Raw genomic sequence first — 53,026 nt, 5'->3', positions numbered from 1 at the left:
TTTGATCAGACTTCTTTCGCGAAGTTTGAAATTTCTGGACTTGCGGCGTTGCAGCGGATCGCGGGAAACGATCTTGACAAGGCGGTTGGGTCGGTCGTCTATACGCAGTTGCTCAATGGGCGGGATGGGATCGAGGCGGATGTCACGGTTACGCGATTGGGGGAGGATCGGTTCCGGCTGGTGACCGGGACCGCGTTCGGCGGGCATGATATGGCGCTGCTCAGGCGTAATGGCGTCGAGGTTCGGGATGTCACGTCGGCCTATGCCTGTTACTGCCTTTGGGGGCCGAAGGCGTACAGCATTCTGGCGGGATTGACCGGGGATGATCTGAGCTTTGGGTATATGAAAGCTCGAGAGATCAGTGTGGGGTATGTGCCGGTGTTGGCGCAGCGGGTGACGTTTGTGGGGGAGTTCGGGTGGGAGTTGTATTGTGCCGCTGAGTATGGGCTGACGCTTTGGGACACGCTGATGGCGGCGGGTGTGCCGGAGGGGATGCGTCCTGGGGGGTATCGGGCGATCGATTCGATGCGGCTGGAGAAGGGGTATCGCGTTTGGGGGTCGGATATCACCCCGGAAACCACTCCGTTGGAAGCAGGGTTGGGGTTTGCGGTCCGTACCGAGCGGCGGGCGGGGATGAAGCGGCCGGAGAGTGAACTCGCGTGCCTGTTGCTGGACGGCGGTAAGGATGTCGCGCTCGGCGGCGAGCCGGTGCGTTTGGACGGTACGCCGGTGTCGCGGGTGACCAGCGGCGGATATGGCTATCGGGTCGATCGGTCGATCGCCTACGCGTATCTGCCGCCTGGAGCGTCCCGAGTCGAGGTCGGCGTCAACGGCAGGTGGGTTGGCGCGGATGTCACGACCGGTCCAGTCTACGACCCAGGTCACGAACGTATCCGCGCAACCCCTGGAATTGGATGGTAGGCGGATAGCGTGCTTTAAATTTCAATGCCAATCGAAACGTCATTCTCGATCATTATTCATCGTTAAGTTTCCATGCGGCTCTCGGGTCTCTGGGTGACTTTCCGATCCATCTGATCAGACCCTCGCCTTCTAGCGCCTTTAGGCGATTAATTATGGCTGGCCGACTCAAACCTAGACTTTCTGCTAGGTCGCCTGTACTGAGAGGTCTAGCCGCTGCTCGCAGCGTATCAAGGAGACGTTCACTACCCTTGGGAAGCCGGGCAGCCAAGCGTGCGTCTAGGCGCGGTACGGCCGTGAGAATCAGCCGGACACTTCCGCCGCTCTGCTTGTAGATTGGATCGGTCAGGCCGACGCGGCGCATCTCGTCAAACATGCGCTTGATTCCTTCGCCCAACTCTTGGCCGATTCGCAAGTCGGCACAAACGCGTGCAATTCTCGGATTCCTTGCGAATCGGCTGATTTCTAAAGGTGAGGACGGATTAGCCAATCCTGGAAATCGCCCAGGGCTTTCGATTTCAATGCGGTTGGGGTAGATTTCTATGCGAATATGATCTCCAGCCAGGCTATAGGAGCGGTGAATCACGGCATTGACCAATCCCTCTAGCCAAACATCTCTCGGTACTATAGGACGCCCTTCAAAGGTTCCTGTCTCAACTAGCGAACGTCTCTGAGGTACTAGTGATTCGATTGTCTTGCTGGCCTCCTGGATTGCCCACGGGATAGCCCCTTCGATGCGATAATCAGAACCCTCTTCGATGCCCAAACTGGCGCCAGTGCCTCTTTGGATGGTAAGGAAGCGAATTACTCTGATATAGGCTTGGGGGAATATGTCTTGTGGATGCTTTCCGAAAAGTAGATAGGCTGCGTTTGTAATCTGTGCTGACCGAGTAAGAAGGCTGCGAGCCTGAAGCAATTTGCTTACAGTATTTCGGGTTCCTGTCCTCTCGAGATAATTTCGCACCAGGCGTTGATCAAGGTCTTTGAGGTTGACGCCTGGGCATGGGAACCCATCGTATTGGCTTTGGCCCTTATCAAATTCAAGCTCTTGGCGCTGATGGTAGTTGAGTTTTCTCGATTCATCCCCGATGCGAAGATAGCTATCGCCATTCTTTAGCTCGTGTACACGCTCCCCCGGGTCTACCCCAATGATCAGAAGTGTGTCTCGCTCGCCTTGCTCGTTTACGCATTGAACCTCGCTGAATTTTGCTCGAACCGGCGGAACGGTGTAGTCAATTGGGGCCTGGCGGAACTCATTATGCTTGTCCGCATACCGCTTTGTACCCTCTACTTTTCCGGCATGCAAGCCAACGACGATCGTGCCTCCTTCGGCGTTGGCGAAGGCTACGAGCGGCGGGCCTAGATCTTTCGAGTGCATCCTGGCACTTTTGCGATCAAACCACTGATCCTCGCGGAGTGCGATCAAGCGCTGGCCGACGTCGTCTGCGGGGGCAGAGAGGGCTGCGTCTACTTGGTTGGTGGTCATGTAGCTACTCTAAGGAGTTTCAAGTAGATGATCCAGGCGAACGACTTGATCCACCATGGGTTGCTAGTGATCTCAAGCTCCCTGCCCAGGTTGTATGTAAACTTCCAAGTAGCTTCGCTCAAGGACATAACCCCAGGTCAGAGGCATGATGGAGCCGTTCCAAGGGTTTAGAGTAAAGTTTCAAGTAGCGGGCCGTGAGCTGGGCAAGTGTGATGCGCCGGTGCCAGCCGTGCCAGGAGCGCACCTCGTGAGTCGGCCAGGTCGCAGGCGGACTTGGCCAGTTTGACCGCTTTCTCCACCCACCAGCGGGCTCCAGATACCTTGACCAGGTCCGGCCACCGGAGTTGTCGGCCCGGGCCCTAGGCTAGGTAGTAGTCACGCTTGGCCGGCGGCGGGCGATCACCCAGCGCGTGCGGCTGCCCGTAACCAACCGCCGCGTCAGGCTGCCCACGCTCGCAAACGTCGGCGTCTTCCGTATTGGCAGGGGCATTGCCTGACACAGGTGCTTGAGGCAGATCGTGATCACGGGGGGAGTTCGTCGCGGTTTGGTAGGCCCTGCCAGGTGCTTGCGCTGGCTACCGCGAAGGCGGCTACTGCGATGCCGCGCTTGAGTCGATCCGACGGGTGTGAATCGTCCAGCAAGGCGCTCAGGTATCCGGCCACGAATGCGCCGCCGACCTCTGTCGAATCGACCACCGTCACGGGGGCGGCCTGGGTGTCGTAGCGGAAACCGTCGACGGTGGCGCTCGCGCCTTTGGAGCCGCGGGTTACGACGAGTTCTCGGAGCGATCCAATGGCGGTTTCGACCAGGCCGAGTTCGTCCTGGTTGGTGAAAAGGACGTCGGCGGAGGCGGCCAGTTCGGTGAGGCCTTCGCGGGCCTCTTCGACGCTCTCCCACAGATAAGGCCGGTGATTGACGTCCACCGACACCAGAATCCCGGCGTCTTTGGCCAGTTTGACGGCGTGATGGACCGCGCTCCAGGTGAATCCGCTCAACGCCGGAGTGATTCCGGTGACATGCAGGATGCGCGCGGATTGGATCGCCTCCGCTGGCACATCTCCGGTAGACAGGCGCGAACCCGCGGACCCATCGCGGTAGTTCACCGCGTGTGCGACGCGTCCGATCCGCCGCTGCCGCAATACGATGCCGCTCGACGCGGTCTCGTCCACCCGCATATGGCTGGTGTCGATGCCTTCCCCGCGCAGCACGGTAAGCGTCCGTACGCCGATCTCGTCGTCACTCACCCGCCCCAGAAACCCCACGGAATGCCCGAGTCGCGCCAGCCCGACGGCGACGGTCAGTTCGGCGCCTTCCAGATCCAGTCGTGCGGTCATATCGTGTCGGAGCCGCTCGGCCGAGATGACACCCAGCACCTCGCCCAGCGTGAACACGTCGCTCATGTACGGTCTTTCCTAGATCTCAGGTCGCGGCGGCAGGGTCTCGATTTTCCATGATGAGTCGGCGTCGAGGCTCCACAGCAGCTGGTTCTCCGAATCCCACTTCTTGGGCGCGTCCGTGGTCGCGCGCGGGTGCATATCCCGCTCGTCCAACGCGGTCTTGTACGCCTTCCACGCCTGCCGGTATGCTCGCCGCGCTTCGACGTCGTCATCGGCGTACATCTCGGGTGGGGTTGATTCCTGCTGGCTCGTGCCGTCGGGGAACAGCGTCTGCCAGCGGTCGTTGCTCATGCGATTGGTCGCGCGGAACTCCAGGGCGCCGTCCGGCAGCCACCGCCACCGCACCGCCCAGCCGCGCGCGTGGAGCGTTCCGTCCGCGCGCATGTCCACCGCCACCTGCGGCAGGGCCAGTGCCCAGGGCCGGAAGTAGGCCGCGAAACTCTCCGCCACCGTTGTTGGCTCCATACCTCAGGATGATCTCAAGTTTCCTGGCATAACGGTGATAATTGCCCAAATCGCAACACGGGTACGGCTCCCGCACCGAGAGCCGTACCCGTGCCCGGCGGAGGCCGGTAGGCGGTCTTAATGGTTCTCGTCGGGCCGATGCGTGTGCCGGGCACCGGCGACGAGCTTGTCCGAGTCCGGCGGAACCCGGTCGAAACTCCCCGTTTTATCGGGGTCGAACGTGGCGTTCTCTGTCCGGGTCTGCGCGGGAACCGGCCGGTCGTCACGATCGACCGTGCCCAGGCGCTTCTCCAGATTCCGCTTCTCGCTTTCCAGCCGTGAGAGGCGATCACGTTCGGCCAGGTGCGCCTCACGCTGACGCCTGCGGCGCAGCGCGGACCTGTGCACCCCGCCCACGACCAGGGCCAGCCCGAGGAGCAACGCCAACGCGGTGGCGGCGCCGGCCACGAACACCTCGACCGAAGTAAAACTCAACGTCCGATCCAGTACGGAAACACTGGTGCTGACCGTGCTGTCCAGCATGGACACCTGGACCGCGACCACAACCGCGACCACGATCAGAAGAAGGCCCAGCAAAACCATGATCTCTCACCTCTAACCGATGTGGCTGACGTGGGCCAACCCCGCCTGCCCCGAAAACCGCTGCCTCAAACGGTTAGTCGCGTAGGACGGTTATTGCGCGGCCTTCGAGGGTGAGGGCTTCGGCGGCGTGGTCGGCTAGTTGGGTGAAGAGGTCGGTGCGTTCCTCGTTTGTGAGGGGTTCGGCCTTGGTGGACAGGTTGAAGGATTCCGCGGTGAGGGCGGCGAGTTGGGGGGCCGCTGTTGAGCCTTGGGTGATCTGGAGGGTCATGTATTCCTCCAGGATTTCGGCGAAGCGGGGGAGTTGGGGGATCAGTGGGGTGAGGGCGGCGGAGGCGAGGGTGGACCAGGCGGTGGCGGATTGGCGGTAGAGGGTGGCGGCTTCGGTGAGGCGGGGGTCGATGAGGGGGGCCGCTTCGTCGAGGAAGTCGGCGTAGATGGGGCGGGTGGCGCCGGGGGAGCCGTACTCGATCTCCAGGCAGACGTGGAGGCGGGCGAGGGCGGAGAAGAGCGCGCCCGGGGTGGCGAATCGGGCGGACCAGCCCTTCTTGCCGGTGGTGTCGCCGAGTTGTTCGACCAGGCGGCGCATGCCGGACAGGCCCATGTTGACGTCGAAGTAATTGTTGAGGACCGGGCCGGTGAGGTGGGCGATGGTGGTGGCGATGGCGTCCCGGATCGCATCCTGGATCGGCGAAGAAGAGCCGGGTTGCAGGGCGAGTAGGTGGTGTTTGCCTTTGCGGTGCCGGGCCCAGGCGGTTTCCAGCGCGGACAGCGGGATGCGCTCGGGCGTGGTGCGTTCGTCGTCCACGTAGACGGTGTCGCCGTCGAGGCCGATGACGGCGATCTCGTAGCCGTCGCCGAACGGCAGGCCGGGATGCCAGGGCAGCGCGTGGCGATCGACCCGGCTGATGGCGGCGCGGCCGTCGCCGAGGACCTCGCGCAGGTGGCGTTCGGCGATCTTCGCGCTGCCGGTCTGCCGGATTTCGTAGCCGATGCCCGCCCGCGTGAGCGCCGCCGGGATGAACGGCTCCGGATGGTGCTGGGTGACGATCGTCATCGTCGTCATCTCGGTGTATTCGAAGATCGCGTAAAGGAATCCGATGCCGCCGCCAAGCCCGGCCAGCATCGCCTCGCTGTACGGCTCGCCGCTGTGCGGCGCGACCACGCCCGCCTGCCGGAGCACCCGCCCCAGCAGCGCGGAATCGTGGTGCACGCCGCCCCCGGTGGCCGGATATCCCCGCAGAATGGCCGGATCCACCGGCGGCTTGGCCGCGCCGAGCACGTGCCGCCGCGCGGTCGTGTACGCCTCGCCGGTCCTGGCCATGCGCTCGCGAACCCGGCGCTTGAAAGTTTTGCCCTCGGTCATCTGAACCGCGTCCCATCAGGCCTGACGACACCCCGCGACGGGCCCACGCTCCGTCGCGGACGTCTGTGGCCTGACATCTGCGCAGCCGGAGGAAACGCCCCAAGGACAGCGATCCCCTTTGCCTCCGCGAAAGCCGATGGGCGTGGACCACCGGTCAGGAGGTTGGGCGCGAGACGTCGCCCTGCCCCTTTTCTACCATCCGACCCTTGACGATCGCCACGCCCAAGCCCGCCCCAACGGCGTACCAGAAAAGATCGGGGGTGTTGAAGGTGGAGCCGAGGACCAACCGGGCCAGGACGCTATGTGCCGATAAATCCGCCGGAATGCCGGTGAGCTGGAAGAACTCGACCGCCCAGCTGACCCCGACAGCCGTCACAGCGGCGTAAAGCGGGCGGAGCCAGTAGGCCACCAACGCGTAGATCAGCGTCGCGTAGAGCGCGATCCCGGCGTATTTGGCGAAATCACCGCCGGTGACCGCGCGCACGCCAAGACCCAGCGCCAGTACGACGGGCACCGCGAGCCAAGGTCTCATCACGGTATAGATGATCCCGCATCTGCTGGGTAGGGCCTATCCATGGACGAGTTGCAGCAGGTGGAAGAGGAACTGGCCAGCCTCCGCAGGCAGGCGCGCGAACTGCGCGAGCAGATCGGCGAAGGTCCGACGGACCCGGCCGAGGTGGCCATGCTGATCGCGAACGCGGACCAGTTGGACGCCCTGGCGGAGAACATGGAGCTCCGCCGCCAGAGCTTGCTCAACAAGCGATAGGCATGCCTTAAGCGGTAAATGCCTCAAGCGGTAAATGCCTTCGGTGCCGGTACGGCCCGGCGCGGCCGTACCGGCACCTCCGGCCGTCACTGGTAGACGCGCACGTAGTCCACGAGCATGCGCTGCGGGAGCACGGTCGTCGCGTCGGGGGGTCCTGGCCAGTCGCCGCCCACCGCGTTGTTCAGGATGATGAAGAACGGGTGGTCGAAGACCCAGGGCCCTCTGGTCGCCTCAAGCGAGGCCCGGTCCACGGTGTGGACGGTGTTGCCGTCCATGGTGAACTTCATGCCGGTGCTGTTCCACTCCACCGCGTACACGTGGAAGTCGCTGGCGAAGTCCCCGGCGATCGTGTACGGCGAGCCGAATCCGCCCGCCCCGAAGTACGCGGGCGCGTGGATGGTCGAGTAGGTGGTGTTGGGGATGCGGCCGATGTGCTCCATGATGTCGATCTCCCCGACGTACGGCCAGGGGCGGCCCTGGTCGAAGAAGTCGGCGCCGAGCATCCAGAACGCGGGCCACAGGCCGGTGGTGCCGGACACCTTGATCCGGGCCTCGACCTTGCCGTAGGTGAAGCTGAACTTGCCGTAGGTGTTGATCCGGGAGGACGTGTACTGGCACGGGCCGCCGGGGCAGGACGAGCCGGCGACGGTCTGCCTGCGGGCTTCCATCACCAGGTTGCCGGCGCCGTCGGTGGCGGCGTTGTCGTGGTTGGTGTAGTACTGCAGCTCGTTGTTGACGCCGGGGCCGATTTCGGCCTGCCAGCGGGTGGCGCTGGGCTTGGTGCCGGCCGGGTCGTTGAACTCGTCGCTCCAGACGAGCAGCGGGGGGTTGCGCGGGTCGGGCGGCAGCGGGGGCGGGGTGATGGGGGCGCCGCCGGTGCCGTACACCTGGAACTCCCAGAGGGAGTAGCCGTAGGGGGTGGCGCGCTGGGTGCCGTACATGCGGACGTAGCGTCCGGAGCCGGTCACGTTCAGGGTCTGCTTGAAGCCGGTGCCGGTGGTGGTGGTGTAGATCGGGGTCCAGTTGGTGGCGTCGTTGGAGGTCTGGATCTGGAACGCGCGGGCGTAGGCCGGGTCCCATTGCAGGACGACCCGCCTGATCTGCGCGACCGCGCCTAAGTCCACATAAATCCAGCCCGGGTCTACCCAGCCGGTTGTCGAGCTCGTCGCCCAGCGGCTCGCCGGGTCACGGTCGAAGGCCCGCGCGGGGATGCACTCGAAGCAGTTTCCGTCGCTCTGCGATGAGGAGGCGACGCCGGGTTTGCCATATGAAAGCAGGACTTCGGTGCCCGGGGACGGGGAAGGCGAGGGCGAAGGTGACGGGCCTGAGCCGGTGCGGACCGCGACCTCCCAGAGGGAGTAGCCGAACGCGGTGGCCCGCTGGGTGCCGTTGACCCGCAGGTAACGCCCCGTCCCGGTGACGTCCAGGTTCTCGGTCCCGCCTGGCCCGGTGGTGGTCGAGTAGATGTTCGTCCAGGTCGTCCCGTTGGTGGACACCTGGATCTGGTACGCCCTCGCGAACGCGGGCTCCCAGCTCAGCGTGACCCCACAGATCGCCACAGACGACCCCAAGTCCACCTGAACCCACTGCGGGTCACTGAACGCGCTGGACCACCGGGTGCCCGGGTTGCCGTCGAACGCGGACGCTGCGGGGAAGGCCGCGCTCTCGGTCGAGGAGGCGGTGGCGGGCTTGCCTTGGGCGGCGTTGGCGGTGCCGCAGCCACTGGTGCCGACCGGGCTGCCGTACACCTGGAATTCCCAGAGGGAGTAGCCCCAGGCGGTGGCCCGCTGGGTGCCGTACATGCGGACGTAGCGCCCAGTCCCGGACACGTTAATGGTTTGCACGCCGCCGGCTCCGGTGGTCGTGCTGTACATGCTCGTCCAGGTGGCGCCGTTGGCGGAGATCTGCAGCTCGAAGCCGCGGGCGTACGCGGCCTCCCAGTTCAGCACGACCTGCGAGACGGTGGCCTGGATGCCGAGGTCCACTTGGATCCACTGCGGATCGGTGAACAGGCTGCCCCAGCGGGTGGCGGTGCTGCCGTCCACCGCGGCCGCGGCGGTGAAGGCGGCCTCGGACGAGGACGCGGTGGCGGTCTTGCCTTGGGAGAGCAGGGTGTCGGCCGCGGCTGCGGGGACGCTCACCACGTAGGTAACGATCAGGGCGAACGCGGCAAGCAGTGCTAGTCGGACGCGTGCATGCATGGAACCTCCTCGACGGAGCACCAGACCAGGACAGGCCGCGCCGGGCCGACGAGTGCGGGGAAGCGCTCTCGGACACTGAGCGTGCTCGCGATTCAGTACTACTGTCAAGAGTTGAATTAACATGTGAGAAACTCTCGAGACGTGCGAGAGAACGCTTTCCCGTGCCCGGAAGATCGCAATTTTGCCATGCTGACCTGCGGATATGTCAGAAAAATCAGGGGAACGTTCCCTAGAGGTCACGACGATCGTTATCTCGGAACCCATTGACAAGTTTCCGGAGCCAGGACCAACCTCACTCCAGGGAACGTTCTCTTCATGATCATAAATAGGAAGGTTCCAACGGCATGTCCACTCTCCCTCGCCGCCGCGTGACGCGGCTCGTCGTGCCCCTGATCGCCGCATCCCTCCTGGCCGCCTGCGGTGGCGAGGACCCGGCCCCCAGCGGTGGCGCGTCCGCCTCCCAGCCGGCTGAGAAGGTCACCCTTACCGTCGCCCTGTTCAGCGACTTCCACTACGCGCCGCTGTACGAAGAGTTCAAGAAGACCCACCCGAACGTCACGATCACCGAGCGCCGCGCCCAGTTCAACGACCACCACAACAACCTGGTCACCCAGCTGGCCACCGGCGCGGGCGCGGCCGACGTGGTCGCGATCGAGGGCGGGTTCATCACCACCTTCCAGCAGGTGCCGGACAAGTTCTACAACCTGGGCGACTACGGCCTGACCTCCCGCCAGTCGGAATACCTGGACTGGAAGTGGCAGCTCGGCCTCGCCGCCGACGGCAAGACGCTGCTCGGCCTCGGCACCGACGTCGGCGGCCTGGCCATGTGCTACCGCCCCGACCTGTTCAAGAAGGCCGGTCTGCCCACCAACCGCGACGAGGTCTCGGCCCTGTGGCCCACCTGGGACGCGTACGTCGAGACCGGCAAGAAGTTCGTCGCAGGCGGCGTGAAGGACGCCGCCTTCACCGACGGCCCCGGTGAGCACTTCCGGGCCATGGTCGAGCAGGCCCCCGTCGGCTTCTACGACGCCTCGAACAACCTGGTCGTGGCCACCAACCCGGACGTCAAGAAGGCGTTCGACATGGGCGTCTCGATGATCCAGAACAAGCTGTCCGGCAAGCTCACCGCGTTCACCCCCGAGTGGACCACCGGCATCGCCAAGGGCACCTTCGCCACCATGGTCTGCCCGGCCTGGAAGACCGGCGTGATCAAGGACCAGAAGCCCGGCGAGGGCACCTGGGACATCGCCGCGGTGCCCGGTGGCGGCGGCAACCAGGGCGGAACCCACCTGATGGCTCCCAAGCAGGGCAAGCACCCGAAGGAAGCGGCCGAGCTGATCAACTTCCTGACCAGCAAGGAGAGCCAGCTCACCCTCTGGAAGGACGCCAGCGCGCTGCCCTCCCTGCCCGCCCTGTACGAGGACCCGGCGGTCGCCACCTTCGTCAACCCGTACTTCGGCGACGCTCCGATCGGCAAGATCTTCACCGACGCCGCGAAGGCGCTCAAGCCCCAGCACACCGGCCCCAAGTCCGGTGACGTGCTGCTCGCCATGGGCAACGGCCTGAGCCGGGTCGAACTGCAGAACCAGGCGCCGGAAGAGGCCTGGGCCCAGGCGGTCTCGGACGCGGAAAAGATCAAGTAGCTGGTCAGGGTGGCCGGTCATTCTCCCCGGCCACCCAGGCGGCTCGGCCGCGCCTGTGTCTGGACTGAGGAACGCAGGGTCGCGAAGCGGCCCGGAGTGACGAGGGAAGACACAGGCTGAGGGCGGCCGAGCCCGCCGATCCGAAGGATCGGCCAATGTCACAGAGAGGAGCCGCCATGGCTACGCGTGCCCCGGACCGTCCCGCCGCGCCGCCGCGTCCGTCGGGGAAACGGCGCCGGTTCAACGGGCGTCACTGGCGCTACCAGGTCGACGTCAAAGGCTCGCCGTATGCCTACGTCGCGCCGTTCTTTCTGCTGTTCTGCGCCTTCGGGCTGTTCCCGCTGCTCTACACGGCCTGGGTCAGCCTGCACGAGTGGACGCTGCTCCAGGACGAGCACGAGTTCCTCGGCCTGGACAACTTCATCGCGGTCGTCCAGGACTCCTACTTCTGGAACGCCACCTTCAACACGCTGTCCATCGGGTTCCTGTCCACCGCCCCGCAGCTGCTGCTGGCGATCTGGCTCGCGCATCTGCTGAACCGGCCGCTGCGGGCGCAGACGCTGTTCCGGGTCACGCTGCTGCTGCCCAACGTGACCAGCGTGGTCGCGGTGGTGGTCATCTTCAGCCAGCTCTTCGGGCGCGACTTCGGGCTGCTCAACTGGGTGTTGTCGTTGTTCGGGGCCGGGGAGATCGACTGGCGGGCCGGGACGGGGACCTCGCACATCGCCATCTCGACCATGATCATGTGGCGGTGGACGGGGTACAACGCGCTCATTCTGCTGGCGGCCATGCAGGCCGTACCCAGAGAGCTGTATGAGGCGGCCACCATCGACGGCGCGAGCAACCTCACCCAGCTGCGCAAGATCACCATTCCGATGATCCGGCCGACGATGATCTTCGTGGTGATCACCTCGACCATCGGCGCCATGCAGATCTTCGCCGAGCCGCTGCTGTTCGGCGCCTACAGCGTCACCGGCGGCCAGGACCGGCAATACCAGACGCTGGCGCTGTTCATCTACGAGAACTTCGCCCGCCTGGACTTCGGCTACGCCTCGGCCATCTCCTGGATGATGTTCCTGTTCATCATCGTGATCGCCGGGATCAACTTCCTGCTGACCAGCAGGACGAAGGGGGATCTGCGATGAGGGCTGCGAAGGGCATGCGGCTCACCTATCTCACCCTGCTGGGCGTCGCCTTCTTCACCGCGCTGCCGCTGTACTTCAGCGTCGTGGTGGCCTCCCGGGACAACGCCGCGCTGGCCCAGGTGCCGCCGCCGATGATCCCCGGCGGCAACTTCTTCGAGAACATCGGCCGGGTCTTCGAGACCGTGCCGTTCGCGCTGGCCATGCTCAACTCGGTGATCGTGTCCGGGTCCATCGCGGTGGCGGTGATGTTCTTCTCCACGCTGGCCGGGTTCGCGTTCGCCAAGCTGCGCTTCCGCGGCCGCCAGGCGCTGCTGCTGATCACCGTGGCCACCATGATGGTGCCGTCGCTGCTCGGCATGATCCCGCTCTACCTGCTGATGGTGAAGCTGGAGTGGACCGGCAGCATCTACGCGCTGATCGTGCCGGGCCTGGTCAACGCGTTCGGCGTGTTCTTCATGACGCAGTACCTGTCCCGCGCGCTGCCCACCGAGCTGCTGGAGGCGGGGCGGGTGGATGGCTGCACCACCTGGGGCCTGGTCTGGCACGTGGTCTTCCCGGCCGCCCGGCCGGCCGCGGCTGTGCTCGGCATGCTCACGTTCATGAACGCGTGGAACGACTACATGTGGCCGCTGCTCGTGCTCACCCCGGAGAACCCGACCGTGCAGGTGGCCCTGTCCACGCTCGCCGCGGGTTACGTCAACGACTACGTGATGGGCCTGGCCGGTACGGCACTCGGCACGCTGCCGCTGGTCCTCGTCTTCGCGTTGCTCGGCAAACACATCATCGGAGGAATCATGCAGGGAGCGGTCAAGGGATGACGTCGACCATCGAGACTCGGGGGCACGGGAAGGTCGAGCCCTCGACACAGGCTCATTCCGTGGTCTTTCCGGACGGCTTCATCTGGGGCGCGGCCACCGCCTCTTACCAGATCGAGGGGGCCGCGCGCGAGGACGGCCGCGGGCCGTCGATCTGGGACACCTTCGCGCGCACGCCCGGACGGGTGGCCGACGGGCACACCGGCGACGTGGCCTGCGACCACTACCACCGCTACCGGGAGGACGTCGGGTTGATGGCCGGGCTCGGGCTCGGCGTCTACCGGTTCTCCACGGCGTGGCCGCGGATCGTGCCGGACGGGTCCGGGCCGGTCAATCCGCGCGGTCTGGACTTCTACGACAAGCTCGTGGACGAGCTGCTGGGGGCGGGGATCACGCCCTATGTCACGCTTTATCACTGGGATCTTCCGCAGAATCTGGAGGATCGGGGTGGGTGGGCCAATCGGGATACGGCTTACCGGTTCGGTGATTACGCGCAAGCCGTACATGCGCGGCTTGGGGATCGGGTGCGGACCTGGACCACCTTGAACGAGCCGTGGGTGTCGGCGTTCCTCGGCTACTGCAGCGGGGTGCACGCGCCGGGGCGCCGGTCGGAGGCGGACGCGTTCAAGGCCGCGCACCACCTGTTGCTCGCGCACGGTCTGGCCGCGCGGGCGCTGACCGGGGAGCTCGCGCTCACCCTCAACCTGGCCCCGGTGGTGACGCCCGCGCAGGCGCTCGACCCCGCTGCGGAGATCTCCGACGTCGACCGGGAAGCCGTCGACCGGATCGACGCCCTGCTCAACCGGCAGTTCATCGACCCCGCCCTGCGCGGGATCTACCCGCCGGAGGTGCTGGAGATCGCGGCCCGGCACGGCGGCCTCGACCACATCAAGGACGGCGACCTGGCGATCATCAACCAGCCGATCGACCTGCTCGGGATCAACTACTACAACCCGTGCATCGTCGAGTCGGCCCCGGGCACCCCGGCCAACGAGGCATACCCGGGCTCGGAGGGCATCGGCTTCGCCAGCCTGGACGTGCCGTCCACCGCGATGGGCTGGCCCATCATCCCGTCAGGGCTTTCCTCCCTGCTCGTACGGCTAAGCCAGGACTACCCCGAAGTCGGGCTGATCGTCACCGAGAACGGCGCCGCCTTCGACGACGTCGTGGTCGGCGACCGGGTCCCGGACGCCGACCGGGTAGCCTACCTGGACGGTCATCTCCGGGCCGCGCACGCCGCCATCGAGGCGGGCGCGGATCTGCGGGGTTACCTCGTCTGGTCATTGCTGGACAATTTCGAATGGGCCGAGGGTTACCACCTGAGGTTCGGCATCGTCCGCGTCGACTACGGCACCCAGCGCCGCCTGCTCAAGGACAGCGCGCTGTGGTATCGCGGGGTCATCCAGCGAAACGGAATTGCATGAAACGTCCCACCTTGGAGGCGGTCGCCGCCAGGGCCGGTGTGTCCAAGTCGACCGTCTCCCGGGTCGTGAACGGCGACACGACGGTCACTCCGGATTTTCGCGAGGTCGTGCTGCGCGCGGTCAACGAGCTGGGCTACGTGCCCAACTCGGTCGCGCGCAGCCTGGTCACCCAGCGGACCAACTCGATCGCGCTCATCGTCTCCGACCCGCCCGCCGGGCTGTTCTCCGACGATCCGATGTTCTCCGCCGTGGTCCGGTCCGCCAGCCGGGCCCTGGAGGCGGCCAGCAAGCAGGTCGTGCTCATGCTGGCGGCTTCGGACGAGAGCCGGTTGCGGGTGCAGGAGTACATCGCCGCCGGGCACGTGGACGGGGTCATGCTGGTGTCCTTCTACGGCGCCGACCCGTTGCCGGCGGCTTTGGTGCGGATGGGGTTGCCGATCGCGTCCTTCGGGAAGCCGGTGTCGGCGCCTTCGGTGCCGTATGTGGACAACGACAACTATGACGGGGCCGCGCAGGCGGTCCGCCACCTGCTGGGGCGCGGGCGGCGGCGGATCGCGACGATCTCCGGGCCGCTGGACATGATCGCGGCGCAGGACCGGTTGACCGGGTATCGGGACACGCTCCGCGACACCGGGCGGCGGTCGATCATCGCGGTTGGGGATTTCACCCGGGTTTCCGGCGATCAGGCGATGTGCCAGTTGCTTGAGGATGATCCGGGGCTGGACGCGGTGTTCGCGGCCAACGATTTAATGGCGATCGGGGCGTTGCGCGCGTTGCGGCAGGCCGGTCGGCGAGTGCCGGACGATGTCGCGGTGGTCGGATATGACGACATCGAGGCCGCCCTCTACACCGATCCGCCGTTGACGACGGTGCGTAGTCCGATGGCCGCTCAGGCGCTGGCGGTGGTCAGCCAGCTGCTCGGCCTGTTCGAGGGCGGGTCGGCCGATCCGGTGATCATGCCGACGGAACTGGTGGTAAGGGAGTCCAGCTAGATATCACCCTGTAGTAAGCAAATTGCACCAATTCGAGCTGATATTAGTGTGTTGATGCATTCACGGGCGCTTGGGGAGCATATGTCCGTAAAGCTCGGATTGGTGGACCTTCGGGACGCCGAATACTCCTATCTTGACGCGCGGGGGCACGTCTACCTCGATTACACGGGGTCAGGGCTGCCCTCGCGGCACCAGATCCGCGCCCACGCCGAACGGGTCATCGGCGGATGCTACGGGAATCCGCATTCGGAGAATCCCACCTCCAGCGCGGCGACCGCACTGGTGGATCGCACCCGGGCGGCCATCCTCGCCTATTTCAACGCCGCACCCGACGAGTACGCGGTGATCTTCACCTCCAACGCCACCGGAGCCTGCCGGCTGGTCGGAGAGGCATACCCGTTCGGGCCGGATGCCCGCCTCGTGCTGACCAGTGATAACCACAATTCGGTCAACGGCATTCGGGAGTACGCGCGAGCGCGTGGCGGTGAGGTCACGACCGTCGGAATGGTCAGTCCTGAGCTGCGAGTGGACGAAGGAGAACTGCTCTACGCCCTGGATGGGACCCGGGGACTGCTCGCCTTTCCCGCCCAGAGCAACTTCACCGGGGTGCAGCACCCGCTTCGGTGGGTCACCGAAGCCCGCGCGCGGGGCTACGACGTGCTGCTCGACGCCGCCGCCTTCGTGCCCGCCAACCGCCTCGACCTCAGCGAGATCCATCCCGACTTCGTGCCGGTCAGCTGGTACAAAATCTTCGGCTACCCGACCGGCGTCGGCTGCCTGATCGCCCGCCGCGAGGCTTTATCCCGACTTATCCGGCCATGGTTCGCGGGCGGGACGATCAAGGCCGTCAGCGCGTACGGCAACTGGCACGTCTTCAACGAGGACGAGAGCGCCTTCGAGGACGGCACGCTCAACTTCCTCTCCATCCCCGACGTCGAAATCGGCCTCGGCTGGATCGCGAGCATCGGCATCGACGCCATCCACACCCACGTCACCACCCTGACCGGCATCCTCCTAGACCGCCTCACCGCTCTCCGCCACGCGAACGGCGCTCCTTTTGTCAGCATTTATGGCCCTACTAACACCCACGACCGCGGCGCCACCGTCACCTTCAACTTCCGCACCCCCGACGGCGACGTCATCGACGAACGCGACGTCGCCCGCTCCTCCGCCGCCGCCGGCATCTCCCTCCGCACCGGCTGCTTCTGCAACCCCGGCGCCGGCGAACGCGCCTTCGCCATCGACGAATCCCTCCTCGCCGGCCCCTACTTCCACGCCGACCTAACCCTCGACGACTACCTCCACGCGTTGGGCCTCCCCAGCGGCGGCGCCGTCCGCGTCTCCCTCGGCCTGGCCTCCAACGAGTCCGACATCGACCGCTTCCTCGACTTCGCGACAGCGGAATACCTGGACCGCGTCCCGGATTACGCGGACCTCGCCCCCCGCCTACGCTGCTGAGAGATCCACGTGACGTCCTGCGCGTTCTCCAGGACTGATGTTGGCTCGCCTTTCAAGCAGGCTGGTCTCGTTGTCGACCTAGGCTGATGTCCTATTCCAGGGTTGTGGCACTTGCCTTCCCTATAACATTCATGTTATGAATTGGGGAGAGGTGGAGCTCGAACCCGAGGTCGACAAGTGGTTCGACTCGCTCAATCAGGAGGACCAGGAGACGGCCGCCTTCTATGTCGACCTGTTGGCTGAGCGAGGAGTGCTCCTCGACGAGCCGTACACGAGACAACTACGCGGCAAACTTCGGGAACTCCGGTTCCATCTCTCTCGTGAGGCGGTGCGCATCAGCTATTGGATCGCGTCAGGCAGGCGCATCATCCTGCTGACGGTGTTCCGCAAGCAGCGAATGCGCGAAACCGCTGAGGTCGAACGAGCGGTGCGGGCCATGGAGCGATGTGTCGCCGAGGCTCACACGGTGGACGAGGAGTGAGTGGCATGGCTGAGCGTAAGGCGTGGTCCGAGAAGCGTGCCGAGATCATGAGCCGTCCCGGGGCCGGGGCCGCCTACGAGGCCGCCCGCATCCGTTTCGAACTGGGCGAAGCCGTACGGCTCCGCCGTGAGGAGCTTGGCCTCACTCAGACCGAGTTGGCCGAGCGGGCGGGGTTGAAGCAGCCGGCTGTGGCGCGGTTCGAAGCGGGTGGCACCATGCCCACCATCCCTATGCTGGAACGCCTCGCAGAGGCATTGGAACTGCGTCTCAGCGTCCAACTCCACCCGCTCCGTGAGGCCAGTTAGTCCATGCTCTGGGGACAATGCGCTTTCTGCGGACGTTGACCCGTCAGCTATCCGACGGGGTAGTCTCTGGGGCTTTGGTCTGACCTGCTTTGGTCTCTAGCGGCGGAGGGCCCATTCGACGGCGGGGCAGCGGTCCATGACCACGTCTAAGCCTGCTGCTTGGGCGCGGAGGGCTGCGGGGATGGCGATGACGTTGAGGGGGAGCCAGACGGCTTTGGCGTGGATGGTGATTGCTTGGGTTATGGCTTCGGGGGCGTGGGGGGAGCGGCGGTAGATGGCCACCACGTCTACGGGGGTGGGGATGTCGGTGAGGGTGGGGTAGCCCTTTTCGCCGAGGACGGGCTCGGCGTGGGGGTGCACGGGGATGATGGTCTTGCCGCGGTGCTGGAGGAGTCTGGCCTGGTCGTACGCGGTTCGGGTGGGGTTGTTGGCCAGTCCGACGAAGGCCCAGGTCTGGGTGTCGTGCAGGAGCCGCCGGATGACAGCCAAGTCGGCGAAACGGTCGTCCATGGTCTCTTCAACATGCGGGATGTCGGGAAACATCCGGTTTTCCGGGGGCCGTTTGGGTTGTGGTACGGCCCCCGGGTAGCCGGTGTTTCAGCAGGAGAGTGGGGTGGTGCGGCGGAGCCACTGGGCGTCAAGCGGAGGCAGACCCAGCGGGCGGTGGGGAGGGGGCGGCTTTGGGATACGCCGGTGGGGCTCTGTTCGGGGAGGGCGGCGTCGTCGAGTTCGCGGTTCCACTGGAGGGCGGCGTTCTGGCCGCCCAGGCGGAGGTCACGGCCGCCGGTGGTGGAGTCGGCCATGGTGATCATGGTGATGTGGTTGGCGGGGTGGGCGGTGGTGTGTCTGATCCATAGCCGGGCGTACACGACGGGGGCGATGGTGGAGACGTTGGCGGTGGTGGCGGCGAAGACGTGGTTGCAGTAGTTGCCGCCGCCGGTGATGCGCAGGGATCGGGTGCCGGAATGGGCCGTCGTGGTGTCGATTGTGGCGGTGCCGGTGCCTGAGCAGTTGGGGGTGACGACCTGCCAGGTGCCGCTGGGGGTGGATCCGGTCTGGTCCTCGAAGCCTGAGCAGACGACCGCGCCTGAGCAGCCGGGTGGGGGGCTCGGAGAAGGGCTGGGGCTTGGCGATGGGCTGGGGGATGGGCTCGGCCGTTGGGGCACTCGCTCGCAAGGGCCGATGGTCACCGCGCCTCTGACGGCGTGTCAAAACCTGATCGAAGCGGTACGAGTCTGGAGAAGCCCTTGGTTGGACCTTCCGTGCACGTTGAGCGGCCAAAAGGTGGCAATTCGCTCGTTAGGTGATTCCGTGAATGTTTCAGCAGGTCCTTCTTGTGGCTGCGGGCTGGGGTATTCGACTTTTCCCGACTGTCCGTAGATCGCGCTGTTCGTTCGCATATAATTGGAAAAATAGATGGATGGCGATGGGGTGGCCGGCAAGATTGATCGAGGGTCGGCCTGTTCGTGAGTAATATTCGCCTCCGGTTCCGGCGCAGGTCGAGGCCTGGTTCATGGCTGGACCCGTGATGTTTGCCCATACGTCATTGGTTGAATTTGTAACTAGGAACTCATCGGGTTATCCGGAATTCTCTCTGTAGAGGAAAGCAGGGAGATGGCCGTGAATGACCAGTATGAGCTTTATTGCCTGGCGGATCGGCTTTTTTATGATTCGCCGGATAATCGGCAGTCGGAGCATGATGATTTCCCGGTAGCCGGCCGGGAGGTGCCGGTCGGGTGGGAGCATCAGCCGACCGACACGTGGATGCACTACGCGCCGGCTGACCGGCAGATCGCGATGCAGGGCTGGAAGATTCACGTTTCGGCCCGGCTTGAGGACGCGGATCGGGTGCTGGGGGCGGTCTGGGACTACTGCGTGCCCAGGGACATCCCGTTCAAGTTCCTGCGCAGCGCTCCGGTCGTGACCATGCTCAACTCGAAAGCCGCCCCTCGGGGATCAAGCGGCAAGCTTGTCACGATTTATCCGCATGAGTCGGAGCTGGAGCTCGCGCTCAAGGAGCTCGATACGCTCCTGCGCGGCGTCGAAGGGCCGTACATCCTCAGCGACCTCCGCTATGCAGACGGGCCGCTGTATGTCCGTTACGGGGGCTTCGTCCCGCGCTACTGCCTTGACGACAGCGGCGAGCAGGTCACCGCGATCGAGAACGCCGACGGTGACTTCGTCCCCGACGTTCGCGGTCCCTCGTTCGTCGTTCCGCCGTGGGTTCAGTTGCCCGAGTTCCTCAAGCCCCAACTCGAAGCTCGGAATGCGGTCACGACCGGCGGGTTGCCGTACGAGATCGAGGCGGTGATGCACTTTTCCAACGGCGGCGGGGTGTATCTGGGGTGGGAACGGCGTACCGGTGAGCGGGTGGTGCTCAAGGAGGCCAGGCCGCATGCGGGGCTGGACGCCGGCGGGCGGGATGCGGTGGCTCGGCTCCAGCATGAGCGGGACATGCTCCAGCGCCTGAAGGGCCTGGACGCTGTCCCGGAATATCGTGACTATTTCACCCTGGGTGAGCACCACTTCCTCGTCATGGAGTTCGTCGACGGGAATCCGTTGCAGCGCCAGCTGGTTCAGCGCTACCCGCTGACCAGGGCCAACTGCTCGGCGGCGAGCCTCGCCGAATACACCGCGTGGGTGCTGGAGATGTTGCCCCGAGTCCGGGACGCGGTCGAATCGCTGCACCGGCGCGGCGTGGTCTTCGGCGACCTGCACCCCAACAACATCCTGGTCACCGAGACCGGCCGCGTGGTTCTCATCGACTTCGAAGTGGCCATGCCGGTCGAGGACCAGGGCCGTTCCCTGCTCGCTCATCCCGCCTTCCTGGCGCCCCCGAACCGCCGCGGCGCGGAGGTCGATCTCTACTCACTCGCCTGCCTCTGCTTCGGCCTGTTCGCCCCCCAAGCCACCATCATGCTCCCCCTGGCCAACAACAAGATCACCCAACTGGCCCACCTGATCACCACCACCTTCCCGGTCCCCCCAGAGACCATCGCCACCGCCCTGCGAACCATCCAGGGCGACGCGGCAACCCCTCCGGCCGCTGACGTGGATGCGCTCTCCTTCAAGGGCTCCCCCGAGTGGCCGTCCGGCGTGGATGCGATGGTTCGAGCGATTCTGGCCACTGCTACGCCCGGTCGTCGGGATCGGCTCTTTCCTGGAGACATCGCGCAGTTCCGCCCAGGAGGCGGTGTCAACTTCGCGCACGGCGCCGCCGGTGTGCTCTACGCGCTGGATGCGGCCAGAGCCGGGCGATACCCGGAATACGAGGACTGGCTGCTGGACCGGGTGTCGCAACCCGCCCCCGGAACTCCGCTGGGCTTCTATGACGGATTGCACGGCATCGCCCACACGCTCGATCGATTCGGGCACCGAGACACCGCGCTCGACCTGGTCGACCGTACGATGCGCGAGGACTGGCGGCGGCTGGACACCAGCCTGTCCACCGGTCTGGCCGGAATCGGGCTGAACCTGCTGCACCTCGGCCTGGACGCGCAAGCCGTCATCGAGGCCTGCGCCGACCGGCTCCCCGACGACGTGCCTGAGCTAAGCGGTGGCTCCAACCCGCGGGCAGGGCTCATGCACGGCTCCAGCGGATCCGCGCTCTTGTTCCTGCACGCCTACGAGCACAGCGGCGACCACGCCCTGCTCGACCTGGCCGAACGCGCGCTCCGCCAGGATCTGCGGCGATGCATCCGCACCCAGGACGGCTCCCTCCAAGTGAACCAGGGCTGGCGAACATTGCCCTACCTCGAGGAAGGGTCGGTCGGAATCGCCCTCGTGCTGGACCGATTCCTCACCCACCGCCCCGACGAAGAACTACGCGCGGACCTCGACGCGCTCCAGCTCGTCACCCGATGCGGCTTCTTCGTGCAGCCTGGCCTGTTCGCCGGCCGGGCGGGGCTGGTCCTCGCCGAACCGGATCTGATCCCCGGCCTGGCCTGGCATGCCCTCCCCTACCGGGACGGACTCGCGTTCCCCGGCGACCAGTTGCTCCGCCTCTCGATGGATTTCGCCACCGGGACCGCGGGTGTGCTGCTCGCCGTGAGCGGCGCTCCGCTCCCCTTCCTGCGACCGCCCGGCGTGCACACCGGTTCAGGGGCGCCCCTGTGACCGGACGCCGAGCGGCACCCGTACCGATCGAGTCTCGAAGGAGGTGAACACGCGCACATGGTTCTTCTCGACCTTCAGGCCATGGAGGTGCCGGGTGGCGGCGGCCACGGCCACGGCGGCGGCAGCACGCTGACGCTGCTGGGCTGCCAGTCGAACACCCCCAGCAACCTGAGCCTTCTGCTCTGTCACTAGAGCACTCGCATAACCAATGAATCCCCCGATAAACAAGGAGCACGATCATGGTTCTTCTCGACCTTCAGGCGATGGAAGTCCCCGGCGGCGGCCACGGCCACGGTGGTGGCGGGAGCACGCTGACGCTGCTCGGCTGCCAGTCGTACACGCCGAGCAACCTGAGCCTGCTGCTCTGCCACTAGCACGAGACCCCGAGCCCTGAGCTGCCCCAGCTCAGGGCTCGGCCCTTCTGGAAGGAGCCACACGGGTGCGTACCGCGGATCAGCTCGTGACCGGGGCGATCAGGCGTGGCGGGCCCGCTGTCGGGGTGCTGGCCGTGACCTCGGTGGCCGGGGGGGTGCTCGCGCTGGCCTTGCCGTACACGCTGGGCCGGACCGCTGACGCCCGTTCGGGGGGCTGGCTCGCGGTGAGCGTCGCGGTTGTCGCGCTGCTGGTCGTCTGTGACACGTTCGGCGTGTGGGCCGGGGGCGCGAGCGGGGCGCGGGCGTCGGCGTGGTTGCGGCATCGGCTGGTACGGCATGTGGTGGGCGTCGGGCCAGGATTGACCCGGTCGATCCCGGAAGGTGATCTGGTGACCCGGATCGGGATGAACGCCGAAGAGGTCGGCCGTGCCCCGGATGCCGCGATCACCGGTGCCACGATGCTCATTCCTGCGGTGGGCAGCCTGGTAGCGCTCCTGCTCATCGATCCTTGGCTGGCGTTGACGCTGGTGGCCGGGCTCGCGGTCATCGTGCTGGTGTTGCGGACATTCCTCCGGGTTTCGACCGCGCTCGCGGGGGGCTATCAGGAGGCGCAGGCGGACATCGCCGCGCGGCTGGTCGACGCCGTCGCCGGGGCCAGGACCATCGCCGCCGCCGGGACCGCCGCGCAGGAGACCCGCCGCGTGCTGTCCGCGCTGCCGCAGGTGCGCGCGCACGCGCTCGAACTGTGGCGCGTCCGCGCCCAGGCGGGCGTGCAAGCCGCCGTCGTGATCCCCTTGCTGGAGGTCTGCGTGCTCGGCGTCGGCGGATTCCGCCTCGCCGCCGGCGACCTCACCACCGGCGAACTGTACGCAGCCGCCCGCTATGTCGTCCTCGGCGCCGGCCTCGGCTCCGCCCTCGGCTACGTCAGCCAGGTCGCCCGCGCCCGCGCCGCCGCCCGCCGCATGGTCACGCTTCTGGACGAATGCCCGGCCCCCCACGGCGTACGGCACCTGCCCGACGGACCCGGCGCCCTCACCTTCCACAACGTGCTGGCCCCTGGCCTCACCATCCCCGACCTCAAGATCCCCGGCGGCACGGCCGTCGCCGTCGTCGGCCGTTCCGGCTCCGGCAAATCCCGCCTCGCCGCCCTCGCCGGCCGCCTCACCGACCCGGCCGGCGGCGAGATCCTGCTCGACGACGTCCCGCTCACCCTCCTGTCCCGTACGGCGCTGCGGCACGCGATCGGCTACGCCTTCGAGCGCCCCGCCCTGGTCGGGGACACGGTCGCCGACACCATCGGGCCCGCAGCGGAGGAAGCCGCCCGCGCGGCGGGAGCGGACACGTTCATCCGGCGGTTCCCCTCCGGCTACGCCACCCCGCTGGCCGACGCGCCCATGTCCGGCGGCGAACGCCAGCGCGTCGGGCTGGCCCGTGCCTTCGCGCACGGCGACCGGCTGCTGGTGCTCGACGACGCCACGTCCAGTTTGGACACCATTACCGAGCATCAGGTCGGGGTCGCTCTGGCCGGGGACCCCCGTACTCGGCTGATCGTCACCCACCGGGCCGCCATGGCGGCCCGCGCCGACCTGGTCATCTGGCTGGAACGCGGCCGGGTACGCGGCTACGACCACCACTCCCGCCTGTGGCGCAACCAGGACTACCGATCCGTCTTCCAGGCGGAGGCGTCATGACATTTCAGCTGTTGTGGCGGGCGGTGGCGCGGGAGCCGGGGCGGGCGTGGCGGCTGGCCGCGTGGTCGGTGGCGGAAGTGGCACCGTCGTTCGTGGTCGGGCTGGCGTTGGCGGGGGCCATCGATGACGGGTTCGGGGGCGGGCGGCCCGAGGTCGGGGTGGTCTGGGTTGGCGTGCTGGGGTTGTCGTGGGTTGTCGCGGCGGTGGGGGCTCGGCAGGCCTTGCTGGCGTTGGCCGGGATTGTGGAGCCGTTCCGGGAGCGGTTGATCGCGGGGGTCGTGCAGGACGCCCTGGTCGGGGCACGGGTGGAGGCGGCCGCGGTGACGCGGTCGAATCTGCAGGTGGAGGTGGCCAGGGACGCGTTCGCGACCGTGCTCGGGGTGCTGCGGTCGTTCGTGTTCACGCTGGTCAGCGTCGTGCTGGGGATGGCGGCGCTGATGCCGGAGGTGCTGGTGCTGGTGCTGCCGCCGTTCGTGCTGGGCGTGGCGCTGTTCCTGCTGTCGCTGCCCGCGCTGGCCCGGCGGCAGCGGGAGTTCCTGGTCGCCGATGAGCGGACCACCGAGGTGGTCACGATGGCGATGGGCGGGTTGCGGGATGTCGTGGCCTGCGGCGACGAGGAGCGAACGGTCGCGCTGGTCGGGCGCCGGATCGACGAGCAGGCGGCGGCGGCCCGGGCGCTCGCGCGGGTCACCGCCGTGCGGACGTTCTCGCTCGGGCTGGGCGGCTGGCTGCCGGTGGTGCTGGTGCTGGGCTTCGCGCCGGGGTTGGGGGCGAGCCCAGGTGTGGTCGTCGGAGTGCTGGCCGCCGTCGTCCAGTCGCTGACACCCGCGCTGGGCGGATTGGTGGAAGGGCTAGGGGTGAGCGGAGTGCGGCTTGTGGTGACGTTGGAGCGTCTTTTGGGCAATCGACCGGCGGAGGGTCCGCAGCGGGTCATGCCGCCGGATGTACGGGTTGAGCTGTCGGGGGTGACATTTCGGTATGGGCCCCACGCGGAACCTGTTGTCGCCGGTCTTGATCTGGTTGTGGCGGAGGGGGAGCATCTCGCCGTCGTCGGGCCCAGCGGGATCGGTAAGTCCACACTCGCGGCGTTGATCACCGGGTTGGTCCGGCCCGATGAGGGTGCGGTCACCGTCGGCGGAGTGGCCGCGGATCGGGTGGACCCCGCCGCGCGGGTGCTCATCCCGCAGGAGGCGTACGTCTTTCGCGGGACGCTCTGGGACAACCTCACCTATCTATCGGTCGCGTCCGCGTCCCGGGTCGACGGAGCCGTCGACGCGGTCGGTGCGCGGGAGCTGGTCGGACGGCTCGGCGGCTATCAGGCCGAGATCCATGCGGGGCTGTTGACCCCGGGGGAGCGGCAGTTGCTGGCTCTGGTCCGGGCCTACCTGTCGCCGACGCGGCTCACCATCCTGGACGAATCCACCTGCCATCTCGACCTGGCCGCCGAAGCCCGCGCCGAGCAGGCGTTCGCCCGCCGGGGCGGCACCCTGATCGTCATCGCCCATCGCCTCACCTCGGCCCTGCGCGCCCGCCGCATCCTCGTCATGGACGGCAGCAAAGCCGTGTCGGGCACACATGCCGACCTTCTCCGCACGTCTCCCCTGTATGCCGACCTCGCCGGACAGTGGGGTCCCGATCTGGAGAAAGTTTCATGAATACCCCGTTCTACCCCGACGCGGAACGTCAGCCCATTGTGGATGTCATGCACGGGCACCGGATCGAAGACCCGTACCGGTGGCTGGAGGATCCGGACAGCCCGCAGACCGAGAAGTGGCTGGCCGCCCAGGACGACCTCTGGCGCGCCCATTCGCTCCCCGCCCGGCCTCGCCTCCGCAACCGAATCGCCCAACTCACCGCAACCGGCGTCATCGGCACCCCCATCTGGCGAGGCGAGCGCGCCTTCCGCCTTCGCCGAGAGCCTGGCCAGGAACACGCCATCCTCTTTGTCGGCGTCCCAGATCAAGGGGAGGAATCCGGGAGGCTTCCCGGCCATATCGGGGAAATGGTGTGGCGGGTGGTGCTCGATCCGATGGTGGTGGATCCGGCGGGGATGACGACGCTTGATGACTGGCATCCGTCGCCGGACGGGAAGTCGGTCGCCGTGCAGCTTTCCCGGCGGGGGGAGGAGCGGGCTCAGCTCTACGTGCTGGATGTGATGACGGGCGAGGTTGTGGATGGGCCGGTGGGGGATTGCCGGTATTCGCCGGTGGCCTGGTTGCCCTCGTCGGACGCGTTCTACTACATCCGCGGGCGGATGGTTCACTTGCGGCGGCTTCGTGGGGATGATCTGGCGCTGGTTGAGGCGGATGGTCTGGCGTTGAGCGCCGACGGGCGATGGCTGACGCTTTCCACCAATCGAGGGCCTGGCAATGACATCCGGTTGTGCGACCTGGCGGGGCCGGAATGGCGGGAGGTGGAGGGCCGGGGCGCCAAGACGGCGGTGACCGTGGCGGCGAATGGGCGGCTCTATGTCGCGACGACGCAGGGGGCGCCGCGGGTGCGGCTGGGCGTCGGGGATCCCGCTGATCCGAATGCCTGGCGAGAGTTGGTGCCTGAGGATCCGCAGGCCGTACTCACCGATTTCGCATTGATCGACGGCGCGCTGCTGGTGACGCGGATCCGGCATGCGATCGGCGAGATCAATGTTCACGACCCCGTGACCGGGGAGTGGAGAAGCGCGGTTCCGCTTCCCGGTCACGGTTCCATCGGGCGGATGTCCGCGTGTGGGCATCAGGTGTGGTTCACGTACGCGGATTACGTCACGCCGGAGAGCGTGTATCGGTATGACGTCCGGACCGGGCAGACCACGCTGTGGGAGCCCGCGCCCGGCCGCGCCGACCTGCCGGAGGTCGAATCCCACCAGATCGAATACCCGTCCGCTGACGGCACCCTGGTGCGCATGGTCGTGCTCTCCGGGCCTTCCACCGGCCCTCGACCCTGCATTTTGTACGGCTACGGCGGATTCGGTGTCCCGCTGACTCCGGCCTATTCGAGCTATGTCCTGCCCTGGATAGAGGCCGGGGGGATTTTCGCCTTCGCTCAGATCCGCGGCGGTGGCGAAGAAGGAGAAGACTGGCACCGCGCCGGCACCCTCGACCGTAAACAGAACGTCTTCCATGACTTCGCCGCCGCCGCGGAAACCCTGATCACCGGGCGCTGGACCACGCCGGACCGCCTGGGCATCTGCGGCGAATCCAACGGCGGCCTCCTCGTTGGCGCCATGCTCACCCAGCGCCCCGACCTGTTCTCGGCCGCCGTCTGCTCCGCCCCCGTCCTCGACATGGCCCGCTACGAACTCTCCGGCCTCGGCCCCCGCTGGCGCGCCGAGTACGGCTCCGCCAGCGACCCCGACGCGCTCGCCTGGCTTCTCCGCTATTCCCCGTATCACCACGTACGCGAGGGGGTCCGATATCCCGCCACGCTCTTCACCGTCTTTGGGAGTGACACCCGAGTAGATCCCTCACATGCGCGAAAGATGTGCGCCGCCCTGCAACACGCCACCGCCGGGCCCCGTCCGATCCTCCTCCGCCACGAATCCGATGTCGGCCATGGCGCCCGTGCAGCCAGCCGCTCCATCGAATTGGCCACCGACATGCTGGCCTTTTTCACCGCCCACCTCCGAAGATGAGGGTTTAGCTTGATCTTTGACCTCCCGTATTGCTGTCCGGCGAACTCCCGAACTCCCCGCTCGATTAACGAGGTCAATCAATCCGCCCGGTTAAAGATCAAGCTGAGAACGCCCTACAGAATGCCGCTGCCGCTCTTGGCGCCGGTTCGGCGAGAACCGTCACCTGCGTGAACGGCGCCGGATAACGGCGATTAGCGCGGAGACCTGCTTATTCTGTTAGGCGCGCCTTAGACGCTGGCGATTTCGAACCACACTTTGTTTCGGCCGGCTTCGCGGACCATGCCCCAGCGGGCCGAGAGTGCGTCCAGCAAGGGGAGGCCGCGACCGCTGGATCCGTTTGGGATGGAATGGCCCGCGCATGGAGGGCTTGCCGATCCCTCGTCCTGGACGCAGACGCGTACTCGGCCGCGGGGAAATGTCACGGTCACCGTAAATTCGCCCCCGTCGCCCGACCGGGAGTGCACCACCGCGTTGGTGGCGATCTCGCTGGTCAGTAACACACAGTCATCGTGCAAGGGGTGATCACGGCCAAGTGTCGCCGACACCAACCGGCGGGCTTGAACCACCTGATCCCGCCCCCCGGACAGCCGCGCCTCGACATTCCCAGTCGCGGGGACAGCGGAGGCGGTCCCTCCCGTCGCTGCAGGTGTGGCATTCCTGACAGTAGTGATGCTTCCCATCTCGTTCCCCGACCCGTTCATGAGCCCCCTCCTATGGCCGCGAAATGAAGACGCACGGGCGGCTCTCCTGAGATGTCGCGAGAAGGTAGGAGTTGGCTTCCCTTATGGAACCGTTTACGCCGGGATGTGAAGCCTGTCAGCACGAGGTACCGAAGTGGCCTAACTCCCACCGCAGGTGATCGTTCGGCCTGTGCGGTCGTGCTCTCGTCGAGGATGTCCACCGCTATCCACATGGTCGCGGCAATCGGGCGGAGGCGGTCCCGCGCATAGGTGAGCCCGGATCTGTCGGCAGTCCTAGGACATGACGTCGCTGGATGTGGCGCGTCCTCAGGGGGTCAGTTTTGCAGCGCCGTCGACACACGAGGCAGGATGCGGAGAGTAACTGGACCTGATCCCAGCTTGTGCGGGTCGGGGGCCCGGTGCCGCGTCCGACCGAGAAGAACGGCAACTGGACCTGATAGGAGCTCGTGCGGGATGGCCTGTGCGCGGTCAGCCGCACGTGATACCGCGTAACTGGACCTGATCGCAGCTCGTGTGGGTGGGTGCCCTCGTCTCTGACGTCGCGCAGCTCGTGTGTCTGGCCCTGATAGCAGTCTGCGTGGGGGCCGACAGGCGTAGTGCGCTTTTCGTGCGTTGGGTGTCCTTGTTTGGTGGTTGGTCTGGGTCTATGTGCTGTTCGGCGGTAATTGGCTAGCCTGATGGGTGGGAGGTGGCTCATGTCCGAACCGGAGGGACGCTCAAGCGCTCAGGATCATGAGTTCGTTGTGGAGCGGGTCAGGGATATCACCAAGGGCGAAGAAATCGTTATCGAATCTCGTGGTGGGGTGGATACCGCGATTCGTATTATTTTCCCGACTTCGTGGGATCGGATTATTGAGCATCCTGAATCGACGACAACCGGTGAAGACGAATAGGAACGATGACGGCTCGATCAAGTTCGTAGCCGAGGCGATCATGCAGGCATGACGGGTTGCCAGTGCCTCCGGTAGATCCACAGCCAGTGGGCGAAGCCCCGCAGCCTCCGGCGGGTTGCGTATCTCGATGTGGCCGTCCGAATTCAGAAGGGCGTGCCCATGGGTCGTTACTGGAGTTCTCGGGTGGTTTCTGTGATGAGTTCGTCGATGACGTCGGGGAGGTGGCCGGTGGTGGTGAGGGTGCGGTGTTGGCGGTGGGAGGAGGTGCCGGTGGAGAGGAGTTGGGAGGCGAGGTGTGAGACCTCTTCCCAGTCGCCCAGGTCTTTCAGGGCTTCCTGGGTGTAGTGGAGGAGGCGGTCGAGCATGGCGGCGGCGGGGAGTCTCTCGGCGGTCATGGGGTCGATGAGGTCGGCGGTCAGGCCGGAGCGGGCGGCGCGCCAGGTGGCGGCTTTGATCATGGGTGGGGAAGTGGGGACCGGGGGGCGTTCGGCCTGGATTTCGTCGATGCAGGTGAGGGCCAGGGCTCTGGCCAGGCCGGCGAGGAGGACGGTCTCGTCGATGGTGGTGCACGCGTCGGCGATGCGGAATTCGAGGGTGGGGTAGCGGGTGCCCAGCCGGGCGTCCCAGTACAGGTTGCCCTTGTCGGTGAGCGCGTCGCTGTCCAGCAGCTGGCGGACATGCTCGGCATAGGCCGCATGGGACTCGAAGAGGGGTGGCGGACCGCCGATGGGAAATCCCGCCCAGAGGGGGTTCCGGAAGGATTGGTAGCCGGTGTCGGCGCTGTCGTAAAAGGGGGAGCTGGCCGAGATGGCCAGCAACATGGGGAGCCAGGGTTGGACGCGGTTGAGGACCTGGACGGCGAGCTCCTGGTCGGCGATGCCGACGTGCACGTGGCAGCCGCAGGTGACCCGGCGCTGGACCACATCGCGATAATGCTCGAAACACCGGTCATACCGAGGTTTCCGCACGAGCCGGGTGGTTCGCCAGTCGGCGGTGGGCATCGTCCCGGCGGAGAGCACGGAGAGCCCGGCGTCTGAGGCCGTCTGGGTGAGCGTGCCCCGGAGTTTCCTGAGTTCGGCGCGGAGTTGCCGCAAGCTGTGACACACGTCGGTTCGTGTCTCGACTGTGGCCAGATGGAATTCGTGGTCGAATCCGTGATAAGTGCCAGCCGTGGTGGGGCCCGCGGCGAGCAGGGCGCCCATATTCGGCAGCCCTTCCGGTGCGAGCATTCGGCTCACCGGATCAACAATGAAGAACTCTTCTTCCACTCCCATCGTGAGCACACCGCGACTATACCGACGTCATTTCTGAAGTCAAACACCCAGGAAAGGCCCTAGATTGTATATAAGGATGACCAATATCCGGACAAGAATCGGGATTTTGCTCATTGGTGCCGCGGGCTCCGGGGCATGGGGCCGCCGCGGGTGATCTCCGAAATAATTGGGAAATTATCGACGAAACGCTATTCTCGTAGCGTCTCGGCTCGGCGGAGGAACAGGCTCCGCTCGCGCTCGTTGCGGGTCAGCCCGGCGGCTCGCTCGAACTCCTCCCGGGCCTCCGCCGTACGCCCCAGCCGGGCCAGCAAGTCCCCGCGCACGGCAGGCAACTGCGGATATTCCCGAAGCGCCTTCTCCGCTCCCAGCCCTTCGACGATCTCCAACCCCCGCCCAGGGCCGTACGCCATGCTCACCGCCACCGCGCGGTTCAACTCCACCACCGGCGACGGCGCGACATGACCGAGAACCAGATACAGCGCGGCCATCCGCTCCCAATCGGTGTCCTCCGCCGACATCGCCCTGGCGTGACAGGCGGCGATCGCGGCCTGCAGGCCGAAAGGGCCGAGGGTGCCGAGTGATTCGGCGCGCTGCAGGGCGGCGAGGCCGCGGCGGATGAGCAGCCGATCCCAGCGTCCACGATCTTGATCGAGGAGCAGGACGGGTTCGCCGGCCGGGCCAGTGCGGGCGACGATCCGGGACATCTGGAGTTCCATCAGGGCGACCAGTCCGTGCACTTCCGTCTCGGATGGCATCAGACCCGCCAGGATCCGCCCGAGCCGCAATGCTTCCTCGCAGAGCGACGGGCGCATCCAGTCGTCCCCGGAGGTCGCGGCGTAGCCTTCGTTGAAGATGAGATAGATCACCTCCAGCACGGAGGCCAGTCGCGCGGGCAGTTCCCCAGGAGGGGGCAGCTCGATCTTGATGTGCTTGTCGGAAAGGGTGCGTTTGGCGCGGAAGATGCGTTGTCCGACGGTCGGTTCGGGGACCAGGAACGCTCGTGCGATCTCCTCGGTGCTCAGCCCGCCGAGCAGCCGGAGCGTTAGGGCCAGCCGTCCTTCCGTTGACAGCACCGGATGGCAGGCCGTGAACAGCAACCGCAGCATGTCATCGCCGAACGGGTCATCGAGCGCGTCCACGGTTTCGGTCTCGACGTCCGCCTGTTGCCGTTCCTGATCGCGGCCGAATTCTTCGAGTTTCTGTTCATATCGGCTGCGGCGCCGGAGCAGGTCGATGGCGCGGTGTTTGGCGGTGAGGGTGAGCCAGGCCCCGGGATTGTCCGGAACTCCCGATTGCGGCCACTGCTCCAGCGCGATGACCAGCGCGTCCTGCGCCAGCTCTTCGGCCAGCCCCACGTCGCCCACGATCCGGGCCAGCCCGGCGATCACCCGTCCGGCTTCCATCCGCCAGACCGCCTCGACCACCCGATGCGGATCGCTCCCCGTCATACCGGTCGATCCAAGCACGTCGAATCGCAAAACACGATGTCGGTTGATTAAAACCATTCTGTCGATCAGGGGGAAGGGAACGAACCCTGCCGAAGGAACTCCACTGCTGGCGATCGGTGTCGAAGTCCCGGGATGCCGAACTCTTCCGGCCGGAGGAACTCGACTGCTGGAGGCCGGTGTCGAGGTTCCGGGATGCGGAACGATCCACGGCTAAACGGACTCAACTGCCGTAGGCCGGTGTCGAAGTCCCGGGATGCCGAACGACCCCCGGCCGAAGGAACTCGACCGGGGGCCATGTCACGAAATATCAGGCGAAGTCTTCAGGGCCGTAGACGCGGTGGACGATGGCTTCGCCCTCGAAGCCGGGCCACAGGTCGCGGTGGAGCTTCATGAAGCGGCTGCCCCACTCGACCGCCTCCTCCTTGGACCTGACCTGGTACAGCGCGTAGCTGACCAGTTCCTTCGCCTCGGCGAACGGCCCGTCGGTGACGGTCAGCTTGCCGCCGACCACCTCGACCCTGGCCCCTTCGGCGCTGGGAGCCAGCCCGCCGTTGTCCAGCAGCGCGCCCGCCTTCGTGGCATCTTCGCCGAGTTTGTTCACGGCCTCCATCAGCTCGCTGGGCGGCGGAGTGTTCGGCCGGGCGGTGATGGCGAGGGTAATCAGGTATCGCATCGCTTTTCTCCTTGGTGTCAGATGCGGCGGTACAGATGGACGGAAACGAGGGAGAGCCAGGTCCAGATGATCAGAACCCCGGCGACGAAGGTCAGGTTCGACCAGGCCGCGCCGCCGCCACTGCTCACGGCGGCGAAAGCGGCCGCGAACAGCACCCCGGACGCGCCGGTGTAGGCCGCCCACCCGGTACGGCCTTCGCCCGCGAACCGCCGCGCCATGATCAGGCACGCCACGATCAGGCAGGTGAAGCCGATGCCCCCGCAGACGAAATGCATCGTGCCATGCCACGTTACGACTCCCGGCCCTTCGGGCGTACCCACCGGAAAGCCCAGGGCGGGGTCGGCCCTGAAGAGTCCGGCGCCGATCAGGCTCAGGCCGTACACGGAGATGAGGCGGGCGGTCCACGGCGAGCCGATGGCGCGGCCGATGCCGATGGCGGCGGCGAGGGTGGCGAGGCCCGTGATCACGAAGTTGGTGATCTGGATCCAGCCGAGGTCGCCGTTGGACAGGAAGCTCCACGGGTGGCGGGTGAGGTCGAAGCCTGTTCGGGTCAGGGCCTGGGCGAGGGAGACCGTCACGTAGAGCGGACCCGCCAGGACGCCGTAGCCGAGTAGGGATTTGGTGCGACTTGTCTGCGGGTCGCAGGTGAGTTGCTCGGTCATGATCCTGCTCCTTGCGTGTCCTGGGTTGTTCGGCCCGATGACTACGCTTCGAATGAGGTCACGCCGATTCGACAGCTTCCGAGAAGTTTTTTAGCGTTGTGGTTCGATCATGGTCTTGAGGCCCTGGCGGCGGGTGGCGGCGATGAACGCGGCGGGGGCGTCGGTGAGCGGGTAGCGCGCGGTGACCAGCGAGGTGACGTCGATTCTGCCTTCCTCGACCAGGCGGATCGCGCGCGGGTAGACGTCGTTCATTCGTCGTACAAGGGCGAGGGTGAGGCCTTTGCGCCGGGCCAGGGAGGCGCGGAACGACGTGCGGTCCCCGTCGGGGATGCCGGCCAGGACGACTCGGCCGCCGGGGCGGGCCAGCTCCAGCGAAGTCTCGACGGCGGCGTCGTTGCCGGCGACCTCGAAGACCACATCGGCTTGGGCGTTTTCGGGGAGTACGGCACCGAAACGTCGGGCCGCTTCGGCGCGATGGGGGAGCGGTTCGACGGCGATGATCGTGGACGCTCCGGCCAGGCGGGCGAGCTGGATCAGCAGCAGGCCGATCGGGCCGCAGCCGACCACGGCGACCGTGCCGCCGAGGTGAAGATGGCCCAGGTCGAAGGCGTGCAGGGCGACGCCGAGGGGTTCCAGCATGGCGCCGTCGCTGTCGGAGACGCCGTCGGGGAGGGCGTGCAGGAGTTCGGTCGGCCAGACGATCATCTCCTGGAGGCCGCCGTCGAGCCGATCGTGTCCGGCGAATCGGATATATGGGCAGAGGTTGCGGTAGCCGCTTCGGCAGCTTGTGCATGTTTCACAGGGAATGGCGGGGTCGACGGCGACGCGGCGGCCGTGGGCGGGGCCGCCTTCGATGACGCCGGCGAATTCGTGACCGACCACGAGGGGGGCGGTGATCGTGGCGTCGCCGATTCCGCCTTCGGCGTACCAGTGCAGATCTGAGCCGCAGAGGCCGACGGCGGTGACTCTGACGAGGGTCATACCGGGTCCGACCTGGGGGATTGGTTCGTCGGTGAGCCGGATGTCGGCTACGCCGTGGAGTCGCGAGACTCTCATGGGGTTGTCCGCATTTGTGCCATAGGGCTCCGACCTTTACTAGAGTCTGGGAATCTGTCAAGAATACGTGTGGCCGTCCTGATGCACGCTCGGTGTGTACGCACTGGGCAGACTTTGTATAGTTAGGTAGCAGATTGACAATTTGCTATAGCAAAAATACGGTGTTTGCGTGACTGGCGCCGCGCTCTCCCACCTGACCTCCGAGACCCTCGCCGACCAGGCGTATGCCGCGCTGCGGCTGGCTATCGCCAACGGTGAGCTCGCGTGGGGAGAGAAGATCACCGAACGCGGCCTGGCGACGCGCCTCGCCGTCAGCCCGACCCCGGTTCGCGAGGCCCTGCGCCGCCTGGAGCAGGACCGCCTGGTCGAACGCACGGGACCTCGCTCATTACGGGTGGTACGGCTTTCGCCGGAAACCCTGGCCGAAATCCGCGAAGTAGAAGTGCAACTCCAGGGCTTGACCGCACGGTTCGCGGCCCGGCACATCGATGCGGAAACGCTGGCCCAATTGGACTCCGTGCTCGCCGAAGCCGATCCGCTTCGAGCCACCCTGGTCCGGATCAGCAACGCGGGCGGCACCCCACCCCCCGATACCGTCCAGCGCCTCATGGCCGCCCTTCGACGATTCCACACAATCGTGGAGGAAGCAGGTGCCAATCCGGTCCTGGCAGGCCTCCTGGAGCAAGCACGCGCCTTCAGCCCTGCTGTGAAGGTGGAATCAGCGCTCGCCCAAATCACGTCCTCCGATGGAGCGTACGAGGAACATCACCTCCTCCTCCAGGCCCTTCACGCCCACGACGAATCCCGCGCCGAACAAATAGCCCGCCACCACGAAACACCCCCACCAGACACGGCGTAACTGATCCGGGGGTTCTCCCACCCACCCACCCTTCTTGCCCTGGTCGTAGCTATAGGAGTTCAGGCCCGTCATGTGTGCCTATGGCCCGGCCTCATTCAGCTGGGCCCCTGGCGTCACTGTTGCTGCCCCCAGCCGCCATCAGCCAGGTCAGGTCCTCGTCCCAGCCGGGCTCGACGGGTGTTCACGAGTTCTGGAAGATCGCCTCCCGGTGCGGCACGGTAGTACTACAGCGGCCACGCAGGAGGTATGCACGGAACGGCCGCGGAGCACACGGTGTCGCCGGCCGGTGACGGAGCCGGGCAGAAGCGGTCCCGCGGTGGCAGTGCCCCGGTGGCAGGGAAGGTGTTCGTCGCCTCGTCGGCGCAGCTGCCCAATCCGAACACGCCGTGGCCACCCTGGTCGACGGTGACCATGGCGGCCCGCCGGCCGAGCACGGCGCGCAGGCCGCGCGCGCTCCGCAGGGACGTGGACGGGTCGCGGGTGTTCTGCAGGATCAGCACATTGCGCGGCCCGTTGCCGGTGACCGTCACCAGCGGCTCCACTGGCCGGGTCGGCCACGCCGCGCACGGCCAGAGGTTCGACGGCATACCCGCCGTCACCGGCCACGCCCGCCGGTCGGCCGCGACCTGCCGGGCGTGCAACGCCACGCTGCCCGGCCAGGCGACGTCATTGCAGACCACCGCGTAGAGAGCGGCGACGTGATTGTCCACCGGCACCTCCGCCGTCCCGGCTCCGTCACTGTCCTCGATCCCGGAACCGTCAAGCGTGGCACGATTCGCGACTATGTCTCTGGTCGGCTCGTGCTGGCTACGCCCGAGGCGCTTCATTGATCGTCGAGAAAGAGTTCTTCGATCTTCAGGTTGAACAGCTTGGCGAGACGGAAGGCGAATGGAAGGCTCGGGTCGAACTTCCCTGTTTCGATCGCGTTGATCGTCTGCCTTGACACGCCGGCACGCTGCGCCAGGTCAGCCTGCGTCCAGGCGCGTTCGGTCCGAAGTTCCTTGATGCGGTTCTTCATCGGTATCTGATCTTGCCGACGACGAAGGTGATCGAGTAGACGACTCCCAGGAGCACGGGGAAGAGTGCGATATTGACGTCGTAGGTGATGAGGCCGGCGGCGTCCGCGACGACGTAGGCGAATCCGCCGACCCACCCCACTCCGAGGGTGACCTCCAGCGCATCCTGTAAGAATTTCCGATGCAACTCATCGAGTCCTCGGAGAAAGCGCGCGAAGGCGACGATCCATCCGATGCCGACGACAAGATTGGCGGCGACTGCGGTCCAGCTCGCCACCGGTTGCTGCGAATCCCATAGGAGTCCGGGACCGACCCTGGCCAAGGCCAGGGTCGCCACCCAGGCGAGTGTCCAGAGTACAAGTCGAACGGTTGTCTTGATCGAGTCCCCATAGGCCCCGGTCGCGTTGTGTGCTTGCACGAGTTGCCCTTCCTGCGGCGAGAAGTCAAGTACACTTGACACGGTAGAAGGCGCCCGCAGCGATGTCAAGTACACTTGACAATGGCCGAATCGACCCCGCTCTGGACAGTGGACGGTCGTGGTGTGCGTTCTCGCCCTGCCGCGCTCTGCCAACGGGGCGCCGGCCGCCGATCCTGCCGCGTCTGCGGGCTGCTTCCAGGCCGTTCTTGGTCTTGCGGGTGATGTCGCGGCAGCGGTCTTCGGCCAGGGCGAGGGCCAGGTTCCGGCGCGCATCGCGCCGGGGCGCTGCCTGGCAGATCGGCCGGCCGGCGCGCCGGATCCGCCGCCTGGCCCCCTGGCTTGTGCCCCGCCAGTCCCCGCGTGCGTGCTGCTGGCATCATCAGGTGAACTGGGCCCCACTCGCGCGTTGCTTCGTGCGGGGAACTACGGTGGTGGCGGGGTCGGGCGGAGCCCGAAGGGAGACAACGGGCTGGGTGGGGGGATTCACCCGTGTCGAGGTTGTCGTTTCGTGCGGAGAACCACGAGAGGCCGGGGTCGGGCGGAGCTCGAGGGGAACCAAAGGGATGGGTGGGTGGGGAGATCCCCCATCAGTTTGAGTCTCGTCTGAAGAGAGTTTGGGGAATTTGTTATCCGGGTGGAGCCGGGGCGTCTCCTAGGTGTGCGGGTGGGTGCCTGCATGGAGTTCTTATCCCCTACGAAGGACCTCATCGACCATGAGTGAGACTGTTCCGCGGGTGCGTCGGGTAGTGCTGGGATCTGTGCTGGCGGTGGTGCTGGGGGCCGGCCTGGTGGCTGGTGCGGTGCCGGCGGGGGCGGCGGAGACGCCGTTGTCGCAGGGGCGGGCGGCTGTCGCGTCCTCGTCTGAGCGGGGGGATTTGTCCCCTGCGGCGGCGGTGGATGGCAAGCCGGGGACCCGCTGGTCCAGCAAGTTCAGCGATCCGCAGTGGTTGCGGGTGGACCTCGGGCGGACAACGGCGATCAAGAGGATCGTGCTCAACTGGGAGCGCGCCTACGCCACGAATTTCCAGATCCAGACCTCCAACGGAGGCGGCAGCTGGACGACGATTCACACCACGACCGCGGGCAAGGGCGGTGTGCAGACCGTCAACGTCTCGGCTACGGCCCGGTACGTCCGGCTGTACGCGACCAAGCGCTCGACCGTCTACGGCGTCTCGCTGTGGGAGTTCCAGGTCTTCGGAACGGCATCTACTCCGACTCCCACGCCCACTCCATCCACCAAGCCGAGCCCTCCGCCCACCTCGTCCCCGTCGACTTCTCCCACCGTGGGCAAGAAGGGAGTCGGCGTCTGGCAGATGCCGAATGTCAGCAGCGTGCTCGCCAGTTCGGGCGCCAGCTGGTACTACACCTGGTCAACCAACCACAACGGCATCACAACCCCCGCGTCCTCCCAGTTCGTGCCCATGATCTGGGGCGCGGCCAGTGTGACCGACCAGAATCTCGCCCAGGCCAAGAGCGCAGGGCCGTACCTGCTTGGATTCAACGAACCGGACATGAAGGAGCAGTCCAACATGTCCGTGGAGACGGCGCTTTCGCTCTGGCCGAAGCTGATGGCCACGGGCCAGAAGCTGGGCAGCCCGGCTGTCGCGTGGGGCGGGAACAACCCCGGCGGATGGCTCGATCGGTTCATGTCGGGCGCAGCCTCGCGCGGCTACCGCGTGGATTTCATTACTTTGCACTGGTACGGCGGTGACTTCCGCGCCGACGCTGCCACCGGCCAGCTGAAGTCCTACATTCAGGCTGTTTACGACCGATACAAGAAGCCGATCTGGCTGACCGAGTTCGCGCTGATCGACTTCTCCAACGGCGTGCGGTACCCGACCGAGGCCCAGCAGGCGGCATTCCTGACGTCCGCGACCCAGATGCTGGGATCCCTCCCATATGTCCAGCGTTACGCCTGGTTCGGCCTCCCCGCCAAGGACACGGGCGTCAGCACGGGCCTGTTCCACAGCAACGGCACCGCCACCCCGGCTGGCCGCGCATTCCAGGCGGCTCCCCGCTAACTCGGGCATTCCAGCACCGGTCGCCCACGGGCGGATCCACGGATGCGCGTCAAGACGTGCGCGCATCCGGCAATCGCGGCTCCCCACGAAGGCCGTCGCGAGATCCGGCTGATCCCCCAGACGTTGTCGGCGCAGCGCGGTTCCCCACAGAGGCGGTCGCGAGCGTCCCGGCAAGATCCCCGATAGGTTTTGCTGACATGAGCGACATTCCGGCCGCGGCGGCCACTGCGGCCGGAATGTTCATCGGCACGAATGTGGATGATCTCCTCGTACTGACCGTGCTGTTCCTCTCCGCCCGGGCGCAGGGCTCACCAAAGCCGTGGCAGGTCTGGACGGGACAGTATCTGGGCATCGCAGCTCTGCTGGCCGTCTCCGGCCTAGCTGCGCTCGGCTTGTCGATCATCCCGGACGAGTGGATCCGGCTGCTCGGCCTGGTGCCGATCGCCCTCGGCGTCCGTGGCCTGATCATGGCCGTACGCGACAGAGAATCGCACGATCCCCCTCCGGTCGCCACCGGAATGCTTTCCGTAGCCGCGGTGACCATCGCCAACGGCGCCGACAATGTCTCGGTCTACACCCCTGTGTTCCGGACAATCGGCGCGGACGCCTTCGCGGTCACCATCGCCGTGTTCGCCGCCGGAGTGGCCCTCTGGTGCCTGGCCGGATCCTGGCTCGGATCACACCGGAAGATCATCGAACTCGTCGAACGCTACGGCCGCTGGCTCGTCCCCGGAGTTTTCGTACTGATCGGCCTGATCATCCTGATCTAATCCCAGACGAGGGGCAGAGTGTCCAACCCAAGGACCAGATCGGCATGTTCGAGCGCTTCCACCCCATCAGGGATGCGATAACTAGGAATACACCGATGCCACTCTTCCAGCGCGATGCTCATCTCCGCCCGCGCCAGATGCGAGCCGAGGCACCGATGCACCCCAACCCCAAACGCGATATGCCGGTTATGCGGCCGATCGAGATCGACCTGAGTCGGATCGGTGAACGTGCCCGGATCCCGATTAGCCTGATTGAGCGGCAACAACACCATCTCCCCGGCCTTCATCGGACAACCATGGAAATCGGTGTCGCGAGTCAGCTTCCGGGCAGGCATCACGATCGAGTACGCCCGCAGCAACTCCTCGATCGCGTCCGTGATGATCGCTGGATCATCCACGATCCGCATTCGATCCTTGTCGTCCTTAGCCAGATGCCAGAACGCGTACGACAACTGCGCCGTCACCGTGTCCAGCCCCGCCATGAACAGCAAAAGGCACAGATCCAGCAGATCCCGATCCGGTACGGGTTCCCCGTCGATCTCCCACCCGAGCGCCGTGCTGATCAGATCCTCCCGAGGCTCCGCCCGCCGCTCCGCGATGACCCCCCGGAAATACCCGATAACCTCCCCCATCGCCTGAATCCGCCCCGCCCGTTCCACCGGCGGCGCGTGCAGGATCGCGTCCTCCCAGGCCAGAAAGGTCGGCAGATCCTCCACCGGCAGCCCCATCAACTCCAGGAACACCGTCGTCGGATACACCCGGGCGAAATCAGTGACGAAATCGCATGACCCGCGCGCCGCCAGCGACTCGACCAGCGCGGCACACTGCCGCCGGATCGTCTCCGCCCTGGCCGCGACCGCCGCCGGCGAGAACAGCGGCCCGAGCAGCCGCCGCCAGACGGTGTGCTCCGGCGGGTCGAGCATCTCCGGAATCCACCGGTACGCCGGATCCGGATCCAGCACGGACACAGCGGAACTGGAGAACGTCCCCGGATCCTGGCAGATCTCGACGATCCGGTCGTATCTGCTGATGACCCAGAATCCCCGCCCGAACGTGCTCCGGAAGGCGGCATGCTGCTCGCGTAACTCATCGAAGCGGGCGAAAGCCGAACCAGCGGCTTGTACGCCCCCGAGCGGGTTGAAATCCATGTCGGGCATGACGGATGCGCTCCTCGATTGGAGGGTCACTAATAACCGAACCCCGTCCCACAGACAACCACCGACCCAGTCGACTCACCGCGTCTTTGGCCGTGCCTCCGGCACGGCGGCTTGATCGCCTTCAGTCTGTGTCTTCCCTTGTCGCTCCGGCCGCTCCGCGACCTGCGTTGCTCAGCCCAGGCGCGGCTGTGTCCATGGCCGTGCCTCCGGCACGGCGGCTCGGCCGCCCTCGGCCTGTGTCTTTCCTCGTCGCTCCGGCCGCTCCGCGACCTGCGTTGCTCAGTACAGATACAGGCGCGGCTGTGCTTATGGCCGCGCCTCCGGCACGGCGGCTTGATCGCCTTCAGTTTGTGTCTTTCCTCGTCGCTCCAGCCACTTCGCGACCTGCGTTCCTCAGTACAGATACAGGCGCGGCCAAGCTGTGTGGCTGTCCAGATCACGACTTTTCCTCATCAATCCCGGATGCGGCCGACGCCGCAATAGAACCAGGTTGGCAACTCGCGGCCGCGGTAGGTGGCGAACGCGGAGTCCTCGTCTGGTCGCCAGTCGTGCAGTTTCACCAGGCCGGGCGGGATGAGCTCGAATCCGTCGAACAATTCCATGATCTGCTGGCGGTGGCGGAGGGTGATGCTGGCGCTCGCCTTCCGATAGACGGCCGCGCCCTGCTGGGCGGCATATGCTCGTTCGTCCGCGGTGACGTGGGAGAGGATCAGGTGGCTTCCCGGTGCGAGCGAATCCCGCAGGCGGGCGATGACTTCGCCGGGTTTGTCGTCGTCGGTGAGGAAATGCAGGACCGCGACCAGCAGGATGGCCACCGGCTGGGAGAAGTCGATCAGGTCGCGCAGTTCGGGGTTGTTGAGGATGTCGATCGGCCGGCGGAGGTCGCCGCGGATGGTGGTGGTGCGGGGCGTGCGGGAGAGGATCGCCCGTGCGTGGGCGAGCACGACCGGGTCATTGTCCACATATACGATCGCGGCGTCCGGGTCGCGGGCGTGAACGATCTCGTGCACGTTGCCTTCGGTGGGCAGGCCGGTTCCGATGTCGATGAACTGGCGGATACCCGTCTCGGCCATGACGTGCTGGATCGCCCGTCGCATGAACGCGCGGTTCTGCCGGGCCAGCTCCCGCGCCTCCGGAGCCACCTTGAGCACCTGCTCGGCCGCCGCCCGATCGACGGCGAAATTGTCCTTGCCGCCGAGATAGTAGTTGTACATGCGCGCGGCGTTGGGCGTGCTCGCGTCGATACCAGGTGGCACTGGCGCTTCGTCAGGCACGCCTGTCTCCTTCATCCGCCGCCGACGCTACCGCGAGCCTATTTGCTATCCGCGCAGATATGAATAAAACATCCCCGATGCACAACCGCGAATTCTCCCTTCATGCGATCTACGCCGTAAGGCGGCACCGATGACGACATCCTGTCAGATCTTGGCGGATGGTGAGCTCAGATGGGAGACCTCATCTGCTTCGTGTCGCCGTAAACGTCGGAGGGGTCATGCTTGTCCGTATGACGGCACTTCAGGGCAGGTTCCGAGCCGCGATCCGACCATGGTGAGTGAACGCGCTCAGCCCGCCAGACCGCCAAGAGGCATGAGATCTGTGTCTAATTTCTGGGGGTTTTGTGGTTTGGCAAACATGTCTTTTGGACGTTTCTGACCGATTTGGTCTGATGTGGGCATGATGCGAAGTCCTTTCTCCTCCTCCGGAGCTTAGCGTGGGGGTCCGACAGAAAGACGACTCCCCGGGACGGCTGGGATCGCCGATGTCCCCTGGTCCCGAGGGGTCCGAGTTGACAGGATGTGACAGGGTTGACGGCCAGACGTCGGATCTGCGTGGTACGTCGGGGTGAACACCCGGTGATCACTCGGTTCGCCAAGTCGAGTCAAGATGAAATACACCATTCACCATCGAGACACGTGATACACGAATAGATCAGGATGGTCGCCATGGAAATGAAACTGGAACTTGTGCCGATTCCGGTCCAAGATGTGGACCGGGCCAAGGAGTTCTATTCGGAGAAGCTCGGGTTCGTGGTCGACCTCGATCAGCGATTCGGCGAGGAGTTCCGCGTCGTGCAGCTGACCCCGCCGGGGTCGGCCTGCTCGATCTGCGTCGGGGTGGGGATCGTGGACACCGAGCCCGGGTCGGTTCAGGGATTGCACCTGGTGGTCTCCGACATTCACGCGGCGCGGGCGGAACTCCTCGAGCGCGGGGTGGACATCGCGGAGGTAGAGGACATGGGCGCGCCAGGCAAGCCGACCGTGTCATACGCGCACTTCAAGGACCCTGACGGCAACGGATGGACCCTGCAGAAACTGCCGTATTGACGTTGCTAACGGGTGGGCGCTGTGGAGACTGCCGTGCTGATGTTGCTAATGGGTGGGCGCTGCGGAGACTGCCGTATTGATGTTGCTAACGGGTGGACGCGGCAGAATCTGCCGTACTGGCGCTACTTCGGTGGTGTCCAGTTGGGGTCGCGGCCGATGAGGCCGAGGATGCGGTCCTGGAGGGACGAGTCTTCGGGGACCTTCACTTCGGGTCCGTAGACGATGATGCCGGGGCCGAAAGCTTCGGGAATGCGGAATTTGTCCGGGACGTGTTGCACGGTCGGCCACATGGCCAGAACTTCGGAGGGGTTCATCGTGGGATCTTGGCCGGTCGCTTTGGCCAGGTCCCAGCCGTGGAGCACCAGATCGGCGCTGACGACCTGGTCGATGTGGTCTTCGACGGACATCGGGCCGGCCGGGGTTTCGGTAGTGGTCGTGGCGAGTTCGGGGGTGTGAAGGAGGGCCTCCACGTCCGCCCGGGCGGCGCGGAACGCGGCGAGAGGATCTTCGTCCACCGTGGGCGCCGGGCTGAGGGTGCGGTCGAGGGTGCGGAGCATCGCGCCGTGCATATCGATGATGTGCCGGACGACGTCCCTGGCGTTCCAGTCCGTGCAGGGAGATTGGTTCGACCACTGCTCAGGCCGTACCGCGATGATTTTGGCCTGGAACGCGTTCGCGCGGGACTGGTAGCGGGAGGCGATATCGCTGATTTTGGGCACCTCATCCATGTACGAGACGTCGAGTCTCCCCGTCAACCAGTCCTAGCTCTGTTATCGCAAACACTCAGAAGAACCCTCCGGATGGATCATGGGGTCTCAGTGTTATCGCTACCATTCCGGAGGGCGTGGAGGCGGTGGAGGGCGTTGGTGCCGCCGCGGCCGAAGTGGTCGTGGAGTTCGGTGTAGATCGCGTAGAGCTGGTCGTAGGTGGCGGCGTGGTTGGGGTCCGGTTGATACACGTTCCGGTGGACTCGAGCCATCACGGCTGAGGCCGCGTGCAGATCCGGGTACGCCCCTGCCGCGACCGCCGCATGAATCGCGGACCCGAGAGCCGGCCCCTGCGCCGACCCGATGATGCTCAGCGGCCGCTGGATGATGTCCGCATATATCTGCATCAAGAAGGAACTACGCAACAGCCCACCGGCGACGATCAACTCGTCCACCCGAACCCCACTACCCTCGAACGCGTCGATGATCGTACGCGTTCCGAACGCGGTCGCCTCCAGAAGCGCGCGATACACCTCCTCCGGCCGGGTCGCGAGCGTGGCCCCGACCAGCACGCCGGACAAGTCATGATCTACCAGCACGGACCTATTGCCGCCATGCCAATCCAGGGCGACCAGCCCATGCTGCCCGACCGGCTGCTTGGCGGCCTTCTCGCTGAGCAGCTCATGCGCGGACAATCCCCGCTCCCGCGCCTCGGTCTGATACTCCTCCGGCAGCCCCGACTCGATGAACCACGCGAAGATATCCCCAACCCCGCTCTGCCCGGCCTCGTACCCCCAAAGCCCAGGAATCACCCCATCCCGCACCGCGCCGCACATCCCTGGCACCTCGGCCAGTTCCGGCCCGTTGAGGATGTGGCACGTGCTGGTCCCCATCACCGCGAGCATCTGGCCAGGGTCGATCGCCCCGGCGGCCACGCTGGTGACATGCGCGTCGACATTGCCGATCGCGACCGCGACACCCTCCGGCAGCCCCATCCACGCGGCGGCCCGCGCGCTGAGCCCGCCCGCCCGCTCGCCCATGGCCGAAAGCGGATGCTCGAGCTTGCCGACAAAGTCCCCGAAATCCGGATTCAGGGCTTCGAGGAACTCCCGGCTGGGGTAGTTGCCGTCCTGAAAAATCCCCTTATATCCAGCTGTGCAGAGGTTGCGGGTCTCCGTCCCGCAGAGCTCCCAGATGATCCAGTCAGCGGCTTCGATCCAGCGATCGGCACGCCGATACACCTCCGGATCCTCTTCCAGCAGTTGCAGCCCTTTCGCGAACTGCCATTCGCTGGAGATCTTCCCGCCGTACCGGGCCAGCCAGCCCTCCCCCCGCGCGGCCGCGAGCGCGTTGATCCGGTCCGCATGCGGCTGAGCCGCATGGTGTTTCCACAGCTTGGCGTACGCATGGGGACGATCGCGCAGATCATCCAGCTCGCAGAGCGGCACTCCCTCCGAAGTCACAGGAAGCACCGTGCACGCCGTGAAATCGGTCCCGATGCCGATCACCTGCTCCGGCGTGACCCCGGCGGCGGCCAGCGCGGCGGGCACCGCGTGCACGAGCACATCCCGCCAGTCCTGCGGAACCTGAAGCGCCCACTGCGGCTTCAGCGCCGCCCCGCCACCGGGCAACTGCCGCTCGACCACCCCATGCCGATACTCATGTACGGCAGTGCCCAGTTCCGTCCCGTCCTCGGTCGAGACCACCAAGGCCCGGCCGGATAGCGTGCCGAAGTCGATGCCGATGACGACGGTCGGAAGTCTGTTCACGTCGCGCTCCCAAGTGTTCGAGTTCCTGATTGTTAGCGCTATCACGGGTTGAGGTCAAGTGCTCGGGAGGGTAGATGATGTTAGCGCTAGCATTCTTGGCAGGGCCGGATTCTGTCGGTGGCGGTGTTTAGGCTGGCTCAATGGCTAGCTGGGAAGACGTGCGGCGGCTCGCGATGGCCATGCCCGAGACGGCTGAGGTGACGTCGCGGGAGACCCTGTCGTGGACCGTGAACAAGAAGGGGTTCGTCTGGGAGCGCCCTCTCAGACGCTCGGACCTGGAGGCGCTCGGCGACCAGGCGCCCGACGGCCCGATTCTGGCGGCGCAGGTCGCCGACCTCACCGTCAAGGAGGCCTTCCTCGCCGACGACCCGGAGGTGTACTTCACGACGCCCCACTTCAATGGGTATGCGGCGATCCTCATCCGGCTCGACCGCATCCCGGTGGAGGAACTCGCGGAAGTCATCACCGACGCGTGGTTATGCCGAGCCCCCAAGCGCCTCGCCAAGACCTATCTCGATACCCAGCCGTGAGGCCGCCTCGATGCCTGGGCTCGACTTCGGGACGCACGCTCCAGGCCTCAGCACCTAGCGTCCCCTGCCCCTTCCGGTGACGCCACACAGGCATGAAATTGGGGCGTTATAGCCCGCCCATGCCGGAGCTTCTGCGAGGTGCCATCTGAGGTCGTCTTTCCGTCAGAACGAGCAGGCCGCCGGGTCGCTCGCCGTTATCCGCCGCCGTTCGCGCGGGTGATGATTCTCGCCGCATCGGTGGCAAGAGCGGCAGTGGCATTCGCGCAGCAGCGTGCGGGCTCGATCGCAGCGGGAGTGCTTCACGGGGGGTCGTGGGCCCATTGCCGCTCTTCGATGAAGGCGACGCCTCGGCGTCGACGAGGATGGTGGCGGTGTTCCGATGAGTCGCTGCTGGCCGGGATGGCTTGCGGCGACGGTGGCATTCTGCGCTGCGGCGTGCTGTTTGGCGGCGTTCCACCTGCGGTCGCTGCTCTGCCCGCGGGACTTGCGTGCGCACGCCCGGTTGCTCGCGAGTGTGCGGGAGTCGCAATCGGCGGGTGTCCGATCTGGTCGGATTCGAGTTGGGGTTGGTAGGGTGAATTGCTCCGGGGCCGTGGCACGCCGCCGGAGAGCAGGACGTTATCCGTTGGGTGGCGTGGTCGGCGCACGCGTTTGAGTCGGAGGGATCGGCTTTTCGTGCGCTTGTGTAGGCGTGTCACGCTTGTGGTGTTTGGCTTGGTCGCGGCACTTGTGGTGGTCGCGCAGCCTGCCGTTGCTCATGGTCAGCTGGCGATGTCGGTGCCGGGCAAGGACAGCAGCCTCGATGCGCCCATGGAGAAGCTGCAGCTCTACTTCACTGAGAAGCCTGCGCCGAATGCGTATTTCGCGGTGCTGAGTCCTAGTGGGCGGCGTCTGGATACGCAGTGGTCCCATGGGGAACCCAAACGCCTTGACGAGCCGGTTCGTGAGCTCTGGCTCAGCAACGGCAAGTGGGAGCCACGCTTGTTCGAGACGGGGTTTCCGGCGATGGTTCCCGTCGCGTACTGGCCTGAGCAGGGTGTTTATACCGTTAAATACGTCTCGCGCGCTTCGGATGGGGAGCTCGTCAAGGGCGAGGTCCGGTTCAGTTACACCGGGACGATAGCCAAAGCTCCGGCTGGCTGGCAGGCGCCGGACAACGAGCCCGATCCCGCGCTGCTGGTCGAACCCAGCCATGCGCCCGCGTCCACCGCGCCGATCACCCAGCCCGACCAAGGGCCGCAGCCCGTCCAGGCCAGCCAAGGGCCGCAGGCCGTTCAGCCCAGCAGCCTCTTCTCCCAGCAGCCCGCCGCCATCAGCGAGAGCACCTCGTCCAGCGGCAACGACGGTGGGTTCGTGGTGTGGCTGATCCCCGCCATTCTCGTGGCCGGAGTCTTGATCCTTCTCGTCAGTACCGCACGCCGCCCCGCCAACAAGACCCGATAACCGTTGCCAGGCAACAAGGCCAGATACCGCCGCCTCGGCAACGCGACCCGACAACTACCGCCAGGCAACAAGACCCGATCCCGCCGCCCCGCCAACAAGATCCGATAACCACCGGCGGGCAACAAGATCCGAACCCGCCGCCCCGGCAACGCGACCCGACCACTACCGCCAGGAAACAAGACCCGATGGCCGCCGCCAGGCGACAAGACCCCGATAACCGCGCCCCGGCAACAAGGCCGGACACCCCCTGTTTGGAGTCACTAATGAAGTCTCTGATGGTTCTTCTCGTTTGTGCGGTCTTGTCCCTGACGGCGTGCGGTGCGGCAAGTGACGCCGCCACCTTCTCCGGGCCGGCCAAGGAGATCGCCGTGACCATCGCCAACGGCACGGTGAGCCCGCCACCGGCACGCATCGAGGTCGCCAAGGGCCAGCAGGTCAAGATCTCGGTGACCAGTGACGTCGCCGACGAAGCCCATGTGCACGGATTCGACAAATCCGCCAGTTTGCAGCCCGGCACGGCCGCCACGATCGAGTTCGTCGCCGACCAGGACGGTCTTTTCGAGGTCGAGACCCACGACACCGAGCTGCAGTTGTTCCAGCTCGTGGTTCAGTGACCATGGGCCCAGTGACCATGCTCCTCACCCAGGGCGTCGGCGAACGGTTCCTCGCCCAGGGCGACGGCGGACGGCTTCTCGCCCACGGTGTCGGCGGACGCCAGGACCTGCCGATTCCGTTCTCCGCCGCCGTCTCGGGCGCGGCGATCGCCCTCCTGGTGTCCTTCGCCGCCCTCGGCTTCCTCTGGCGCGAACCCCGCCTGGCCGGCATCCCGTCGTACGTGACCCGGAACACCACCTGGCTCCCGCGCGCCATCGGCATCGTGATCGCCGCATACTTCGCCATCGGCTTGCTCTTCGGCCCCGACACCCCCGACAACCCCACCGCAGGCGTCTTCTACGTCCTCTTCTGGGTCGGCCTAGTCCCCCTATCCCTCGTCTTCGGCCCCGTATGGCGAAATTTCAACCCACTACGCACCCTCCACCTCGCCGCCTGCGCCCTCCTCCGCCGCGACCCCGACCACGGCTGGAAAACGCTCTCCCCCCGCGTCGGCTACTGGCCCGCCACCGCGGGCCTGCTCGCTTTCGTCTGGCTGGAACTCGTCGCCCCCGACCGCGCAACCCTCCCCGTCATCACCATCTGGCTGACCTTGTACGCCCTGGCCACCCTCACCGGAGCCGCCATCTTCGGATCCCAGTGGTTCGACAAAGGCGACGCTTTCGAGGCGTACAGCACCTTGATCGGCAGCCTTTCCCCCATAAGCCGACAAATCGCACACCCCACCCGCCCACCGGGACGCTCGGCGGCCGCCAAATCGCCTCGAGACAAATCACCCCGGAGCAAATCACCCGACGGCAAATCGCGAGGGCGAGGCTCGCACCCACCAACGCAAACCAAGCTGCGCAACTCGGCCGCCAAAGCCACCGAATCCTCCTCGCAAACCAAGCTGACCCTGCGTAACCCCCTCGACGGCATGGCCGGCCTCGCGCACGCCCCCGGTCTCCCCGCCCTGGTGATCGTGCTCCTCGGCTCGACCATGTACGACAGCCTCTCCAACGCCCCCCTCTGGGTGCGATTCGTCCAGGAAAGCCGCCTCCCCACCCCCGTCATGGGCACCCTCGGCCTACTCACCGTCATCGCCCTGGTCCTGGCGCTATTCCTGGCCGCCACCACCTGGGCCGCCCGCCTCGGCAGCGCCTCACCGGCCACGACCGCCGGCGAACTCGCCCACTCCCTGGTCCCGATCGCGGTCGGCTACCTCGTCGCCCACTACTTCACGCTGTTCCTCTTCGAAGGCCAGCACACCCTGGCCCTGCTCTCCGACCCCCTCGACACCGGCGCGAACTGGCTCGGCACCGCGAACTGGACCCTCCAGAGCATGGGCGCCACCCCCGCCTCCATCGCCATGCTCCAGGTCACCGTCATCGTGATCGGCCACGTCCTCGGCACCGTCCTCGCCCACGACCGCGCCCTGACCCTGTTCCCGCACCGGACCGCCGTCATCGGCCAGATCCCCTTGATGGCCCTCATGGTGATCTACACCGTCGTCGGCCTGCTCCTGCTCTTCGCCGGATGAACCAGGACGCCTAGCGCCCCCTCGAAAACGTCGTTCCGGCAGTTCAGAATCATGTGCGTACTCACACGCTGACTCACACGAGTCCCCGGCAAGGTTCATTCTGTCGGCACATGTGTGGCGCCGACGGAACCACACCACATATCGAGGGGAAAACCATGCCGCTCATCAACGTGAAAGTCATCGAGGGCGTTTTCGACGACTCGCAGAAGGCCGAGATCGTCAAGACACTCACCGAGGCGATGGTCAGTGTCGAGGGCGAGAACATGCGCTCGGTCACCTGGGTCGTCATCGAGGACGTCAAGAGCGGCGACTGGGGCATCGGCGGGCAGCCGCTGACCACCGCCGACGTCAAGGCACTCGCCGCAGGCTGATCGTTCACGCGCGGAGTCTCGCGACGTCGCGCGACCGAAAATTCGCGGAAGGGAGCGAATCCCGTGTTGACGATCCGTTTGCTCGGACCTCCGGCCATCGAGCGGGACGGTCAGCCGGTCAGATCGCCGCGTGGCCGCAAAGCATGGGCCCTGCTCAGCTACCTGCTGCTGGCGGAGCGGCCGCCAAGCCGGCGGCACCTGGCTGAACTGCTCTTCGGCGACGCCGACGACCCGCTGGGCGCGCTGCGCTGGACGCTCGCCGAACTCCGCCGCGCGCTCGGCAAACGCGATGTGCTCAGCGGGGATCCCATCTCCCCGAACCTGGGTGACGACGTGGTCGTCGACCTCGAGCAGATCACTCGGGAGCACGCCGATCCCACACCATTGCTGGATATCGGCGGAGAACTGCTCGAAGGTGTGCACCTGACCTCCAGCCTGGAGTTCGAATCCTGGCTGCTGGTGGAGCGGCACCGCGTCTCGGCTCGGATCGAGGCGCGGTTACGTCAGACGGCCGTCGCGCTGCTGGCCGGCGGGCGGGCGAGTGACGCGGTGGGGTACGCCTCGCGGGCCGTCGCGTGCAATCCGCTGGAAGAGGGCAATCACGAGCTGCTAGTGCGGAGCCTGGCCGCGACGGGGGACCGTACCGCGGCGTTGCGGCAGGTCGCGGTGGGGGAGGACATGCTGCGGCGGGAACTCGGGGTGCAGGCGTCCCCGGCGCTGCGGGAGGCGGCCCACGTCGGCACCGGCAGCCCGATGGCGCCCCCGTTGAACGGCCGCGCGGCCGCGTCCAGCCAGCTGGACGCGGGCCGGGCCGCGATCGTGGCCGGGGCCGTGGACGCCGGCTTGCAGTGCCTGCGCCGTGCCGTGGCGGAGGCGGCACGCTGCCGTGACGAGGCCCTGCAGGGTCGTGCGCTGGTCGCGCTCGGCGGGGCGCTGATCCACGCGGCGCGCGGGCGGGACGAGGAGGGCATCGTCGCGATCCACGAGGCGATCCAGCTGACCACCCGCACCGGGGACCGGGCCACCGCGGTGACCGCGCACCGGGAGCTCGGGTTCGTCGAGGGGCAGGCCGGGCGCCGCAGGACGGCCGAGATCTGGCTGGCCAAGGCCCAAGCCCTGGCCGAAACCGACGAGGAGTGCGCGGCGCTGCTCGCGGTGCGCGGCAAGAACGCCTCCGACGCCGGCGACTATCCGCTGGCTTTCGAGCTGCTCAACGAGTCGGTGGAGCGGTCGGGCCGATGCGGGGATCACCGGCAGCAGGCCTGGTCGCTGTCCATGGTGGCCAGGGCACACCTGCTGCGCGCCGAGCGCAGCCAGGCCTCCGCCGCGCTGGCCCGCTCCCTGGAGCGCGTGTACGAGCAGCGCTGGATGGCGTTCCTGCCCTGGCCGCAGACCCTGCGTGCCGAACTCGACCTGTTCGGCGGCGACCTCGAAGCCGCCACCGACGGGTTCGAGCAGGCCTGGGAGCTGGCCTGCCAGCTCGACGACGCCTGCTGGGAGGGCATGGCGGCGCGCGGCCTCGGCCTGCTCAGCGCCGCCAAGGGCGACTATCCGGCCGCCACGAAGTGGCAGCAGGAGGCATCCTTCCGGTGCATCCGGGTGCCCGACCGCTACCAATGGGTGTACGGCTACGCGATGGACGCCGCCATCGGCACCGCCCTCGACCACGGCGATCACGACCGGGCCCGGCCCATGGTCGAGAACATGGCGGCCTTGGCCGCGCGCTGCGACCTGCGCGAGCTCGTGGTCCGGGCGCATCTGCACCGGGCGCGACTGGGCGATCAGAACGCACTGGCGGCCGCCCGGCTGCTCAGCGCCGACATCGACAATCCGGCGCTGGCTCACCTGCTCCATACAGCTCTATGAGGCAAAAGCAATGACAACACCGATAAGACAGACGGATTGGACCGTCGTCGATGAGGGGTGGGGCCGCAAGGCGGCCGATTTCGCCACACTCAGCGAACCGTCCAACTGCCGAGCCCGCCCGCACGTTCAGGAGGGACTTCCGCTCCGGGCCGCCATCGATGTGGTCGGGTATCTCGCGAGTAAAGAGAGTTCATGATGACCACCATTGGTTTTCTCGGCATGCCCGAGGCGGACGACGACGCGAAGCGGATCTTTGAGGAGGATGTCGAGGAGCTCGGTTATGTGATGAACGTGTCCAGGCTCTGGGCGTACCAGCCGAGGACCGTGATGTCGCTGTTCGGGTTGCTCCGTGAGGCCAGCTCGCCGCACGGGCTGGACGCTCGGCAGCGGTCGATCCTGGTCGTGGCTTGCGCGTCCGCGTTCGGGGACTCCTACTGCTCGCTGTCGTGGGGTGTCCGGCTGGCCGGCGTCGCCGACGAGGCGATCGCCGCCGGGGTGTTGCTCGGCACGGACGCCGGGTTGAGCGATCAGGAGCGGGCGATGGCCCGCTGGGCGCGCAAGCTCGCTCGTGACCCCAACCGGACCACCGAAGCCGACATCCAGGAACTCAGGGACGTCGGAATCGGCGATGACAAGATCTTCGCGATGACCGTGTTCGTCGCGCTGCGCCTCGCCTTCTCCACCGTCAACGACGCGCTCGGGGTCCCGCCCGACTCCGAATACCGCACCCACGCCCCGGCGGCCGTCCTCAACGCCGTGACATACGGGCGCCCGTTCCAGGACGACATCGCGTCCTGACATGCGGCTTTCGCGTTGGGTACGACGTTCCGTACCCAACGCGAGAGCAATTCTTCCCGGGCTGGACAGTTGGGGTGTAATAAAAGGGGAGGTCACGCGAGAGGTCACCCCTAAATGCAGCCAGCCGGTGCCGAGCCCCTTCTTCCGGACGATCCCCAGCAGATCGGCCCTTATCGCTTGTTGGGCCGGTTGGGTGAGGGAGGCATGGGAACGGTCTACCTCGCCACCGGCGACACCGGCCGCCTCGTCGCGATCAAGGTCATCAGAACCGGGTACGCCTCGGATCACTTCGCCGCGCGGTTCCATGCGGAGGTGACCCACGCCCGCCGGGTCGCGTCTTTCTGCACCGCCCAGGTTTTAGATGACGGTACGACCCGGGACGGGCGACCGTACATGGTGACGGAATACATCCCCGGCACTCCACTGTCCCAGCAGATCTCCCGGCACGGCGCCCTCGACCCCGGCCAACTCCATGGCGTCGCGATCGGTGTGGCCACCGCCCTGGCCGCCATTCACGTGGCCGGCCTGGTCCACCGCGACCTGAAACCCGCCAACGTCATCCTCTCCATGTCCGGCCCGCGCGTGATCGACTTCGGCATCGCCCGCGCTCTCGACGCCACCAGCGGCCCCACCCAAGCCGGCGAAGTCGTCGGCAGCCCCGGCTGGTGGGCCCCCGAACAGGTCAACGGCTCCGAAGTCGGCCCATGGACCGACATCTTCGCCTGGGGCTGCCTGGTCTCCTACGCCGGCACCGGCCGCCACCCCTACGGCCACGGCGACGCCTCCCTCATGGCCGCCCGCGTCCTCAACACCCACCCCGACCTGGGCGACCTCCCACCTCCCTTGAACGACCTGGCCCACCGCGCCACCTCCCCCGACCCCACCACC

General features: G+C 66.4%; 50 protein-coding genes and 1 pseudogene. 29 read left to right on the top strand and 22 right to left on the bottom strand.

Annotated features, from left to right (window positions below; genetic code table 11):
- Positions 1–921: aminomethyl transferase family protein (locus Aple_RS52195; RefSeq protein ID WP_170321668.1), on the top strand; the 921-nt coding region annotated here is incomplete at its 5' end.
- A 52-nt stretch (positions 922–973) separates the two neighbouring features.
- Here the strand turns inward: Aple_RS52195 and Aple_RS26575 are convergent.
- The 6 genes from Aple_RS26575 to Aple_RS26550 form a co-directional block, all read right to left on the bottom strand.
- Complete coding sequence (locus tag Aple_RS26575; RefSeq protein WP_155347437.1) at positions 974–2,404, bottom strand: ATP-binding protein; 1,431 nt, start codon at positions 2,402–2,404, stop codon at positions 974–976.
- Between the two features lie 522 nt (positions 2,405–2,926).
- Positions 2,927–3,805 carry a sugar kinase gene (locus Aple_RS26570; protein ID WP_155347436.1) on the bottom strand — a complete coding sequence of 293 codons (879 nt, stop codon included), beginning with the start codon at positions 3,803–3,805 and terminating at the stop codon, positions 2,927–2,929.
- Between the two features lie 12 nt (positions 3,806–3,817).
- Entirely contained in the window at positions 3,818–4,252 is a 435-nt protein-coding gene (locus tag Aple_RS26565; RefSeq protein WP_155347435.1) for a hypothetical protein, read from the bottom strand.
- Between the two features lie 132 nt (positions 4,253–4,384).
- Positions 4,385–4,849, bottom strand: a complete 465-nt coding sequence (locus tag Aple_RS26560) for a hypothetical protein (protein WP_155347434.1) — start codon at positions 4,847–4,849, stop codon at positions 4,385–4,387.
- Between the two features lie 73 nt (positions 4,850–4,922).
- Entirely contained in the window at positions 4,923–6,212 is a 1,290-nt protein-coding gene (locus tag Aple_RS26555; protein ID WP_155347433.1) for a BtrH N-terminal domain-containing protein, read from the bottom strand.
- 154 nt (positions 6,213–6,366) lie between these two features.
- Complete coding sequence (locus tag Aple_RS26550; protein WP_155347494.1) at positions 6,367–6,744, bottom strand: ribosomal maturation YjgA family protein; 378 nt, start codon at positions 6,742–6,744, stop codon at positions 6,367–6,369.
- Positions 6,745–6,786: 42 nt separating this feature from the next.
- On the opposite strand from Aple_RS26550, the gene Aple_RS26545 reads away from it, so the two are divergent.
- Positions 6,787–6,978: a hypothetical protein gene (locus Aple_RS26545; protein WP_155347432.1), complete on the top strand. Its 192-nt coding sequence runs from the start codon at positions 6,787–6,789 to the stop codon at positions 6,976–6,978.
- Between the two features lie 86 nt (positions 6,979–7,064).
- Here Aple_RS26545 and Aple_RS55655 read toward each other — a convergent pair whose 3' ends face one another.
- Entirely contained in the window at positions 7,065–9,179 is a 2,115-nt protein-coding gene (locus Aple_RS55655) for a discoidin domain-containing protein (RefSeq protein ID WP_155347431.1), read from the bottom strand.
- 344 nt (positions 9,180–9,523) lie between these two features.
- Here Aple_RS55655 and Aple_RS26535 point away from each other — a divergent pair, with 344 nt between their 5' ends.
- The 8 genes from Aple_RS26535 (at position 9,524) to Aple_RS26500 (ending at position 17,442) form a co-directional block, all read left to right on the top strand.
- Positions 9,524–10,822 carry an ABC transporter substrate-binding protein gene (locus tag Aple_RS26535; protein ID WP_155347430.1) on the top strand — a complete coding sequence of 433 codons (1,299 nt, stop codon included), beginning with the start codon at positions 9,524–9,526 and terminating at the stop codon, positions 10,820–10,822.
- 176 nt (positions 10,823–10,998) lie between these two features.
- Positions 10,999–11,967 carry a carbohydrate ABC transporter permease gene (locus tag Aple_RS26530; protein WP_174889882.1) on the top strand — a complete coding sequence of 323 codons (969 nt, stop codon included), beginning with the start codon at positions 10,999–11,001 and terminating at the stop codon, positions 11,965–11,967.
- Positions 11,964–12,785, top strand: coding sequence for a carbohydrate ABC transporter permease (locus Aple_RS26525; RefSeq protein WP_246264791.1), 822 nt, complete (start codon positions 11,964–11,966; stop codon positions 12,783–12,785). Before Aple_RS26530 ends, Aple_RS26525 begins: the two co-directional genes overlap by 4 nt.
- On the top strand, positions 12,782–14,206 hold the full coding sequence (locus tag Aple_RS26520) for a GH1 family beta-glucosidase (RefSeq protein ID WP_155347428.1): 1,425 nt from the start codon (positions 12,782–12,784) through the stop codon (positions 14,204–14,206). The genes Aple_RS26525 and Aple_RS26520 overlap by 4 nt, the downstream gene beginning before the upstream one ends.
- Complete coding sequence (locus Aple_RS26515; protein WP_155347427.1) at positions 14,203–15,198, top strand: LacI family DNA-binding transcriptional regulator; 996 nt, start codon at positions 14,203–14,205, stop codon at positions 15,196–15,198. Before Aple_RS26520 ends, Aple_RS26515 begins: the two co-directional genes overlap by 4 nt.
- An 81-nt stretch (positions 15,199–15,279) precedes the next feature.
- Positions 15,280–16,656: an aminotransferase class V-fold PLP-dependent enzyme gene (locus Aple_RS26510; RefSeq protein ID WP_246264790.1), complete on the top strand. Its 1,377-nt coding sequence runs from the start codon at positions 15,280–15,282 to the stop codon at positions 16,654–16,656.
- 136 nt (positions 16,657–16,792) lie between these two features.
- Positions 16,793–17,137 (top strand): type II toxin-antitoxin system RelE/ParE family toxin, encoded by a 345-nt coding sequence (locus Aple_RS26505; protein ID WP_155347425.1) that lies wholly within the window; start codon positions 16,793–16,795, stop codon positions 17,135–17,137.
- Between the two features lie 5 nt (positions 17,138–17,142).
- Positions 17,143–17,442, top strand: a complete 300-nt coding sequence (locus Aple_RS26500; protein ID WP_155347424.1) for a helix-turn-helix domain-containing protein — start codon at positions 17,143–17,145, stop codon at positions 17,440–17,442.
- Between the two features lie 96 nt (positions 17,443–17,538).
- Here the strand turns inward: Aple_RS26500 and Aple_RS26495 are convergent, their stop codons facing one another.
- Positions 17,539–17,985, bottom strand: coding sequence for a CoA-binding protein (locus Aple_RS26495; protein ID WP_246264789.1), 447 nt, complete (start codon positions 17,983–17,985; stop codon positions 17,539–17,541).
- Between the two features lie 158 nt (positions 17,986–18,143).
- Positions 18,144–18,608 (bottom strand): annotated as a pseudogene (locus Aple_RS56370) (hypothetical protein); the annotation flags it as partial.
- 454 nt (positions 18,609–19,062) lie between these two features.
- On the opposite strand from Aple_RS56370, the gene lanKC reads away from it, so the two are divergent.
- From lanKC to Aple_RS26465, 6 genes are all read left to right on the top strand, one after another.
- Positions 19,063–21,558: a class III lanthionine synthetase LanKC gene (gene lanKC / locus Aple_RS26490; protein WP_155347423.1), complete on the top strand. Its 2,496-nt coding sequence runs from the start codon at positions 19,063–19,065 to the stop codon at positions 21,556–21,558.
- Between the two features lie 57 nt (positions 21,559–21,615).
- Positions 21,616–21,750, top strand: a complete 135-nt coding sequence (locus Aple_RS26485; RefSeq protein WP_155347422.1) for a SapB/AmfS family lanthipeptide — start codon at positions 21,616–21,618, stop codon at positions 21,748–21,750.
- A 47-nt stretch (positions 21,751–21,797) separates the two neighbouring features.
- Positions 21,798–21,932 (top strand): SapB/AmfS family lanthipeptide, encoded by a 135-nt coding sequence (locus tag Aple_RS26480; RefSeq protein ID WP_155347421.1) that lies wholly within the window; start codon positions 21,798–21,800, stop codon positions 21,930–21,932.
- A gap of 65 nt (positions 21,933–21,997) precedes the next feature.
- The gene (locus Aple_RS26475; RefSeq protein WP_155347420.1) at positions 21,998–23,623 is read left to right on the top strand and encodes an ATP-binding cassette domain-containing protein; all 1,626 of its coding nucleotides are present in this window, start codon (positions 21,998–22,000) and stop codon (positions 23,621–23,623) included.
- Positions 23,620–25,278 (top strand): ATP-binding cassette domain-containing protein, encoded by a 1,659-nt coding sequence (locus tag Aple_RS26470; RefSeq protein ID WP_155347419.1) that lies wholly within the window; start codon positions 23,620–23,622, stop codon positions 25,276–25,278. Before Aple_RS26475 ends, Aple_RS26470 begins: the two co-directional genes overlap by 4 nt.
- Positions 25,275–27,251, top strand: a complete 1,977-nt coding sequence (locus tag Aple_RS26465) for a prolyl oligopeptidase family serine peptidase (protein ID WP_155347418.1) — start codon at positions 25,275–25,277, stop codon at positions 27,249–27,251. Before Aple_RS26470 ends, Aple_RS26465 begins: the two co-directional genes overlap by 4 nt.
- A gap of 227 nt (positions 27,252–27,478) precedes the next feature.
- Here Aple_RS26465 and Aple_RS26460 read toward each other — a convergent pair whose 3' ends face one another.
- On the bottom strand, positions 27,479–27,931 hold the full coding sequence (locus tag Aple_RS26460) for an ATP-binding protein (RefSeq protein ID WP_155347491.1): 453 nt from the start codon (positions 27,929–27,931) through the stop codon (positions 27,479–27,481).
- 716 nt (positions 27,932–28,647) lie between these two features.
- Here Aple_RS26460 and Aple_RS26455 point away from each other — a divergent pair.
- Complete coding sequence (locus tag Aple_RS26455; RefSeq protein ID WP_155347417.1) at positions 28,648–28,845, top strand: hypothetical protein; 198 nt, start codon at positions 28,648–28,650, stop codon at positions 28,843–28,845.
- A gap of 167 nt (positions 28,846–29,012) precedes the next feature.
- On the opposite strand, the gene Aple_RS26450 is transcribed toward Aple_RS26455, so the two are convergent.
- From Aple_RS26450 to Aple_RS26430, 5 genes are all read right to left on the bottom strand, one after another.
- Positions 29,013–30,119 (bottom strand): carboxylate-amine ligase, encoded by a 1,107-nt coding sequence (locus Aple_RS26450; RefSeq protein ID WP_246264796.1) that lies wholly within the window; start codon positions 30,117–30,119, stop codon positions 29,013–29,015.
- 188 nt (positions 30,120–30,307) lie between these two features.
- Positions 30,308–31,567 (bottom strand): RNA polymerase sigma factor, encoded by a 1,260-nt coding sequence (locus tag Aple_RS26445; RefSeq protein ID WP_155347415.1) that lies wholly within the window; start codon positions 31,565–31,567, stop codon positions 30,308–30,310.
- A 307-nt stretch (positions 31,568–31,874) separates the two neighbouring features.
- Positions 31,875–32,240: a YciI family protein gene (locus Aple_RS26440; protein ID WP_155347414.1), complete on the bottom strand. Its 366-nt coding sequence runs from the start codon at positions 32,238–32,240 to the stop codon at positions 31,875–31,877.
- Positions 32,241–32,257: 17 nt separating this feature from the next.
- Positions 32,258–32,902 carry a DUF998 domain-containing protein gene (locus Aple_RS26435; RefSeq protein WP_155347413.1) on the bottom strand — a complete coding sequence of 215 codons (645 nt, stop codon included), beginning with the start codon at positions 32,900–32,902 and terminating at the stop codon, positions 32,258–32,260.
- 90 nt (positions 32,903–32,992) lie between these two features.
- Entirely contained in the window at positions 32,993–33,958 is a 966-nt protein-coding gene (locus Aple_RS26430; protein WP_155347412.1) for a zinc-dependent alcohol dehydrogenase, read from the bottom strand.
- Positions 33,959–34,127: 169 nt separating this feature from the next.
- Between Aple_RS26430 and Aple_RS26425 the strand changes: the two genes are divergently transcribed.
- Entirely contained in the window at positions 34,128–34,817 is a 690-nt protein-coding gene (locus Aple_RS26425) for a GntR family transcriptional regulator (RefSeq protein WP_155347411.1), read from the top strand.
- A 224-nt stretch (positions 34,818–35,041) separates the two neighbouring features.
- Here Aple_RS26425 and Aple_RS26420 read toward each other — a convergent pair whose 3' ends face one another.
- The 3 genes from Aple_RS26420 to Aple_RS26410 form a co-directional block, all read right to left on the bottom strand.
- On the bottom strand, positions 35,042–35,527 hold the full coding sequence (locus Aple_RS26420) for an alpha/beta hydrolase (RefSeq protein ID WP_218038512.1): 486 nt from the start codon (positions 35,525–35,527) through the stop codon (positions 35,042–35,044).
- A gap of 113 nt (positions 35,528–35,640) precedes the next feature.
- On the bottom strand, positions 35,641–35,835 hold the full coding sequence (locus Aple_RS26415) for a helix-turn-helix transcriptional regulator (RefSeq protein ID WP_155347409.1): 195 nt from the start codon (positions 35,833–35,835) through the stop codon (positions 35,641–35,643).
- Positions 35,832–36,293, bottom strand: a complete 462-nt coding sequence (locus Aple_RS26410) for a hypothetical protein (RefSeq protein WP_155347408.1) — start codon at positions 36,291–36,293, stop codon at positions 35,832–35,834. The genes Aple_RS26415 and Aple_RS26410 overlap by 4 nt, the downstream gene beginning before the upstream one ends.
- Positions 36,294–36,964: 671 nt before the next feature.
- On the opposite strand from Aple_RS26410, the gene Aple_RS26405 reads away from it, so the two are divergent.
- Together Aple_RS26405 and Aple_RS26400 are read left to right on the top strand one after the other, a co-directional pair.
- On the top strand, positions 36,965–38,272 hold the full coding sequence (locus tag Aple_RS26405; RefSeq protein WP_155347407.1) for a glycosyl hydrolase: 1,308 nt from the start codon (positions 36,965–36,967) through the stop codon (positions 38,270–38,272).
- A 197-nt stretch (positions 38,273–38,469) separates the two neighbouring features.
- The gene (locus Aple_RS26400) at positions 38,470–39,042 is read left to right on the top strand and encodes a cadmium resistance transporter (protein ID WP_155347406.1); all 573 of its coding nucleotides are present in this window, start codon (positions 38,470–38,472) and stop codon (positions 39,040–39,042) included.
- On the opposite strand, the gene Aple_RS26395 is transcribed toward Aple_RS26400, so the two are convergent.
- Together Aple_RS26395 and Aple_RS26390 are read right to left on the bottom strand one after the other, a co-directional pair.
- Positions 39,039–40,199: a cytochrome P450 gene (locus Aple_RS26395; protein ID WP_155347405.1), complete on the bottom strand. Its 1,161-nt coding sequence runs from the start codon at positions 40,197–40,199 to the stop codon at positions 39,039–39,041. The two genes, Aple_RS26400 and Aple_RS26395, sit on opposite strands and share 4 nt — an antisense overlap.
- A 452-nt stretch (positions 40,200–40,651) precedes the next feature.
- The gene (locus tag Aple_RS26390; RefSeq protein ID WP_246264788.1) at positions 40,652–41,473 is read right to left on the bottom strand and encodes an SAM-dependent methyltransferase; all 822 of its coding nucleotides are present in this window, start codon (positions 41,471–41,473) and stop codon (positions 40,652–40,654) included.
- A gap of 675 nt (positions 41,474–42,148) precedes the next feature.
- On the opposite strand from Aple_RS26390, the gene Aple_RS26385 reads away from it, so the two are divergent.
- On the top strand, positions 42,149–42,523 hold the full coding sequence (locus Aple_RS26385) for a VOC family protein (protein ID WP_246264787.1): 375 nt from the start codon (positions 42,149–42,151) through the stop codon (positions 42,521–42,523).
- A 122-nt stretch (positions 42,524–42,645) separates the two neighbouring features.
- Here the strand turns inward: Aple_RS26385 and Aple_RS26380 are convergent, their stop codons facing one another.
- On the bottom strand, positions 42,646–43,278 hold the full coding sequence (locus Aple_RS26380; protein WP_246264786.1) for a TIGR03086 family metal-binding protein: 633 nt from the start codon (positions 43,276–43,278) through the stop codon (positions 42,646–42,648).
- Between the two features lie 50 nt (positions 43,279–43,328).
- The gene (araB, locus tag Aple_RS26375) at positions 43,329–44,999 is read right to left on the bottom strand and encodes a ribulokinase (RefSeq protein WP_155347402.1); all 1,671 of its coding nucleotides are present in this window, start codon (positions 44,997–44,999) and stop codon (positions 43,329–43,331) included.
- Positions 45,000–45,139: 140 nt separating this feature from the next.
- On the opposite strand from araB, the gene Aple_RS26370 reads away from it, so the two are divergent.
- The 8 genes from Aple_RS26370 to Aple_RS26335 all read left to right on the top strand — a co-directional run.
- Complete coding sequence (locus tag Aple_RS26370; RefSeq protein WP_155347401.1) at positions 45,140–45,529, top strand: MmcQ/YjbR family DNA-binding protein; 390 nt, start codon at positions 45,140–45,142, stop codon at positions 45,527–45,529.
- A 714-nt stretch (positions 45,530–46,243) separates the two neighbouring features.
- The gene (locus tag Aple_RS26365) at positions 46,244–46,972 is read left to right on the top strand and encodes a copper resistance CopC family protein (RefSeq protein WP_155347400.1); all 729 of its coding nucleotides are present in this window, start codon (positions 46,244–46,246) and stop codon (positions 46,970–46,972) included.
- A 275-nt stretch (positions 46,973–47,247) separates the two neighbouring features.
- Entirely contained in the window at positions 47,248–47,586 is a 339-nt protein-coding gene (locus Aple_RS26360) for a cupredoxin domain-containing protein (RefSeq protein WP_155347399.1), read from the top strand.
- 11 nt (positions 47,587–47,597) lie between these two features.
- Complete coding sequence (locus Aple_RS26355; RefSeq protein WP_155347398.1) at positions 47,598–49,103, top strand: hypothetical protein; 1,506 nt, start codon at positions 47,598–47,600, stop codon at positions 49,101–49,103.
- A 155-nt stretch (positions 49,104–49,258) separates the two neighbouring features.
- Positions 49,259–49,474 (top strand): tautomerase family protein, encoded by a 216-nt coding sequence (locus Aple_RS26350; RefSeq protein ID WP_155347397.1) that lies wholly within the window; start codon positions 49,259–49,261, stop codon positions 49,472–49,474.
- Positions 49,475–49,537: 63 nt separating this feature from the next.
- Positions 49,538–51,340, top strand: a complete 1,803-nt coding sequence (locus tag Aple_RS26345) for an AfsR/SARP family transcriptional regulator (protein WP_155347396.1) — start codon at positions 49,538–49,540, stop codon at positions 51,338–51,340.
- A gap of 192 nt (positions 51,341–51,532) precedes the next feature.
- Entirely contained in the window at positions 51,533–52,138 is a 606-nt protein-coding gene (locus tag Aple_RS26340; RefSeq protein ID WP_246264785.1) for a carboxymuconolactone decarboxylase family protein, read from the top strand.
- A gap of 114 nt (positions 52,139–52,252) precedes the next feature.
- The coding region (locus tag Aple_RS26335; protein ID WP_155347395.1) for a serine/threonine-protein kinase at positions 52,253–53,026 on the top strand (774 nt) is incomplete at its 3' end.

The organism is Acrocarpospora pleiomorpha (assembly GCF_009687885.1).
Classification (GTDB): domain Bacteria; phylum Actinomycetota; class Actinomycetes; order Streptosporangiales; family Streptosporangiaceae; genus Acrocarpospora; species Acrocarpospora pleiomorpha.
The sequence above is the reverse complement of the archived record's forward strand: the minus strand, read 5'-3'. Positions and strand labels throughout refer to the sequence as shown.

Bases quoted from the DNA above. Each gene is read 5' to 3' on its own strand.
- Aple_RS26575 (WP_155347437.1), bottom strand. From the start codon at position 2,404: ATGACCACCAACCAAGTAGACGCAGCCCTCTCTGCCCCCGCAGACGAC.
- Aple_RS26570 (WP_155347436.1), bottom strand. From the start codon at position 3,805: ATGAGCGACGTGTTCACGCTGGGCGAGGTGCTGGGTGTCATCTCGGCC.
- Aple_RS26560 (WP_155347434.1), bottom strand. From the start codon at position 4,849: ATGGTTTTGCTGGGCCTTCTTCTGATCGTGGTCGCGGTTGTGGTCGCG.
- Aple_RS26555 (WP_155347433.1), bottom strand. From the start codon at position 6,212: ATGACCGAGGGCAAAACTTTCAAGCGCCGGGTTCGCGAGCGCATGGCC.
- Aple_RS26550 (WP_155347494.1), bottom strand. From the start codon at position 6,744: ATGAGACCTTGGCTCGCGGTGCCCGTCGTACTGGCGCTGGGTCTTGGC.
- Aple_RS26545 (WP_155347432.1), top strand. From the start codon at position 6,787: ATGGACGAGTTGCAGCAGGTGGAAGAGGAACTGGCCAGCCTCCGCAGG.
- Aple_RS55655 (WP_155347431.1), bottom strand. From the start codon at position 9,179: ATGCATGCACGCGTCCGACTAGCACTGCTTGCCGCGTTCGCCCTGATC.
- Aple_RS26535 (WP_155347430.1), top strand. From the start codon at position 9,524: ATGTCCACTCTCCCTCGCCGCCGCGTGACGCGGCTCGTCGTGCCCCTG.
- Aple_RS26530 (WP_174889882.1), top strand. From the start codon at position 10,999: ATGGCTACGCGTGCCCCGGACCGTCCCGCCGCGCCGCCGCGTCCGTCG.
- Aple_RS26525 (WP_246264791.1), top strand. From the start codon at position 11,964: ATGAGGGCTGCGAAGGGCATGCGGCTCACCTATCTCACCCTGCTGGGC.
- Aple_RS26520 (WP_155347428.1), top strand. From the start codon at position 12,782: ATGACGTCGACCATCGAGACTCGGGGGCACGGGAAGGTCGAGCCCTCG.
- Aple_RS26515 (WP_155347427.1), top strand. From the start codon at position 14,203: ATGAAACGTCCCACCTTGGAGGCGGTCGCCGCCAGGGCCGGTGTGTCC.
- Aple_RS26510 (WP_246264790.1), top strand. From the start codon at position 15,280: ATGTCCGTAAAGCTCGGATTGGTGGACCTTCGGGACGCCGAATACTCC.
- Aple_RS26505 (WP_155347425.1), top strand. From the start codon at position 16,793: ATGAATTGGGGAGAGGTGGAGCTCGAACCCGAGGTCGACAAGTGGTTC.
- Aple_RS26500 (WP_155347424.1), top strand. From the start codon at position 17,143: ATGGCTGAGCGTAAGGCGTGGTCCGAGAAGCGTGCCGAGATCATGAGC.
- Aple_RS26495 (WP_246264789.1), bottom strand. From the start codon at position 17,985: ATGTTTCCCGACATCCCGCATGTTGAAGAGACCATGGACGACCGTTTC.
- Aple_RS26485 (WP_155347422.1), top strand. From the start codon at position 21,616: ATGGTTCTTCTCGACCTTCAGGCCATGGAGGTGCCGGGTGGCGGCGGC.
- Aple_RS26480 (WP_155347421.1), top strand. From the start codon at position 21,798: ATGGTTCTTCTCGACCTTCAGGCGATGGAAGTCCCCGGCGGCGGCCAC.
- Aple_RS26470 (WP_155347419.1), top strand. From the start codon at position 23,620: ATGACATTTCAGCTGTTGTGGCGGGCGGTGGCGCGGGAGCCGGGGCGG.
- Aple_RS26465 (WP_155347418.1), top strand. From the start codon at position 25,275: ATGAATACCCCGTTCTACCCCGACGCGGAACGTCAGCCCATTGTGGAT.
- Aple_RS26460 (WP_155347491.1), bottom strand. From the start codon at position 27,931: ATGGGAAGCATCACTACTGTCAGGAATGCCACACCTGCAGCGACGGGA.
- Aple_RS26455 (WP_155347417.1), top strand. From the start codon at position 28,648: ATGTCCGAACCGGAGGGACGCTCAAGCGCTCAGGATCATGAGTTCGTT.
- Aple_RS26450 (WP_246264796.1), bottom strand. From the start codon at position 30,119: ATGGGAGTGGAAGAAGAGTTCTTCATTGTTGATCCGGTGAGCCGAATG.
- Aple_RS26445 (WP_155347415.1), bottom strand. From the start codon at position 31,567: ATGACGGGGAGCGATCCGCATCGGGTGGTCGAGGCGGTCTGGCGGATG.
- Aple_RS26440 (WP_155347414.1), bottom strand. From the start codon at position 32,240: ATGCGATACCTGATTACCCTCGCCATCACCGCCCGGCCGAACACTCCG.
- Aple_RS26435 (WP_155347413.1), bottom strand. From the start codon at position 32,902: ATGACCGAGCAACTCACCTGCGACCCGCAGACAAGTCGCACCAAATCC.
- Aple_RS26430 (WP_155347412.1), bottom strand. From the start codon at position 33,958: ATGAGAGTCTCGCGACTCCACGGCGTAGCCGACATCCGGCTCACCGAC.
- Aple_RS26415 (WP_155347409.1), bottom strand. From the start codon at position 35,835: ATGAAGAACCGCATCAAGGAACTTCGGACCGAACGCGCCTGGACGCAG.
- Aple_RS26405 (WP_155347407.1), top strand. From the start codon at position 36,965: ATGAGTGAGACTGTTCCGCGGGTGCGTCGGGTAGTGCTGGGATCTGTG.
- Aple_RS26400 (WP_155347406.1), top strand. From the start codon at position 38,470: ATGAGCGACATTCCGGCCGCGGCGGCCACTGCGGCCGGAATGTTCATC.
- Aple_RS26395 (WP_155347405.1), bottom strand. From the start codon at position 40,199: ATGCCCGACATGGATTTCAACCCGCTCGGGGGCGTACAAGCCGCTGGT.
- Aple_RS26385 (WP_246264787.1), top strand. From the start codon at position 42,149: ATGAAACTGGAACTTGTGCCGATTCCGGTCCAAGATGTGGACCGGGCC.
- Aple_RS26370 (WP_155347401.1), top strand. From the start codon at position 45,140: ATGGCTAGCTGGGAAGACGTGCGGCGGCTCGCGATGGCCATGCCCGAG.
- Aple_RS26360 (WP_155347399.1), top strand. From the start codon at position 47,248: ATGGTTCTTCTCGTTTGTGCGGTCTTGTCCCTGACGGCGTGCGGTGCG.
- Aple_RS26350 (WP_155347397.1), top strand. From the start codon at position 49,259: ATGCCGCTCATCAACGTGAAAGTCATCGAGGGCGTTTTCGACGACTCG.
- Aple_RS26340 (WP_246264785.1), top strand. From the start codon at position 51,533: ATGATGACCACCATTGGTTTTCTCGGCATGCCCGAGGCGGACGACGAC.